56 protein-coding genes, 1 pseudogene and 1 other annotated feature (1 of these 58 running past the window's edge) are annotated in these 56,735 nt (G+C 55.5%); of the genes and pseudogenes, 41 read left to right on the top strand and 16 right to left on the bottom strand.

Annotated features, from left to right (window positions below; all coding sequences use genetic code 11):
• Positions 1-97, top strand: the 3' end of a protein-coding gene (gene viaA, locus LDK53_RS13690; RefSeq protein WP_025756954.1) for an ATPase RavA stimulator ViaA. The gene continues 1,355 nt to the left of window position 1, outside the view; 97 of the gene's 1,452 nt are visible here — the last part of the coding sequence; its start codon lies off the left edge, out of view; it ends in the stop codon at positions 95-97.
• Here viaA and asnA read toward each other — a convergent pair whose 3' ends face one another.
• Positions 98-1,090, bottom strand: coding sequence for an aspartate--ammonia ligase (asnA, locus tag LDK53_RS13685; RefSeq protein ID WP_095441477.1), 993 nt, complete (start codon positions 1,088-1,090; stop codon positions 98-100).
• Between the two features lie 151 nt (positions 1,091-1,241).
• On the opposite strand from asnA, the gene asnC reads away from it, so the two are divergent.
• From asnC to phoU, 20 genes are all read left to right on the top strand, one after another.
• Positions 1,242-1,700, top strand: a complete 459-nt coding sequence (gene asnC / locus LDK53_RS13680) for a transcriptional regulator AsnC (protein WP_008500198.1) — start codon at positions 1,242-1,244, stop codon at positions 1,698-1,700.
• A gap of 90 nt (positions 1,701-1,790) precedes the next feature.
• Positions 1,791-2,240: an FMN-binding protein MioC gene (gene mioC, locus LDK53_RS13675; RefSeq protein WP_225287391.1), complete on the top strand. Its 450-nt coding sequence runs from the start codon at positions 1,791-1,793 to the stop codon at positions 2,238-2,240.
• A 374-nt stretch (positions 2,241-2,614) separates the two neighbouring features.
• Entirely contained in the window at positions 2,615-4,504 is a 1,890-nt protein-coding gene (gene mnmG / locus LDK53_RS13670) for a tRNA uridine-5-carboxymethylaminomethyl(34) synthesis enzyme MnmG (protein WP_225287390.1), read from the top strand.
• A gap of 105 nt (positions 4,505-4,609) precedes the next feature.
• The gene (gene rsmG, locus LDK53_RS13665) at positions 4,610-5,233 is read left to right on the top strand and encodes a 16S rRNA (guanine(527)-N(7))-methyltransferase RsmG (RefSeq protein WP_025756957.1); all 624 of its coding nucleotides are present in this window, start codon (positions 4,610-4,612) and stop codon (positions 5,231-5,233) included.
• Positions 5,234-5,849: 616 nt separating this feature from the next.
• Complete coding sequence (gene atpI / locus LDK53_RS13660) at positions 5,850-6,230, top strand: F0F1 ATP synthase subunit I (protein ID WP_008500194.1); 381 nt, start codon at positions 5,850-5,852, stop codon at positions 6,228-6,230.
• 8 nt (positions 6,231-6,238) lie between these two features.
• Complete coding sequence (gene atpB, locus LDK53_RS13655; RefSeq protein ID WP_008500193.1) at positions 6,239-7,054, top strand: F0F1 ATP synthase subunit A; 816 nt, start codon at positions 6,239-6,241, stop codon at positions 7,052-7,054.
• Positions 7,055-7,103: 49 nt separating this feature from the next.
• Entirely contained in the window at positions 7,104-7,343 is a 240-nt protein-coding gene (gene atpE / locus LDK53_RS13650; RefSeq protein ID WP_000429386.1) for a F0F1 ATP synthase subunit C, read from the top strand.
• 48 nt (positions 7,344-7,391) lie between these two features.
• Positions 7,392-7,862: a F0F1 ATP synthase subunit B gene (gene atpF / locus LDK53_RS13645; RefSeq protein ID WP_003862370.1), complete on the top strand. Its 471-nt coding sequence runs from the start codon at positions 7,392-7,394 to the stop codon at positions 7,860-7,862.
• Positions 7,863-7,876: 14 nt separating this feature from the next.
• Positions 7,877-8,410 (top strand): F0F1 ATP synthase subunit delta, encoded by a 534-nt coding sequence (gene atpH / locus LDK53_RS13640; protein ID WP_013099407.1) that lies wholly within the window; start codon positions 7,877-7,879, stop codon positions 8,408-8,410.
• 12 nt (positions 8,411-8,422) lie between these two features.
• Entirely contained in the window at positions 8,423-9,964 is a 1,542-nt protein-coding gene (atpA, locus tag LDK53_RS13635; RefSeq protein WP_025756958.1) for a F0F1 ATP synthase subunit alpha, read from the top strand.
• Between the two features lie 51 nt (positions 9,965-10,015).
• Positions 10,016-10,879, top strand: coding sequence for a F0F1 ATP synthase subunit gamma (gene atpG / locus LDK53_RS13630; RefSeq protein ID WP_025756959.1), 864 nt, complete (start codon positions 10,016-10,018; stop codon positions 10,877-10,879).
• A gap of 31 nt (positions 10,880-10,910) precedes the next feature.
• Complete coding sequence (atpD, locus tag LDK53_RS13625) at positions 10,911-12,293, top strand: F0F1 ATP synthase subunit beta (protein WP_003862362.1); 1,383 nt, start codon at positions 10,911-10,913, stop codon at positions 12,291-12,293.
• A 20-nt stretch (positions 12,294-12,313) separates the two neighbouring features.
• Positions 12,314-12,733 (top strand): F0F1 ATP synthase subunit epsilon, encoded by a 420-nt coding sequence (locus LDK53_RS13620; RefSeq protein WP_006177560.1) that lies wholly within the window; start codon positions 12,314-12,316, stop codon positions 12,731-12,733.
• 138 nt (positions 12,734-12,871) lie between these two features.
• Positions 12,872-14,242 carry a bifunctional UDP-N-acetylglucosamine diphosphorylase/glucosamine-1-phosphate N-acetyltransferase GlmU gene (gene glmU / locus LDK53_RS13615; RefSeq protein WP_025756960.1) on the top strand — a complete coding sequence of 457 codons (1,371 nt, stop codon included), beginning with the start codon at positions 12,872-12,874 and terminating at the stop codon, positions 14,240-14,242.
• 225 nt (positions 14,243-14,467) lie between these two features.
• Complete coding sequence (gene glmS / locus LDK53_RS13610) at positions 14,468-16,297, top strand: glutamine--fructose-6-phosphate transaminase (isomerizing) (RefSeq protein WP_225287389.1); 1,830 nt, start codon at positions 14,468-14,470, stop codon at positions 16,295-16,297.
• Positions 16,298-16,617: 320 nt separating this feature from the next.
• A complete protein-coding gene (gene pstS / locus LDK53_RS13605) occupies positions 16,618-17,658 on the top strand; it encodes a phosphate ABC transporter substrate-binding protein PstS (protein ID WP_008500186.1) in 1,041 nt (346 codons plus the stop codon).
• A 128-nt stretch (positions 17,659-17,786) separates the two neighbouring features.
• Entirely contained in the window at positions 17,787-18,746 is a 960-nt protein-coding gene (gene pstC / locus LDK53_RS13600; RefSeq protein ID WP_008500185.1) for a phosphate ABC transporter permease PstC, read from the top strand.
• The gene (gene pstA / locus LDK53_RS13595) at positions 18,746-19,636 is read left to right on the top strand and encodes a phosphate ABC transporter permease PstA (protein WP_008500184.1); all 891 of its coding nucleotides are present in this window, start codon (positions 18,746-18,748) and stop codon (positions 19,634-19,636) included. Before pstC ends, pstA begins: the two co-directional genes overlap by 1 nt.
• A 47-nt stretch (positions 19,637-19,683) precedes the next feature.
• A complete protein-coding gene (pstB, locus tag LDK53_RS13590) occupies positions 19,684-20,457 on the top strand; it encodes a phosphate ABC transporter ATP-binding protein PstB (RefSeq protein ID WP_008500183.1) in 774 nt (257 codons plus the stop codon).
• 26 nt (positions 20,458-20,483) lie between these two features.
• Complete coding sequence (gene phoU, locus LDK53_RS13585; RefSeq protein ID WP_008500182.1) at positions 20,484-21,209, top strand: phosphate signaling complex protein PhoU; 726 nt, start codon at positions 20,484-20,486, stop codon at positions 21,207-21,209.
• A gap of 90 nt (positions 21,210-21,299) precedes the next feature.
• On the opposite strand, the gene yieH is transcribed toward phoU, so the two are convergent.
• Positions 21,300-21,965 carry a 6-phosphogluconate phosphatase gene (yieH, locus tag LDK53_RS13580; protein ID WP_225287388.1) on the bottom strand — a complete coding sequence of 222 codons (666 nt, stop codon included), beginning with the start codon at positions 21,963-21,965 and terminating at the stop codon, positions 21,300-21,302.
• 165 nt (positions 21,966-22,130) lie between these two features.
• Here yieH and adeP point away from each other — a divergent pair, with 165 nt between their 5' ends.
• Complete coding sequence (gene adeP / locus LDK53_RS13575; protein WP_141237591.1) at positions 22,131-23,468, top strand: adenine permease AdeP; 1,338 nt, start codon at positions 22,131-22,133, stop codon at positions 23,466-23,468.
• A 91-nt stretch (positions 23,469-23,559) separates the two neighbouring features.
• On the opposite strand, the gene LDK53_RS13570 is transcribed toward adeP, so the two are convergent.
• The 9 genes from LDK53_RS13570 to rpmH form a co-directional block, all read right to left on the bottom strand.
• Positions 23,560-24,126 carry an NADPH-dependent FMN reductase gene (locus LDK53_RS13570; protein WP_014833835.1) on the bottom strand — a complete coding sequence of 189 codons (567 nt, stop codon included), beginning with the start codon at positions 24,124-24,126 and terminating at the stop codon, positions 23,560-23,562.
• 36 nt (positions 24,127-24,162) lie between these two features.
• Entirely contained in the window at positions 24,163-24,909 is a 747-nt protein-coding gene (locus LDK53_RS13565) for a 4'-phosphopantetheinyl transferase family protein (protein WP_025756965.1), read from the bottom strand.
• A 122-nt stretch (positions 24,910-25,031) separates the two neighbouring features.
• On the bottom strand, positions 25,032-26,003 hold the full coding sequence (gene yidZ, locus LDK53_RS13560) for an HTH-type transcriptional regulator YidZ (protein WP_047959745.1): 972 nt from the start codon (positions 26,001-26,003) through the stop codon (positions 25,032-25,034).
• A complete protein-coding gene (locus LDK53_RS13555) occupies positions 25,972-27,147 on the bottom strand; it encodes an MFS transporter (RefSeq protein WP_225287387.1) in 1,176 nt (391 codons plus the stop codon). The genes yidZ and LDK53_RS13555 overlap by 32 nt, the downstream gene beginning before the upstream one ends.
• Before the next feature lie 111 nt (positions 27,148-27,258).
• Complete coding sequence (mnmE, locus tag LDK53_RS13550) at positions 27,259-28,623, bottom strand: tRNA uridine-5-carboxymethylaminomethyl(34) synthesis GTPase MnmE (protein WP_021242672.1); 1,365 nt, start codon at positions 28,621-28,623, stop codon at positions 27,259-27,261.
• A 72-nt stretch (positions 28,624-28,695) separates the two neighbouring features.
• Positions 28,696-30,339, bottom strand: a complete 1,644-nt coding sequence (yidC, locus tag LDK53_RS13545) for a membrane protein insertase YidC (protein WP_025756968.1) — start codon at positions 30,337-30,339, stop codon at positions 28,696-28,698.
• Positions 30,340-30,341: 2 nt separating this feature from the next.
• Positions 30,342-30,599 (bottom strand): membrane protein insertion efficiency factor YidD, encoded by a 258-nt coding sequence (gene yidD / locus LDK53_RS13540; protein WP_001307474.1) that lies wholly within the window; start codon positions 30,597-30,599, stop codon positions 30,342-30,344.
• Positions 30,563-30,922: a ribonuclease P protein component gene (gene rnpA / locus LDK53_RS13535; RefSeq protein ID WP_024907873.1), complete on the bottom strand. Its 360-nt coding sequence runs from the start codon at positions 30,920-30,922 to the stop codon at positions 30,563-30,565. The genes yidD and rnpA overlap by 37 nt, the downstream gene beginning before the upstream one ends.
• Positions 30,923-30,938: 16 nt before the next feature.
• Positions 30,939-31,079, bottom strand: a complete 141-nt coding sequence (rpmH, locus tag LDK53_RS13530) for a 50S ribosomal protein L34 (RefSeq protein WP_000831330.1) — start codon at positions 31,077-31,079, stop codon at positions 30,939-30,941.
• Positions 31,080-31,679: 600 nt separating this feature from the next.
• Here rpmH and dnaA point away from each other — a divergent pair.
• Genes dnaA through gyrB form a run of 4 tightly spaced genes read left to right on the top strand, consistent with a single transcriptional unit; the run spans position 31,680 to position 37,692 of the window.
• Positions 31,680-33,074 (top strand): chromosomal replication initiator protein DnaA, encoded by a 1,395-nt coding sequence (gene dnaA / locus LDK53_RS13525; RefSeq protein ID WP_225287386.1) that lies wholly within the window; start codon positions 31,680-31,682, stop codon positions 33,072-33,074.
• 4 nt (positions 33,075-33,078) lie between these two features.
• Entirely contained in the window at positions 33,079-34,179 is a 1,101-nt protein-coding gene (dnaN, locus tag LDK53_RS13520; protein WP_014830028.1) for a DNA polymerase III subunit beta, read from the top strand.
• Complete coding sequence (gene recF / locus LDK53_RS13515) at positions 34,179-35,252, top strand: DNA replication/repair protein RecF (RefSeq protein WP_013094779.1); 1,074 nt, start codon at positions 34,179-34,181, stop codon at positions 35,250-35,252. Before dnaN ends, recF begins: the two co-directional genes overlap by 1 nt.
• Positions 35,253-35,280: 28 nt before the next feature.
• Complete coding sequence (gyrB, locus tag LDK53_RS13510) at positions 35,281-37,692, top strand: DNA topoisomerase (ATP-hydrolyzing) subunit B (RefSeq protein ID WP_047957396.1); 2,412 nt, start codon at positions 35,281-35,283, stop codon at positions 37,690-37,692.
• Positions 37,693-37,725: 33 nt separating this feature from the next.
• Here gyrB and LDK53_RS13505 read toward each other — a convergent pair whose 3' ends face one another.
• The gene (locus LDK53_RS13505) at positions 37,726-38,661 is read right to left on the bottom strand and encodes a LysR family transcriptional regulator (protein WP_225287385.1); all 936 of its coding nucleotides are present in this window, start codon (positions 38,659-38,661) and stop codon (positions 37,726-37,728) included.
• A 108-nt stretch (positions 38,662-38,769) separates the two neighbouring features.
• Here LDK53_RS13505 and LDK53_RS13500 point away from each other — a divergent pair, with 108 nt between their 5' ends.
• The 8 genes from LDK53_RS13500 (at position 38,770) to LDK53_RS13465 (ending at position 47,062) form a co-directional block, all read left to right on the top strand.
• Positions 38,770-39,795, top strand: a complete 1,026-nt coding sequence (locus tag LDK53_RS13500; RefSeq protein WP_208283519.1) for a zinc-dependent alcohol dehydrogenase family protein — start codon at positions 38,770-38,772, stop codon at positions 39,793-39,795.
• A gap of 114 nt (positions 39,796-39,909) precedes the next feature.
• Positions 39,910-40,725 carry a sugar-phosphatase gene (gene yidA, locus LDK53_RS13495; RefSeq protein WP_045285338.1) on the top strand — a complete coding sequence of 272 codons (816 nt, stop codon included), beginning with the start codon at positions 39,910-39,912 and terminating at the stop codon, positions 40,723-40,725.
• Positions 40,726-40,952: 227 nt separating this feature from the next.
• On the top strand, positions 40,953-41,642 hold the full coding sequence (gene dgoR, locus LDK53_RS13490) for a D-galactonate utilization transcriptional regulator DgoR (RefSeq protein WP_003861109.1): 690 nt from the start codon (positions 40,953-40,955) through the stop codon (positions 41,640-41,642).
• Entirely contained in the window at positions 41,639-42,517 is an 879-nt protein-coding gene (locus LDK53_RS13485) for a 2-dehydro-3-deoxygalactonokinase (RefSeq protein WP_225287384.1), read from the top strand. Before dgoR ends, LDK53_RS13485 begins: the two co-directional genes overlap by 4 nt.
• Entirely contained in the window at positions 42,501-43,118 is a 618-nt protein-coding gene (locus tag LDK53_RS13480) for a 2-dehydro-3-deoxy-6-phosphogalactonate aldolase (protein WP_225287383.1), read from the top strand. Before LDK53_RS13485 ends, LDK53_RS13480 begins: the two co-directional genes overlap by 17 nt.
• Positions 43,115-44,263: a galactonate dehydratase gene (gene dgoD / locus LDK53_RS13475; protein ID WP_024907394.1), complete on the top strand. Its 1,149-nt coding sequence runs from the start codon at positions 43,115-43,117 to the stop codon at positions 44,261-44,263. Before LDK53_RS13480 ends, dgoD begins: the two co-directional genes overlap by 4 nt.
• 180 nt (positions 44,264-44,443) lie before the next feature.
• Positions 44,444-45,781 (top strand): MFS transporter, encoded by a 1,338-nt coding sequence (locus tag LDK53_RS13470; protein ID WP_225287392.1) that lies wholly within the window; start codon positions 44,444-44,446, stop codon positions 45,779-45,781.
• A gap of 51 nt (positions 45,782-45,832) precedes the next feature.
• Entirely contained in the window at positions 45,833-47,062 is a 1,230-nt protein-coding gene (locus LDK53_RS13465) for a DUF3748 domain-containing protein (RefSeq protein ID WP_225287382.1), read from the top strand.
• Here LDK53_RS13465 and LDK53_RS13460 read toward each other — a convergent pair.
• Complete coding sequence (locus tag LDK53_RS13460) at positions 47,059-47,391, bottom strand: YceK/YidQ family lipoprotein (RefSeq protein WP_025756979.1); 333 nt, start codon at positions 47,389-47,391, stop codon at positions 47,059-47,061. The two genes, LDK53_RS13465 and LDK53_RS13460, sit on opposite strands and share 4 nt — an antisense overlap.
• A 248-nt stretch (positions 47,392-47,639) precedes the next feature.
• Positions 47,640-47,711, top strand: a sequence feature (ROSE (Repression Of Heat Shock gene Expression) occurs in the 5'-region of heat shock genes and acts as an RNA thermometer to modulate expression.).
• Between LDK53_RS13460 and ibpA the strand changes: the two genes are divergently transcribed.
• The 3 genes from ibpA (at position 47,705) to LDK53_RS13445 (ending at position 50,500) form a co-directional block, all read left to right on the top strand.
• Positions 47,705-48,115, top strand: a complete 411-nt coding sequence (gene ibpA, locus LDK53_RS13455) for a small heat shock chaperone IbpA (RefSeq protein ID WP_008500162.1) — start codon at positions 47,705-47,707, stop codon at positions 48,113-48,115. It overlaps the preceding feature by 7 nt.
• A gap of 136 nt (positions 48,116-48,251) precedes the next feature.
• A complete protein-coding gene (gene ibpB, locus LDK53_RS13450) occupies positions 48,252-48,680 on the top strand; it encodes a small heat shock chaperone IbpB (RefSeq protein ID WP_008500161.1) in 429 nt (142 codons plus the stop codon).
• A 158-nt stretch (positions 48,681-48,838) separates the two neighbouring features.
• Positions 48,839-50,500: a putative transporter gene (locus LDK53_RS13445; protein WP_047957403.1), complete on the top strand. Its 1,662-nt coding sequence runs from the start codon at positions 48,839-48,841 to the stop codon at positions 50,498-50,500.
• On the opposite strand, the gene LDK53_RS13440 is transcribed toward LDK53_RS13445, so the two are convergent.
• Positions 50,468-51,214 (bottom strand): GntR family transcriptional regulator, encoded by a 747-nt coding sequence (locus LDK53_RS13440; RefSeq protein ID WP_225287381.1) that lies wholly within the window; start codon positions 51,212-51,214, stop codon positions 50,468-50,470. The genes LDK53_RS13445 and LDK53_RS13440 overlap by 33 nt on opposite strands.
• 222 nt (positions 51,215-51,436) lie before the next feature.
• On the opposite strand from LDK53_RS13440, the gene LDK53_RS13435 reads away from it, so the two are divergent.
• The 4 genes from LDK53_RS13435 (at position 51,437) to LDK53_RS13420 (ending at position 55,155) form a co-directional block, all read left to right on the top strand.
• A complete protein-coding gene (locus LDK53_RS13435; RefSeq protein WP_225287380.1) occupies positions 51,437-53,059 on the top strand; it encodes an alpha-glucoside-specific PTS transporter subunit IIBC in 1,623 nt (540 codons plus the stop codon).
• Positions 53,056-54,378, top strand: coding sequence for a 6-phospho-alpha-glucosidase (locus LDK53_RS13430; protein ID WP_225287379.1), 1,323 nt, complete (start codon positions 53,056-53,058; stop codon positions 54,376-54,378). Before LDK53_RS13435 ends, LDK53_RS13430 begins: the two co-directional genes overlap by 4 nt.
• Before the next feature lie 92 nt (positions 54,379-54,470).
• Positions 54,471-54,818 (top strand): YidH family protein, encoded by a 348-nt coding sequence (locus tag LDK53_RS13425; RefSeq protein WP_024907384.1) that lies wholly within the window; start codon positions 54,471-54,473, stop codon positions 54,816-54,818.
• The gene (locus LDK53_RS13420) at positions 54,808-55,155 is read left to right on the top strand and encodes a DUF202 domain-containing protein (protein WP_025756986.1); all 348 of its coding nucleotides are present in this window, start codon (positions 54,808-54,810) and stop codon (positions 55,153-55,155) included. The genes LDK53_RS13425 and LDK53_RS13420 overlap by 11 nt, the downstream gene beginning before the upstream one ends.
• Before the next feature lie 29 nt (positions 55,156-55,184).
• On the opposite strand, the gene dsdA is transcribed toward LDK53_RS13420, so the two are convergent.
• Positions 55,185-56,474, bottom strand: coding sequence for a D-serine ammonia-lyase (gene dsdA / locus LDK53_RS13415; RefSeq protein ID WP_225287378.1), 1,290 nt, complete (start codon positions 56,472-56,474; stop codon positions 55,185-55,187).
• Positions 56,475-56,491: 17 nt separating this feature from the next.
• A pseudogene (locus LDK53_RS13410) lies at positions 56,492-56,735 on the bottom strand (D-serine transporter DsdX); the annotation flags it as partial.

Below are 56,735 nucleotides of genomic sequence, written 5' to 3'. Positions count from 1 at the left end.
CGCCCATGGAAAACCCGGCATCATGCGCATCTTCGATCATATCTGGCGCTTTGATACCGGGTTACGTAGCCGCCTGCTCAGACGCTGGCAGCGTTAATTACAGAAGAGAGCCGACGCTTTCGCGTACCTGCTGCGGCCAGACCCCGCACTGAACCTGACCGATATGCGGCAACTGAAGCAGCAGCATAGTCAGGCGGGACTGGCCAATACCGCCGCCGATGGTCTGCGGCATTTCGCCACGCAGCAGCGCCTGATGCCACTCTAATGTGAGACGATCTTCATCACCGGTCACCGCCAGCTGGCGCTTGAGCGCGTCAGCATCCACGCGGATCCCCATAGAAGAGAGCTCGAACGCGTCTTCCAGCACCGGGTTCCAGACCAGAATATCGCCGTTCAGACCGGCATAGTCGCGCTCGCCCGGGGTGCTCCAGTCATCATAATCCGGCGCACGCACGTCGTGGCGTTTACCATCAGACAGTTTGCCGCCGATACCGATAAGGAACACCGCGCCCAGCTCTTTGGCGATCGCCCGTTCACGGCCTTTGGCATCCAGATCCGGGAAACGACTCAGCAGTTCCTGGCTGTGAACAAAGTGGATCGACTCCGGCAGAAACGGTGCCAGACCAAACTCTTTGCTTACGGCCGCTTCGGTGGCTTTGATCCCGGCATAGATCGCTTCAACGGTAGATTTCAGCGTCCCCACGTGACGCTCGCCATCCCCCATGACGCGTTCCCAGTCCCACTGGTCAACGTATACGGAATGAATGGGAGTCAGGCGGTCTTCATCGGGACGAAGGGCTTTCATGTGCGTGTAGAGCCCTTCGCCCGCGCTGAAGTCGTGTTGTCCCAAGGTTTGACGCTTCCATTTCGCAAGGGAATGAACCACTTCGAACTGGGCATCTGGCAGTGTTTTCACTTTTACCTGTACCGCTTTTTCGCATCCAGAGAGGTTATCCTGGGTCCCGTCACCCACGCGGCTAAGGATTGGAGCCTGGACTTCTATCAGCCCAAGCTTCTCTTCCAGCTGGCGGGAAAAATGGGATTTAACGAAACTGATCTGGCGTTGTTTTGCGATATAAGCGGTTTTCATTATTTATACTCCTGCGTCCTGTTGGTATTGATTAAGCAACAGAAATGCCACCTTATTCAATAACCCATCAACAAAAAGCCCACTTCACTTTTGATTCGTCAAAATAAGACGCTAGAATAGAGGGAATCATTAATCTTCATAAGAAAAAGCTATGGAAAATTATCAGATCGACAATCTCGACCGCGGCATTCTGGAGGCGCTAATGGCCAATGCCCGTACCGCCTACGCTGAACTGGCGAAACAGTTTGGCGTCAGCCCCGGCACCATTCATGTTCGCGTAGAAAAGATGAAACAGGCGGGGATCATTACCGGCGCGCGTATTGACGTCAGCCCTAAGCAGCTGGGTTATGACGTGTGCTGCTTCATTGGCATTATTCTTAAAAGCGCCAAAGACTATCCTTCTGCACTGGCGAAGCTGAACGCGCTGGATGAAGTCACCGAGGCCTACTACACCACCGGGCACTACAGCATCTTTATTAAAGTCATGTGCCGATCCATCGACGCCCTCCAGCAGGTACTTATCAACAAGATCCAAACAATCGATGAAATTCAGTCCACCGAGACACTGATCTCCCTGCAAAACCCGATCATGCGTACCATCCGCCCGTGATCGGGCAAATTCATTCCCACATTTTCCACAGGTAGATCCCAGCTCGTTCACAGCGTACAATGGCCGTCTCTTTATCTGAGCGAGCGATCAATGGCGGACATTACCCTTATCAGCGGCAGCACCCTTGGCGGTGCGGAATACGTAGCGGAACATCTGGCTGAAAAGCTGGAAGATGCGGGCTTTTCCACACAAACCCTGCACGGCCCGTTGCTTGAAGATCTCCCGACTGACGGGGTCTGGCTGCTGATTACCTCCACGCACGGCGCGGGCGATCTGCCGGATAACCTGCAACCTTTATATGACGAACTGCTGGAACAACAGCCTGACCTGTCAAACGTCCGTTTTGGCGCAGTGGGGATCGGCAGCCGTGAATATGACACTTTCTGCGGGGCTATCGAGAAAGTTGAAGCCGCTGTTACCGCATGTGGGGCAAAACAGTTGGGTGACACCCTCAAGATCAACATCCTCGATCATGACATTCCGGAAGATCCGGCTGAGATCTGGCTCGCGGAATGGAAAAATTTACTCAAAAACGATTAAAGATAGCGCGAACGGATGTGGATAACTCTGGTTAAAAGCTCGTATTAACCCGTAGTTATCCAAAGAACAACCGTAGCGCGGATTTTGACCTGTGTATAAAGTCGCGATCTGATCCCAGCTTATACTGGCCAGGATCACCGATCATTCACAGCAAACGATCCTTTCTAACTGCATGATCTTCTTTATGAGATCGGACTTATCCACACAGGTTCGCGATCCTAATAAGAGATCACAATAGAACAGATCTCTAAATAAAAAGATCTTCTTTTTAATAGCCCAGGATCCCAATGCTTTCTCGAAAGACTAAAGTTGAGTAGAATCCACGGCCCGGGCTTCAATCCATTTTCATACCGCTTTACGCGAGGCAGACCACCATGTTTTATCAGGATCCTTTTGACGTCATCATCATTGGCGGGGGTCACGCAGGCACTGAGGCCGCAATGGCCGCAGCGCGTATGGGTCAGCAGACCCTGCTTTTGACACACAATATCGACACGCTGGGACAAATGTCCTGTAATCCGGCGATTGGCGGCATTGGGAAAGGACACCTGGTAAAAGAAGTGGATGCACTTGGCGGCCTGATGGCGAAAGCGATCGATCATGCAGGCATCCAGTTTAGGATACTAAACGCGAGCAAAGGTCCCGCTGTGCGCGCGACCCGTGCGCAGGCAGACCGCGTGCTCTACCGTCAGGCGGTACGAACTGCCCTGGAGAACCAGCCGAATCTGATGATCTTCCAGCAGGCGGTTGAAGATCTTATCGTCGAGAACGATCGCGTCGTTGGCGCGGTGACCCAGATGGGCCTCAAATTCCGCGCGAAGGCCGTGGTGTTGACCGTGGGGACATTCCTTGATGGTAAAATACATATCGGTCTGGATAACTACAGCGGTGGCCGTGCCGGCGATCCGCCCTCTATCGCGCTGTCTCGCCGTCTGCGTGAACTGCCGCTGCGCGTCAGTCGCCTGAAAACCGGTACGCCTCCGCGTATTGATGCGCGCACCATTGATTTTAGCGTGCTGGCGCAACAGCACGGTGATAACCCAATGCCGGTCTTCTCGTTTATGGGCAATGCGGCGCAGCATCCGCAACAGGTCCCGTGCTACATCACGCATACCAACGAGAAAACCCACGATGTGATCCGCAATAACCTCGATCGCAGCCCAATGTATGCCGGCGTGATCGAAGGGATCGGCCCGCGCTACTGCCCGTCGATCGAAGACAAAGTGATGCGCTTCGCCGATCGTAACCAGCATCAGATCTTCCTTGAGCCTGAAGGGCTCACCTCGAACGAAATTTACCCGAACGGTATCTCCACCAGCCTGCCATTCGATGTTCAGATGCAAATTGTTCGTTCAATGCAGGGGATGGAGAACGCAAAAATCGTTCGCCCTGGCTACGCTATTGAGTACGATTTCTTCGATCCACGTGACCTGAAGCCAACCCTGGAGAGCAAATTCATCCACGGTCTGTTCTTCGCGGGCCAGATTAACGGTACCACCGGTTACGAAGAAGCGGCGGCACAGGGCCTACTTGCCGGTCTGAACGCTGCACGTTTCTCAGCCGAGAAAGAGGGCTGGGCGCCAGGCCGTTCTCAGGCCTATCTGGGCGTGCTGGTTGACGACCTCTGCACCCTGGGTACCAAAGAGCCGTACCGTATGTTTACTTCTCGCGCGGAATATCGCCTGATGCTGCGTGAAGATAACGCCGACCTGCGTCTGACCGAAATCGGCCGTGAGCTGGGTCTGGTGGATGACGAACGCTGGGCACGCTTCAACGAGAAACTGGAGCGTATCGAGCAGGAACGTCAGCGCCTGAAAACGACATGGGTTAATCCGCAGGCGGAAACAGCAGCTGAAGTGAACGCTCACTTAACTGCGCCGCTCTCTCGCGAAGCCAGCGGCGAAGATCTGCTGCGTCGCCCGGAAGTGACCTATGAAAATCTGGTGAAACTCACCGCGTTCGCGCCAGGCCTGGAAGACGCTGAAGCGGCAGAGCAGGTTGAAATTCAGGTGAAATACGAAGGTTACATCGCGCGTCAGCAGGATGAGATTGAAAAACAGCAGCGTAACGAAAATACGCTTCTGCCGGAAATGCTGGACTACCGTCAGGTGACAGGCCTTTCCAACGAAGTGATCGCCAAGCTGAACGATCATAAGCCGGTGTCGATCGGCCAGGCATCCCGTATCTCCGGTGTCACCCCCGCCGCGATTTCGATCCTGCTGGTGTGGCTGAAAAAGCAGGGCATGCTGCGCCGCAGCGCGTAACGTTTGAACATCGCCCGGTGGCGCTGCGCTTACCGGGCCTACTGAACCCGTAGGGCGGGTTAGCGAAGCGCCACCCGCCAGTTAGCATCTCAACAGGTATTCACCGTGCTCAATAAACTCTCTCGTCTGCTGGATCAGGCAGGTATTTCGCTCACCGATCACCAGAAAACTCAGCTGGTGGCCTATGTCGATATGCTGAACAAATGGAACAAAGCGTACAATCTGACGTCTGTTCGGGACCCTAACGAGATGCTGGTTCGCCATATTCTCGACAGCATCGTGGTGGCGCCGTATCTGAACGGTGAGCGTTTTATCGATGTGGGCACGGGCCCGGGTCTGCCGGGGATTCCGCTGTCGATTGTTCGTCCTGATAGCCATTTCACGCTACTGGACAGCCTTGGCAAGCGCGTGCGCTTTTTACGTCAGGTACAGCATGAGCTGAAGCTTGAGAACATCACCCCCGTGCAGAGCAGGGTAGAGGAGTTCCCTGCGGAGCCGCCGTTTGACGGGGTTATCAGCCGTGCCTTTGCTTCTCTTAATGACATGGTGAGCTGGTGTAAGCACTTACCGGCAGAGCATGGTCGTTTTTATGCGCTGAAAGGGCAGTTACCTGGCGAGGAAATTGAACAGCTTCCGGACGGTTTTGCGGTCGAGTCTATTGAGAAATTACACATTCCGCAGCTCGAAGGGGAGCGTCATCTGGTGATAATTAAGCCAAACAATTTTTAAAAAATTAATAAAAAATGTGGAATTTGTGCTGTTCTGACCATGTTAAAAAACAGCACAAGTCATGGGGATTTATCGGTGAGCCATTAACCTCTTTTTCACTAAGGGTTTTCTTACGGTTAACGTGGCGGCGGTTATTTTCCGTGAAGATAGTCATCTGTGAAAATATAAGTCTGCTAAAAGTGGAAGGCAGTAACCAGAACGCAATGTTAATTATTTATTAAGAATGTCAATAAAAGGTTTTTATTGTGTACCGGGCTGTTTTGAAAATAGTTAAGGTGTTTTGCGTTTAATTTCATAAAGATAAATTTTCACGATTTGCGCCTTTGATAAATACAACCTTATCGCAAATGTGTGTTTTGTGATCCCGTGCACGCTTTATCGCCAACGTTTTCGCGCTGTTTGCAGTTTTGGTCGAAGGTTGGTGCTTTGCGCGAAAGTTAAAAAATAGCGGTGGGGAAAAATATTTAAACATTTATTCACCTTTTCGCTACTTAATGTTTGAAATCACGGGTGCGCACCGTATAATTTGACCGCTTTTTGATGCTTGACTCTGAGCCTTAAAGGACGTTTTATACGACACGCGGCATACCTCGAAGGGAGCAGGAGTAAAAACGTGATGTCTGTGTCGCTCTTGAGTAGAAACGTTGCTCGTAAGCTTCTGTTCATTCAGTTTCTGGCTGTGATAGCAAGTGGACTGCTGTTTAGCCTCAAAGACCCCTTCTGGGGCATCTCCGCCGTGTGCGGGGGTTTGGCGGTTGTGCTGCCAAATGTGTTGTTTATGATTTTTGCCTGGCGTCATCAGGCGCATACACCCGCCAAAGGCCGCGTGGCCTGGTCCTTCGCCCTCGGCGAAGTGTGTAAGGTGTTGCTGACCTTTGCTCTACTGGTGATGGCGCTGGCGGTTTTGAAAGTGGTCTTCATGCCGCTGATAGCAACGTGGGTTTTGGTGCTGGTGGTACAAGTTCTGGCTCCAGCTGTAATCAATAACAAAGGGTAAAAGGCATCATGGCTTCAGAAAATATGACGCCGCAGGATTACATAGGTCACCATCTGAATAACCTTCAGCTGGACCTGCGTACATTCTCGCTGGTGGATCCACATAACCCCCCGGCCACCTTCTGGACGATCAACATCGACTCCATGTTCTTTTCGGTGGTTTTGGGTCTTCTGTTCCTGGCCATGTTCCGCGGTGTTGCTAAAAGAGCGACCAGCGGTGTACCAGGGAAATTCCAGACATTCATCGAAATGATCATCGGCTTCGTCCATGGCAGCGTCAAAGACATGTACCATGGTAAGAGCAAGCTGATTGCTCCGCTGGCCCTGACTGTGTTCGTTTGGGTCTTCCTGATGAACCTGATGGACCTGCTGCCTATCGATCTGCTGCCGTTTATCGGCGAGCACATCTTCGGCCTGCCTGCGCTGCGCGTGGTTCCGTCTGCTGACGTGAACATCACCCTGTCGATGGCGCTGGGCGTGTTTATCCTGATTCTTTTCTACAGCATCAAAATGAAAGGCGTAAGCGGCTTTGTGAAAGAGCTTACCTTGCAGCCGTTCAACCACTGGGCGTTTATTCCGGTCAACCTGATCCTGGAAGGCGTTAGCCTGCTGTCCAAACCTGTTTCACTGGGTCTGCGACTGTTCGGCAACATGTATGCGGGTGAGCTGATTTTCATTCTGATCGCGGGTCTTCTGCCGTGGTGGTCACAGTGGGTTCTGAATGTGCCGTGGGCCATTTTCCACATCCTGATCATTACGCTGCAAGCCTTTATCTTCATGGTTCTGACGATCGTCTATCTGTCGATGGCGTCTGAAGAGCACTGATTTTTTACCAACACTACTACGTTTTAATTGAAACAAACTGGAGACTGTCATGGAAAACCTGAATATGGATCTGCTGTACATGGCTGCCGCTGTGATGATGGGTCTGGCGGCTATCGGTGCTGCGATCGGTATCGGCATCCTCGGGGGCAAATTCCTGGAAGGCGCTGCGCGTCAACCTGATCTGATTCCTCTGCTGCGTACTCAGTTCTTTATCGTTATGGGTCTGGTGGATGCTATCCCAATGATCGCTGTAGGTCTGGGTCTGTACGTGATGTTTGCTGTCGCGTAGTAGTAGTTTTAAAACCCTAAGCCACAGAAATTAAAGAGGTATTGTGCTGTGAACATGAACGCAACAATCCTCGGCCAGGCCATCGCGTTTATTCTCTTTGTCTGGTTCTGCATGAAGTATGTATGGCCGCCTTTAATGGCTGCCATCGAAAAACGTCAGAAAGAAATTGCTGACGGTCTGGCTTCTGCAGAACGCGCTAAGAAAGATTTGGACCTTGCACAGGCCAACGCGACAGACCAGCTGAAAAAAGCGAAAGCGGAAGCTCAGGTTATCATCGAACAGGCTAACAAACGCCGTTCGCAGATCCTGGACGAAGCCAAAGCTGAAGCAGAACAGGAACGTACTAAGATCGTGACACAGGCTCAGGCTGAAATTGAAGCTGAGCGTAAACGTGCTCGTGAAGAACTGCGTAAGCAGGTTGCGATTCTGGCTGTTGCTGGCGCCGAGAAGATCATCGAACGTTCCGTGGATGAAGCTGCTAACAGCGACATCGTGGACAAACTTGTCGCTGAACTGTAAGGAGGGAGGGGCTGATGTCTGAATTTGTTACGGTAGCTCGCCCCTACGCCAAAGCAGCTTTTGACTTTGCTGTCGAACACCAAAATGTCGATCGCTGGCAGAATATGCTGGCGTTTGCCGCTGAGGTGACGAAAAACGAACAAATGGCCGAGTTGCTTTCCGGTGCGTTAGCACCTGAAACTCTCGCCGCGTCGTTTATCGCCGTGTGCGGAGAGCAACTGGATGCCAACGGCCAGAACCTGATCAAGGTGATGGCAGAAAATGGTCGTCTCCGTGTGCTCCCGGATGTTCTCGAGCAGTTTGAGCACTTACGTGCCCTTAGTGAAGCTACCGCTGAAGTTGAAGTCACTTCTGCGACTGAACTGAGTCATGAACAGCTTGCGAAAATTACCGCCGCGATGGAAAAACGTCTGTCACGCAAAGTTAAGCTGAATTGCAAAATCGATAAGTCTGTAATGGCAGGCGTAATCATCCGCTCGGGTGATATGGTCATTGATGGCAGCGTACGCGGCCGTCTTGAGCGCCTTGCAGACGTCTTGCAGTCTTAAGGGGACTGGAGCATGCAACTGAATTCCACCGAAATCAGCGAACTGATCAAGCAGCGCATTGCTCAGTTCAATGTTGTGAGCGAAGCTCACAACGAAGGTACTATTGTTTCTGTAAGTGACGGTGTTATCCGCATCCACGGCCTGGCCGATTGTATGCAGGGTGAGATGATTTCCCTGCCGGGTAACCGTTACGCTATCGCACTGAACCTGGAGCGCGACTCCGTAGGTGCCGTTGTGATGGGTCCATACGCTGACCTCGCCGAAGGCATGAAGGTTAAGTGTACTGGCCGTATTCTGGAAGTGCCGGTTGGCCGTGGCCTGCTGGGTCGCGTTGTTAACACCCTGGGTGCGCCAATCGACGGTAAAGGTCCGGTTGAGCACGATGGCTTCTCCCCAATCGAAGTTATCGCACCAGGCGTTATCGACCGTCAGTCCGTAGATCAGCCTGTTCAGACAGGTTATAAGTCCGTTGATGCCATGATCCCAATCGGTCGTGGTCAGCGTGAACTGATCATCGGTGACCGTCAGACCGGTAAAACCGCGATGGCAATCGACGCCATCATCAACCAGCGTGATTCCGGCATCAAATGTGTGTACGTGGCCATCGGCCAGAAAGCGTCCACCATTTCTAACGTGGTTCGTAAACTGGAAGAGCACGGCGCACTGGCTAACACCATTGTTGTTGTGGCGACTGCTTCTGAATCTGCTGCACTGCAATACCTGGCACCATACGCCGGTTGCGCAATGGGCGAATACTTCCGTGACCGCGGTGAAGATGCGCTGATCGTATACGATGACCTGTCTAAACAGGCTGTTGCTTATCGTCAGGTTTCCCTGCTGCTCCGTCGTCCACCTGGACGTGAAGCGTTCCCTGGCGACGTATTCTACCTCCACTCTCGTCTGCTGGAGCGTGCTTCCCGCGTTAACGCGGAATACGTCGAGAACTTCACCAAAGGTGAAGTGAAGGGTAAAACGGGCTCTCTGACCGCGCTGCCGATCATTGAAACCCAGGCGGGTGACGTTTCTGCGTTCGTTCCGACCAACGTAATCTCCATTACCGATGGTCAGATCTTCCTGGAAACCAACCTGTTTAACTCCGGTATTCGTCCGGCAGTTAACCCGGGTATCTCCGTATCCCGTGTTGGTGGTGCTGCTCAGACCAAGATCATCAAGAAACTGTCCGGTGGTATCCGTACCGCGCTGGCACAGTATCGTGAACTGGCTGCGTTCTCTCAGTTCGCATCCGATCTGGACGAAGCAACCCGTAAACAGCTGAGCCACGGTCAGAAAGTGACCGAGCTGCTGAAGCAGAAACAGTACGCACCAATGTCTGTTGCTCAGCAGGGCCTGGTACTGTTCGCGGCTGAACGCGGTTACCTCGAAGATGTGGAACTGGCGAAAATCGGTAGCTTCGAAGCCGCTCTGCTGGCTTACGCTGACCGTGATCACGCTCCGCTGATGCAAGAGATCAACCAGACCGGTGGCTATAACGACGAAATCGAAGGCAAGCTGAAAGCTATCCTCGATTCCTTCAAAGCAACCCAATCCTGGTAATCGTCCGGCGGCTTGTCTCAGGACAAGCCGCCTGGCATTGAGGAGAAGCTCATGGCCGGCGCAAAAGAGATACGTAGTAAGATCGCAAGCGTCCAGAACACGCAAAAGATCACTAAAGCGATGGAGATGGTCGCCGCTTCCAAAATGCGTAAATCGCAGGATCGCATGGCGGCCAGCCGTCCTTATGCAGAAACCATGCGCAAAGTGATTGGTCACCTTGCAAACGGTAATCTGGAATATAAGCACCCTTACCTGGAAGAACGCGACGTTAAGCGCGTGGGCTACCTGGTGGTGTCGACCGACCGTGGTCTGTGTGGCGGCTTGAACATTAACCTGTTCAAAAAACTGCTGGCGGATATGAAAGCATGGTCTGAAAAAGGCGTTCAGTGCGATCTCGCATTGATCGGCTCTAAAGGCGTCTCTTTCTTTAACTCCGTTGGTGGCAACATTGTCGCTCAGGTGACCGGTATGGGTGATAACCCGTCCCTGTCCGAACTGATCGGCCCGGTTAAAGTGATGTTGCAGGCTTATGATGAAGGCCGTCTGGACAGACTGTACGTTGTCAGCAACAAATTCATTAACACCATGTCTCAGGTTCCAACGCTCACTCAGATGCTGCCGTTACCGGCATCAGAAGATGACGAGCTGAAGCAAAAAGCCTGGGATTACCTGTATGAACCCGATCCGAAACCGCTGCTGGATACCCTGCTGCGTCGTTACGTTGAATCACAGGTTTATCAGGGCGTTGTAGAAAACCTGGCCAGCGAGCAGGCCGCACGAATGGTGGCGATGAAAGCCGCGACCGATAATGGCGGCAGCCTGATTAAAGAGCTGCAGTTGGTTTACAACAAAGCTCGTCAGGCCAGCATTACTCAGGAACTCACCGAGATCGTCTCGGGGGCCGCCGCGGTTTAACCAGGTTTACGAATTACGTAGAGGATTCAAGATGGCTACTGGAAAGATTGTCCAGGTAATCGGCGCCGTGGTGGACGTCGAGTTCCCTCAGGACGCCGTACCACGCGTGTACGACGCGCTTGAGGTACAGAATGGTAACGAGAGCCTGGTGCTGGAAGTTCAGCAGCAGCTCGGCGGCGGTATCGTGCGTACCATCGCGATGGGTTCTTCCGACGGTCTGCGTCGTGGTCTGGAAGTAAAAGACCTTGAGCATCCGATCGAAGTCCCGGTAGGTAAAGCTACACTGGGTCGTATCATGAACGTATTGGGTCAACCAATCGACATGAAAGGCGACATCGGTGAAGAAGAGCGTTGGGCTATCCACCGCGCGGCACCTTCCTACGAAGAGCTGTCCAGCTCTCAGGAACTGCTGGAAACCGGCATCAAAGTTATCGACCTGATGTGTCCGTTTGCGAAGGGCGGTAAAGTGGGTCTGTTCGGTGGTGCGGGTGTAGGTAAAACCGTAAACATGATGGAGCTGATCCGTAACATCGCGATCGAGCACTCCGGTTACTCCGTATTTGCGGGCGTAGGTGAACGTACTCGTGAGGGTAACGACTTCTACCACGAAATGACCGACTCCAACGTTCTGGACAAAGTATCCCTGGTTTACGGTCAGATGAACGAGCCACCAGGAAACCGTCTGCGCGTTGCGCTGACTGGCCTGACGATGGCTGAGAAGTTCCGTGACGAAGGCCGTGACGTTCTGCTGTTCGTCGATAACATCTATCGTTACACCCTGGCCGGTACGGAAGTATCTGCACTGCTGGGTCGTATGCCTTCAGCGGTAGGTTATCAGCCGACTCTGGCGGAAGAGATGGGTGTTCTTCAGGAACGTATCACCTCTACCAAAACCGGTTCTATCACCTCCGTTCAGGCGGTATACGTACCTGCGGATGACTTGACTGACCCATCTCCAGCCACCACCTTTGCGCACTTAGATGCAACCGTGGTACTGAGCCGTCAGATCGCGTCTCTGGGTATCTACCCGGCCGTTGACCCGCTGGACTCCACCAGCCGTCAGCTGGATCCACTGGTTGTTGGTCAGGAACACTACGACACCGCGCGTGGCGTACAGTCCCTGCTGCAGCGTTACCAGGAACTGAAAGACATCATCGCCATCCTGGGTATGGATGAACTGTCTGAAGAAGACAAACTGGTGGTAGCACGTGCGCGTAAGATCCAGCGCTTCCTGTCCCAGCCGTTCTTCGTTGCGGAAGTATTCACCGGTTCTCCAGGTAAATACGTTTCCCTGAAAGACACCATCCGTGGCTTTAAAGGCATCATGGAAGGCGAATACGATCACCTGCCAGAGCAGGCGTTCTACATGGTTGGTTCCATCGAAGAAGCTGTGGAAAAAGCCAAAAAACTTTAACGCCTTAATCGGAGGGTGATATGGCAATGACTTACCACCTGGACGTCGTCAGCGCAGAGCAACAAATGTTCTCTGGTCTGGTCGAGAAAATCCAGGTAACGGGTAGTGAAGGTGAGCTGGGTATTTTCCCGGGTCACGCACCGCTGCTCACCGCCATTAAGCCTGGTATGATCCGCATCGTTAAACAGTTCGGTCACGAAGAGTTTATCTATCTGTCCGGCGGCATTCTTGAAGTGCAGCCTGGCAGTGTGACCGTTCTGGCCGATACCGCTATTCGTGGCCAGGATCTCGACGAAGCGCGAGCCCTGGAATCGAAGCGTAAGGCTGAAGAGCACATTAGCAGCTCTCATGGTGACGTGGATTACGCTCAGGCGTCTGCGGAGCTGGCCAAAGCGATCGCGAAACTGCGCGTTATCGAGTTGACCAAAAAAGCGATGTAACACCGGCTTGAAAAGCACAAAAGCCAGTCTGGATCCCAGGCTGGCTTTTTTTTTGGCGCTTAATTCATGATGAAAAAGATGTAGAATTTTAAGCATCAAACGTTTTTACTTCTCACTCAAACTACCGTCAGGATGCGTATGTCAAACAGTGCGATGAGCGTGGTGATCCTTGCCGCAGGCAAAGGTACCCGCATGTATTCCGATCTGCCTAAAGTGCTTCATACACTGGCAGGAAAGCCAATGGTGCAGCATGTTATTGATGCCGCTAATGAATTGGGCGCCCGTCAGGTTCACCTGGTCTACGGCCACGGTGGCGATCTGCTTAAAAAGACGCTAAGCGACGACAAGCTCAACTGGGTACTTCAGGCTGAACAGCTGGGTACTGGTCATGCAATGCAGCAGGCCGCACCGTTCTTTGCGGATGACGAAGACATTCTGATGCTGTACGGCGACGTCCCGCTGATCGCTACCGATACGCTGACGCGTCTGCGCGATGCCAAACCGCAAGGCGGTATTGGTTTGTTAACCGTCGTGCTGGACGATCCAACCGGCTACGGTCGAATTACCCGTGAAAACGGCAACGTAACGGGGATCGTTGAACACAAAGATGCCAGCGACGAACAGCGCGAGATTCAGGAGATCAACACCGGTATCCTGATTGCTAATGGTGCTGATTTAAAACGCTGGTTGTCGAAACTCAACAACAACAACGCGCAGGGTGAATACTACATCACCGACATTATTGCGATGGCGTACCAGGAAGGGCGCGAGATTGTGGCGGTACAACCGGCACGTATCAGCGAAACCGAAGGGGTGAACAACCGTCTTCAACTTTCCCGCCTTGAGCGCGTTTATCAGTCCGAACAGGCCGAGAAACTCCTTCTGGCTGGCGTGATGCTGCGCGATCCGGCACGTTTCGACCTGCGTGGCACGTTATCTCACGGGCGCGACGTTGAAATTGATACTAACGTTATCCTGGAAGGTCATGTCACGCTGGGCAACCGCGTCAAAATTGGTGCTGGCTGCGTGATTAAAAACAGCGTCATCGGTGACGATTGCGAAATTAGCCCCTACAGCGTGGTGGAAGATGCCCGTCTGGATGCGGCTTGTACCATTGGCCCGTTTGCACGTCTGCGTCCTGGCGCTGAGCTGCTGGAAGGCGCTCACGTGGGTAACTTCGTTGAGATGAAAAAAGCGCGTCTGGGTAAAGGCTCAAAAGCCGGTCATTTAACCTATCTGGGCGACGCGGAAATTGGTGACAACGTCAATATTGGCGCAGGCACAATCACCTGTAACTATGACGGCGCGAATAAGTTTAAAACCATCATCGGTAATGATGTGTTCGTTGGCTCCGACACCCAGCTGGTGGCACCGGTGACCGTGGGTAACGGCGTAACGATTGCTGCCGGAACGACGGTGACACGTGACGTCGCGGATAACGAGCTGGTATTAAGCCGCGTACCGCAGGTACACAAGCAGGGCTGGAAACGCCCGGTGAAGAAAAAGTAACAACAAGGCGGGTGGCGCTACGCTTACCCGCCCTACGATTGAGTAGGCCTGATAAGGCGTAGCCGTCATCAGGCAAACCCGGGTGAGGAGGTAAATATATATCTCCCCCCACAGGCAGTACCCATAAAAATAACCCCACTCTCTACAAGGCTCGGGGCGCCCGGAAAGGGCAAATACAGGTCAGCGACAACGCAGGCATCATGCCTAAATTCGGAATCTAAAATTATGTGTGGAATTGTTGGCGCAGTTGCGCAGCGTGATATTGCTGAAATCCTTCTCGAAGGTTTACGTCGTCTGGAATACCGTGGTTACGACTCTGCCGGTCTGGCTGTTGTCGATGCAGAAGGTCATATGACCCGTCTGCGCCGTCTCGGTAAAGTGCAGATGCTGGCCCAGGCCGCGGAAGAACATCCACTGCACGGTGGTACCGGTATTGCGCACACCCGCTGGGCGACGCACGGCGAACCGTCAGAAGGCAACGCGCACCCGCATGTGTCTGAACACATCGTGGTGGTGCATAACGGCATTATCGAAAACCACGAACCGCTGCGCGAAGAACTGAAAGCGCGTGGCTATACCTTCGTCTCTGAAACCGACACCGAAGTGATTGCTCACCTGGTGCACTGGGAGCTGGAGCAGGGCGGTACACTGCGTGACGCGGTGCTGCGTGCTATCCCTCAGCTGCGCGGTGCGTACGGTACGGTGATCATGGACTCCCACGACCCGTCCACGCTGCTGGCCGCGCGTTCCGGTAGTCCAATGGTTATCGGTCTGGGCATGGGTGAAAACTTTATCGCCTCTGACCAGCTGGCACTGCTGCCGGTGACCCGTCGCTTTATCTTCCTGGAAGAGGGCGATATCGCGGAAGTGACCCGCCGCAGCGTGACCGTATTCGATACCAAAGGCGAGCAGGTGAAACGCCAGGAGATCGAATCTAACCTGCAGTACGACGCGGGCGACAAAGGCGCTTATCGTCACTACATGCAGAAAGAGATTTACGAGCAGCCAAACGCCATCAAAAATACCCTAACCGGGCGCATTAGCCACGGTGAAGTGGATCTGAGCGAGCTGGGTGCTAACGCGAACGAACTGCTCAGCAAGGTTGAGCACATTCAGATCGTAGCCTGCGGTACCTCCTACAACTCCGGTATGGTCTCTCGTTACTGGTTTGAATCCCTGGCGGGCGTGCCGTGCGACGTCGAAATCGCCTCGGAATTCCGCTACCGCAAATCCGCGGTGCGTCGCAACAGCCTGATGATCACCCTTTCTCAGTCTGGTGAAACGGCAGATACTCTGGCCGCGCTGCGTCTCTCAAAAGAGCTGGGTTACCTGGGCTCTCTGGCCATCTGTAACGTTCCGGGTTCTTCGCTGGTGCGTGAATCCGATCTGGCGCTGATGACTAAAGCCGGCACTGAAATCGGCGTGGCCTCTACCAAAGCGTTTACTACTCAGCTGACGGTTCTGCTGATGCTGGTGGCGAAACTGGCGCGTCTGAAAGGTGAAGATACCTCTGTTGAGCATGACATCGTTCATGGTCTGCAGGCGCTGCCGAGCCGTATTGAGCAGATGCTCTCCCAGGACAAACGCATTGAGCGGCTTTCGGAAGATTTCTCTGACAAACATCACGCCCTGTTCCTGGGCCGTGGCGATCAGTATCCGATTGCGCTGGAAGGCGCGCTGAAACTGAAAGAGATCTCTTACATCCACGCTGAAGCCTATGCGGCAGGCGAGCTGAAACACGGTCCGCTGGCGCTGATTGATGCTGATATGCCGGTCATCGTTGTAGCCCCTAACAACGAACTGCTGGAAAAACTGAAATCTAACATCGAAGAAGTGCGCGCCCGCGGTGGTGTCCTGTACGTCTTCGCCGACAAAGATGCCGGTTTTGTCAGCAACGACAACATGCACATCATCGAGATGCCGCATGTAGAAGAGGTCATCGCCCCGATCTTCTACACCGTTCCGCTGCAGCTGCTGGCCTATCACGTTGCGCTGATCAAAGGCACTGACGTTGACCAGCCGCGTAACCTGGCGAAATCTGTCACCGTAGAATAATCCCTCCAGGCTCCACCTTCGGGTGGAGCTTTTTTACCCCGCCTGGTTTGTTTTTAATCAATCCTTTCACGTTTTTATTGATGACAATTTGTCATCTTCAGCTACTTTTTCAGTGTCACATAAAGAAAATATTTCTGAAAATGTCTTGTCATAAATGCGGCTAACACGATGAAAATTAAGCTTTCTTTTGCTGGTTTTTAAGTGAAATTTCCATTGTCATAAAACTGTCATAATTCGTACATTTATCTGTCACCTGTTTGTCCTATTTTGCTCATCGTAGCCACTAAACAACGATTTACGAAAATCTTGCAGGAGACATTATGAAAGTTATGCGTACCACTGTCGCAACTGTTGTCGCCGCGACCTTATCTCTGAGCGCGTTCTCTGTATTTGCAGAAGCAAGCCTGACTGGCGCTGGTGCAACCTTCCCTGCGCCGGTGTATGCCAAATGGGCGGATACCTACCAGAAAGAAACCGGTAACAAGGTTAACTATCAGGGTATCGGCTCCTCCGGTGGCGTGAAACAAATTACCGCTAACACGGTTGATTTCGGCGCATCAGATGCTCCGCTGTCTGATGACAAACTGGCTCAGGAAGGCCTGTTCCAGTTCCCTACCGTGATCGGTGGTGTGGTTCTGGCTATCAACCTGCCGGGCGTGAAGTCAGGTGAGCTGGTGCTGGACGGCAAAACGCTGGGTGACATCTACCTGGGCAAAATCAAAAAATGGGATGACGAAGCGATCGCTAAACTCAACCCTGGCCTGAAGCTGCCTTCTCAGAACATCGCTGTGGTTCGCCGCGCGGACGGTTCCGGTACCTCTTTCGTCTTTACCAGCTACCTGGCAAAAGTGAACGAAGAGTGGAAATCTAAAGTTGGTTCCGGCTCTACTGTTAACTGGCCAACCGGTCTGGGCGGTAAAGGGAACGACGGCATCGCTGCGTTCGTACAGCGTCTGCCAGGTTCAATTGGCTACGTAGAGTATGCGTACGCGAAGCAGAACAACCTGTCCTACACCAAACTGGTTTCTGCCGACGGCAAACCGGTTAGCCCGACCGAAGAGAACTTTGCCAACGCCGCGAAAGGCGCTGACTGGAGCAAATCTTTCGCTCAGGACCTGACTAACCAGAAAGGCGAAGGTGCGTGGCCAATCACCTCTACCACCTTCATTCTGGTCCACAAAGAGCAGAAGAAACCTGAGCAGGGCGCTGAAGTGCTGAAGTTCTTCGACTGGGCGTACAAAAACGGTGGCAAACAGGCTAACGCTCTGGACTACGCTACCCTGCCGGACAACGTGGTTGAGCAGATCCGTGCTGCATGGAAGACCAACGTCAAAGACAGCAGCGGTAAAGCGCTGTACTAACAGGATATATTTAACGAAGATGGCGGGTGGCGCTGCGCTTACCCGCCCTACGGTTTACTCTGTAGGCCCGGTAAGCGTCAGCGCCACCGGGCATATTCGTAAAAACGTCTCAAACAGAAGAGTAATTTATGGCTGCAACCAAGCCTGCATTTAACCCTCCGGGTAAAAAAGGTGACATGATTTTCAGCGCGCTGGTCAAACTGGCTGCGCTGATTGTGCTATTGCTGCTGGGCGGCATTATCGTGTCCCTGATTTTCTCCTCCTGGCCGAGCATTCAGAAATTCGGTTTCTCCTTCCTGTGGAGTAAAGAGTGGGATGCGCCGAACGATATCTACGGTGCACTGGTGCCGATTTACGGTACGCTGGTGACCTCGTTCATCGCCCTGCTGATTGCGGTTCCGGTAAGCTTCGGTATTGCCCTGTTCCTGACGGAGCTGGCGCCGGGCTGGCTGCGTCGTCCACTGGGGATCGCCATCGAACTGCTGGCGGCCATTCCAAGTATCGTATACGGCATGTGGGGCCTGTTTATCTTTGCGCCGCTGTTCGCCACGTACTTCCAGGAGCCGGTGGGTAATGTCCTCTCTGCCATTCCGTTTGTGGGGGCCCTGTTTTCTGGCCCGGCTTTCGGTATCGGTATTCTGGCGGCAGGTGTGATCCTCGCCATCATGATTATTCCGTACATTGCGGCGGTCATGCGCGATGTCTTCGAACAAACGCCGGTGATGATGAAAGAGTCGGCCTATGGCATCGGCTGCACTACCTGGGAAGTGATCTGGCGCATTGTCCTTCCGTTCACCAAAAATGGGGTGATCGGGGGCGTGATGCTGGGCTTAGGTCGTGCGCTGGGTGAAACCATGGCGGTCACCTTTATTATCGGTAACACCTATCAGCTCGACAGCGCTTCGCTCTATATGCCGGGTAACAGCATTACCTCTGCGCTGGCGAATGAATTTGCCGAAGCGGAATCAGGTCTGCACGTCGCAGCGCTGATGGAACTGGGGCTGATTCTGTTCGTTATCACCTTCATCGTTCTGGCGATTTCCAAGCTGATGATTATGCGCCTCGCTAAAAATGAGGGGGCACGCTAATGGCAACTCTCGAAATGCAAGCTACCGCTGAGCTGGCGGAATCCCGCCGTAAAATGCAGGCCAGACGCCGCATGAAAAACCGCATTGCGCTGACGCTCTCAATGGCGACGATGGCGTTCGGTCTGTTCTGGCTGGTCTGGATCCTGTTCTCCACCGTCGTGCGCGGAATTGACGGGATGTCACTGTCGCTGTTCACCGAAATGACGCCGCCGCCGAACACGGCGGGTGGTGGTCTGGCGAATGCCCTGGCGGGCAGCGGTTTGCTGATCCTGTGGGCGACGGTTTTTGGTACGCCGCTCGGCATCATGGCGGGTATCTACCTGGCGGAATACGGTCGTAAATCCTTGCTGGCGGAAGTCATTCGTTTCATTAACGACATCCTGCTCTCGGCCCCGTCTATCGTGGTGGGCCTGTTTGTGTACACCGTCGTGGTGGCGCAGATGGAACACTTCTCCGGCTGGGCGGGTGTGATTGCCCTTGCGCTGCTGCAGGTACCGATTGTTATCCGTACCACCGAGAACATGCTGAAACTGGTGCCGGACAGCCTGCGTGAAGCGGCTTACGCGCTGGGTACGCCGAAATGGAAGATGATCTCGGCGATTACATTAAAAGCGTCCGTCTCCGGGATCATGACCGGTATCCTGCTGGCGGTGGCTCGTATTGCGGGTGAAACGGCGCCGCTGCTGTTTACGTCTCTCTCCAACCAGTTCTGGAGCACGGACATGATGCAGCCGATCGCCAACCTGCCGGTGACGATCTTTAAATTTGCGATGAGCCCATTCGCGGAATGGCAGCAGCTGGCCTGGGCCGGGGTGCTGATCATTACCCTTTGCGTACTGTTGCTGAACATTCTGGCGCGCGTCATTTTCGCGAAGAAGAAACACGGTTAATTTTTTACGGCGCGGCAGATCGCGGCGCCGAATGAGGAAATGAGTCAATGAGTATGGTTGATACTGCCCCGGGTAAGATTCAGGTTCGTGATTTGAACTTCTACTACGGCAAATTCCATGCCCTGAAGAACATCAACCTGGATATCGCGAAGAACCAGGTCACGGCATTTATCGGTCCGTCTGGATGTGGAAAATCCACGCTGCTGCGTACCTTTAACAAAATGTATTCACTCTATCCGGAGCAGCGCGCTGAAGGTGAAATCATCCTGGATGGGGAAAATATTCTGACCCAGGCTCAGGATATCGCCCTGCTGCGCGCCAAAGTGGGGATGGTGTTCCAGAAACCCACGCCGTTCCCGATGTCCATTTATGACAACATCGCCTTTGGCGTGCGCCTGTTTGAAAAACTCTCCCGCGCCGATATGGATGAGCGCGTGCAGTGGGCTTTGACCAAGGCCGCATTATGGAACGAAACCAAAGATAAGTTGCACCAGAGCGGTTACTCTCTCTCCGGTGGTCAGCAGCAGCGTCTGTGCATTGCGCGTGGTATCGCGATTCGCCCGGAAGTGCTGTTGCTGGATGAGCCATGTTCAGCGTTGGACCCGATCTCAACCGGTCGTATTGAAGAACTCATTACTGAGCTGAAGCAGGATTACACCGTGGTTATCGTGACCCATAACATGCAGCAGGCTGCGCGTTGTTCCGATCACACGGCATTTATGTATCTGGGCGAGCTGATTGAGTTCAGTAACACGGACGATCTGTTCACCAAGCCCGCGAAGAAACAAACCGAAGATTATATTACTGGCCGCTACGGTTGATTTGCCTCAGTGCATGTGGAGAAACCATGGACAACCTCAATCTTAATAAACACATTTCAGGCCAGTTCAACGCAGAGCTGGAAAGTATTCGCACGCAGGTGATGACCATGGGTGGCATGGTTGAGCAGCAGCTTTCGGATGCGATTACGGCAATGCATAACCAGGACAGCGAGCTGGCGAAGCGCGTCATAGAAGGCGACAAAAACGTCAATATGATGGAAGTGGCTATCGATGAAGCCTGCGTGCGCATTATCGCGAAACGTCAGCCGACCGCGAGCGATCTGCGTCTGGTGATGGCCATCATCAAAACCATCGCCGAGCTGGAACGTATTGGTGACGTGGCGGATAAAATCTGCCGCACGGCGCTGGAGAAGTTCTCTCAGCAGCACCAGCCGCTGCTGGTGAGCCTGGAGTCGCTGGGTCGCCACACCGTGCAGATGCTGCACGACGTGCTGGATGCCTTTGCGCGTATGGATCTTGACGAAGCGGTGCGTATCTACCGTGAAGACAAGAAAGTCGACCAGGAGTATGAAGGCATTGTGCGCCAGCTGATGACCTACATGATGGAAGATTCACGCACGATTCCAAGCGTACTGACGGCCCTGTTCTGCGCGCGCTCTATTGAGCGTATCGGTGACCGCTGCCAGAACATTTGTGAATACATTTTCTACTTCGTGAAAGGTCAGGACTTCCGTCACGTGGGCGGCGACGAGCTGGACAAGCTGCTGGCGGGTAAAGATCCGAAAGAGTAATACAGGTGAATATGCCCGGTGGCACTGCGCTTACCGGGCCTGCGAACCCTGTAGGCCGGATAAGCGTTAGCGCCATCCGGCTTTGTTTTTTCAGCGAGTAATATTCCAACCGCGTGCTTTCCACAACGCCGGCAACTGCGCCAGATCGGTAAAAGTCGTCACTTTTGGATGATCGATCGGCTTGTTGTGCGGGTCGGCGCAGAAGTAAAACACCTCCATCCCCGCATCAATCCCCGACTGCGCGCCCGCAGAGGAGTCGTCCACCAGAATGCAGTTTTCTACATTCACGTTCATCGCTTTTGCCGCATGGAACATCAGCGCCGGATCGGGCTTCCAGCGCTGGATATCGTAGCCGCTGAACAGCTTTTCCGGGAAATGGTGCAACATCTCAAGCTTGCCGAGCGAGTGCTGCATTTTGCTGACCGGTCCGTTAGACACCACGCAGATTGGCACCGTCACGGCATCCAGCAGTGCGTTTGCCCCCGGAATGACTTCCAGCTCTGAATCGAACAGGCGAGCGACCTCGGCGCGGTACACCGGTTCCAGATCCGCTTTCGCCAGGTCGACATCGTGTTCTTCGTTAATGATGTCGATGATCTCGTAGAGCTTCACGCCCTTAAAGCGTTTAAACACCTCTTCGAGCGCCAGCGTAATGCCAAATTCCTGGAACATGGTGACATACGCGCGGGAACAAATGACCTCACTGTCGACCAGCGTACCGTCGCAGTCGAAAAATACCGCTTCAATTCCGGACATGCCTTTCCCTTTTAACAAGTTTAACGTTTACGTACCGCCGTTTACCGGAACGCAATCGTTGCCGTATAAGCAAAATCAATGAAAAAAGTATCACGTAACCGCCACTATTGTCGCATTTTGGTATAGGATAGCGACGAATTTTCCCTCCTTGTTCGGAAATTGATGATGAGTCAACAACACACTACCCAGACATCTGGTCAGGGTCTGCTTGAGCGCGTGTTTAAACTGCGCGAGCACGGCACGACGGCACGCACCGAAGTGATCGCCGGTTTCACCACCTTCCTGACGATGGTTTATATCGTTTTTGTTAACCCACAAATTCTGGGCGTTGCTGGCATGGATACCAGCGCCGTCTTTGTGACCACCTGTTTGATCGCTGCACTGGGCAGCATTCTGATGGGCGTGTTCGCTAACCTGCCGGTCGCACTGGCACCGGCGATGGGTCTGAACGCCTTCTTCGCCTTCGTTGTTGTTCAGGCGATGGGGCTGCCGTGGCAGGTGGGTATGGGCGCCATCTTCTGGGGCGCGGTTGGCCTGCTGCTGCTGACCATTTTCCGCGTGCGTTACTGGATGATTGCGAACATTCCTGTGAGCCTGCGCGTGGGCATCACCAGCGGTATCGGTCTGTTTATCGGGATGATGGGGTTGAAAAACGCCGGTGTCATCGTGGCGAACCCGGAAACGCTGGTGAGCATTGGTCACCTGACCTCTCATAACGTCCTGCTGGGCGTGCTGGGCTTCTTTATCATCGCTATCCTTGCGTCCCGCAATATTCATGCGGCGGTGCTGGTCTCCATCGTGGTGACCACGCTGCTGGGCTGGATGCTGGGTGACGTTCACTATAACGGCATCGTCTCCGCGCCACCGAGCGTCTCAACCGTTGTTGGCCATGTCGATCTGGCGGGTTCCCTGAACCTGGGCCTGGCGGGCGTGATTTTCTCCTTCATGCTGGTGAACCTGTTCGACTCCTCCGGTACGCTGATCGGCGTGACCGACAAGGCGGGTCTGGCAGATGAAAAAGGCAAATTCCCGCGCATGAAGCAGGCGCTGTTTGTGGACAGTATCTCCTCTGTGACCGGCTCATTTATCGGGACCTCGTCTGTTACCGCTTACATCGAATCCTCTTCCGGGGTGTCTGTGGGTGGCCGTACCGGTCTGACGGCGGTTGTGGTGGGTATTCTGTTCCTGCTGGTGATCTTCCTCTCGCCGCTGGCGGGTATGGTTCCTCCGTACGCGGCGGCGGGTGCGCTGATCTACGTGGGGGTGCTGATGACCTCCAGCCTGTCGCGCGTGAAGTGGGATGATTTAACCGAAGCGGTGCCAGCGTTTATTACCGCCGTGATGATGCCATTCAGCTTCTCGATTACCGAAGGTATCGCGCTGGGCTTTATCTCTTACTGCGTAATGAAGATCGGTACCGGCCGTTTCCGCGATCTCAGCCCGTGCGTCATCGTTGTCGCGCTGCTGTTTGTACTGAAGATTGTGTTTATTGACGCGCACTAAGGTGCGGTTTGTGGTGTCAGGTGGCGCTTCGCTTACCTGACCTACTGACGAGTGTAGGCCCGGTAAGCGCTAGCGCCACCGGGCTTTTTTATCAGGCTTTAACCCGCTTAATATAATCCCCAAACGCCGTCAGCTGGCCAGAGAGATGGTCACGCGTGCTCTGATCCACCACTTCACCCGTCTGTGGGTCGACCTTGTTCTGAATCACTCCGCCCATAAATTCCGGCTTGTTCATCACCATTGCATCCAGGAAAACCAGGATCTGGCGCAGATGATACTGGCAACGTGCGCCGCCAATCGCCCCCATAGAGCTGGTCTGGATCAGTACCGGCTTACCTGAAAGCGGCTGTTCCGGCAGACGGGATAACCAGTCAATGGCGTTTTTCAGACCACCCGGAACCGAGTAGTTATATTCCGGGGTGACGATGACCACACCGTCGGCCTGGCGGATCTGCTCTGCCAGCGCTTCCACGCTCTGCGGGAAACCCTCCTCCTGCTGTACGTCTGCATCATAAAGCGGGATATCGCCGATAGACGGCAGGGCGCTTATCTCCATACCTGCGGGTGCCAGCTGCGGCAGCGTGCGGGCAACCATCCCATTAAACGAACCTTTGCGCAGGCTTCCCAGTAACGTAACGACTTTCAACGTATCAGACATGATTACTCCTGTTTCATCATGATGACCCTGAATGGATCAGCTAAGAGTGTATGCTTTTTCTGCCGGTAAACTGGTTAATCGCATCAGGCGTGCGGCGGGCTCGTTGGCGCGCTCGGGCACATCAGGAAGGCTACGCCATCCCTGCTGACTGTCAAATTCCCAGATTTTCATGCGCTCGATGGCGGGGGTAACCGCAATGGACCAAATAAGCACATCCTCTGCATCACAGAGCGCTTCTACCAGCGCGGCTTTAGTGGCGCGCAGGCGTCCGGAGCCGGGCAGCAACTGCAGCAGGCTGGCGTCGTCTGAGGCGCATCCACAGAGCTTGCGAATGCTCTGGCGCAGGGTGATGAGTTGGGTTCTGGCCTCGCTGGGATCGTTCTGGTTGCGCACCCAAAGCTGCTCATTACTTGAGAGCGGATAGTCATCGTGCGGGTTGGCACCGTGGAAGCCACGCGTCGCGCGCTGCAGTTCCATATCCAGCCCGCAGTCCCCTTCGGTGGTCAGTGCGACGCCAATGATATTGCCCGTGTAGGCAATGGAAAAACGAGGGAGTTCCGGGTCGGCAAAAACCGGGCGGCCTTCTGGTTGGGTGATGATCTCCGGCAGTTCGCTGGTGCCGTACAGCATAAACAGCAGTTCGGCGAGAAGCGCCCGGGAGGCTAAAAAGCGCGACCTGCGGTGTTCCGGAAGTTTGCCTGCTTCACTGAGGCAAGAAGAAGAGAGCCTGGCCGATACGAGACGTCCTTCAGTAAGTATCCCTCTTGCAAAGTGCGTTGCCATTTTTCGCTCCTTGATAATGGTCGTATTCGGTTAAACGGTTACATGATTATCGCTTAACTTGACTCCTGTTTTAATCAGTAAATGTGCGTATGAGAAGCCTCAGGACCGAACTTTACATTTTCTTAGGCAAAAATTGGATCGCTCGCACCGTACAGCGCCTTAATGGTCTCCCGTAACCAGAGGATTTTCGGATTGTGGCTGTTCCGTTTATGCCAGATCAGCGTGAAGGGAACGGTAAGCTTTTCGGCCTGCGCTTCGTCAATGGGAATGGGAAGGGCGATCAGCTTCCGCTGGTGGAGTTGATTGTAGTGGTGGCAGTAGTGGGGAGCCGTAGCGATATAGTTATGGCCGGGCTGCGCCGCCATAAACATTGACTGCTCAAAGCCCGGTACGCTCATGGCAATGTTTCTCTCCCGTCCCATCTCTTTTAGCACTTCGTCCAGCGCCCAGGTGTCGCTGCGTTCCCAGAAGATGCTGATATGTGGATAGCGCAGGAAGGTTTCGAGGTTCCACTCATCCTGCAACGCGGGGTGATCCTCACGCAGATACACGCACGGACGGTCGCTGAACAGGATCTCATAGTCGATAAACCACGGCATCAGCTTCAGCAATTCGCGTGAGCGCGGATGCGTTTCACGGCCGGTGAAGCCCAGATCCACTTCTCCACGCGTAATGGCGTCCAGCGAGTCGTAATCCCAGTGGCGCATCTTCACCGTAGCCTGCGGGTAGCGCAGGTTCACCTGCTCCAGCAGGGCGTTAAAGCGGATCAGCATCAACGGCGTTTCGGCGGCCAGCACGAACGTCAGCCCGCCCGGGGCGTCATGGTGGAATTTATCGAGGATCTGGTTGCCGATTTGCATCCAGTCGGCCAGATCCTGCTCCAGGCTCACCGTCAGCGGCGTTGGCAGCAGCCCTAACGGCGTTTTGACAAACAGCGGGTCGTCAAACCAGTCACGCAGTTTGGCCAGTGATTTACTCACCGCCGACGGCGTCACGTTCATCCGCTTCGCCGCTTTGGTGACGCTGCGCTCCTGCAGCAAAAGCTGCAGGCAAAGCAACAGGTTAAGATCGAGACTGCTGATGGGCTTCTTCATAATGCGCCGCGGGCTGGATGACCATAAGTAAGATGATGCAGAGCATGCTACAGCCAATCAGAATCCCGATCAGCATATTGAGCGCGTTAAGTCCGATGACCGCCGCCAGCCATATCCACAGGGACGAGCCGCAGACCTGGGCGATACCCAGCACCGAGCTTGCCACGCCTGCCCGCAGCGAGAACGGACCGAGCGCCTGACTCATCGCCACGCCAAAACCCACCGAGAACCCGGCGCAAATGAGGGTAATGCCCACCAGCATTACCGCATGTGTGCTGGCGGTCGCCAGGATGATGCCTGCGGTGAGGAATAAAACCTGTGAAGTCAGCATCAGCGTGCGCTGACGAAAGACGTTCAGCGCAAACGGCGTCGAAAATGAAACGGCCATACTCACCATCGCGGTTAACGCCATCACCGTTGAATACTCACCGCGATCGAAGCCCATGGTCTCCATCAGCAAAACGGGGGAAACGTTTACATAGGTCAGGATCACCGCCACGCTTAACGTGGTCACGGCCAGACGGCTGAGGAAGAAGCGGTTAAACAGTTTCTCGGCAGGGTGAATCGTCGCGGTATGACCGCTATTCTGCGAGCCCGGATGGGTCTCTTTTAGCACAGTGATCGACAGGATAAACACCAGCGCACCCATCGCCGCCATCGTCCAGAAGAGGCTCTGCCACGGGAATTTCAGCATGATCATATAGCCCACGACCGGGGCCAGCACCGGGATAATGCAGGTAATGCCGTTCAGCATCGACAGCACCTTAGCGCGACGCTGGGCGCTTAAAGTATCACGTAAAATCGCAAAGGCGACGACGTAGCAACCGCCGGCACCAATGCCCTGGATAAAGCGTCCTGACAGGAACAGCGTGCTGTTCTGTGCCTGCGAACAGAGTATGGAGGCCAGTGCAAAGATGATGGCACCGGTTATCGCGACAGGCTGACGTCCGGCTTTGTCCGCTATTTTCCCGGCAAAGACCATCGACGACGCCATCCCCGCGAGATAGGCCGAAAACGCAATATGCAGCTGCGCTTCGCTGGCACCCAGATCGCGGGCGATGTGCGGTAATCCCACCAGATACATATCAATGCCCGATGGATAAAGCAGAACCAGTGCAAAACTACAAAACAGAAAACGCGCCATAAACCCCCCAAAGGTGAAGGCAAGCAGGATAAGGGGTGAATGGGGTTGATGCGAGTTGCCATTTGGACAATGGTGATTTCCCTGGAGGAAATCACCATCGATCAGGGTAGGTCACTTACCAATACAGAAGCTCGAGAAGATCCTTCCCAGCAGATCGTCCGACGTGAACTCCCCGGTGATCTCGCTCAGATTCTGCTGCGCCAGGCGCAGCTCTTCCGCCAGCAGTTCACCCGCCCAGGCGCCTATCAGCTGCGCTTTACCCTGAACAAGGTGGTTCGCCGCCTCTTCCAGCGCCTGCAGGTGACGACGTCGCGCCAGGAAGCCGCCTTCCATGCTGGTGTCAAAGCCCATGCTCTGCTTGAGATGGTTGCGCAGGTCGTCCACGCCCTCGCCGGTACGGGCCGACAGGCGAATAAGTGAGTGACCATTTACATCGCTGATGCCCAGCGTTTCGCCGGTGACGTCTGCTTTGTTACGCACCACGGTGATCGGCAGCTTCGCCGGCAGACGAGCGATAAAGTCCGGCCAGATCTCTGCCGGGTCAACGGCGTCGGTTGTGGTGCCGTCCACCATAAACAGCACGCGGTCGGCCTGCTCGATCTCCTGCCAGGCACGTTCGATACCGATGCGCTCAACTTCGTCGCTGGCATCGCGCAAACCGGCGGTGTCGATGATGTGCAGCGGCATGCCGTCGATGTGGATGTGTTCGCGCAGCACGTCGCGGGTGGTTCCGGCAATGTCGGTCACGATCGCCGCTTCACGGCCCGCCAGGGCGTTCAGCAGGCTCGATTTGCCGGCATTGGGACGCCCGGCGATGACCACCTTCATCCCTTCGCGCAGCAGGCTCCCCTGGCGCGCTTCGGCACGCACGGCGTCGAGATCGGCCATCACCTGGTTGAGCTGGGCTTCGATTTTGCCGTCAGAGAGGAAGTCGATCTCCTCATCCGGGAAGTCGATAGCCGCTTCGACGTAGATTCGAAGGTGAGTAAGTGCTTCCACAAGGTGATTCACGCGCGCGGAGAATGCCCCCTGCAGCGAGTTCAGGGCGGAGCGGGCCGCCTGTTCAGAACTGGCGTCGATCAGGTCCGCAATCGCCTCGGCCTGCGCCAGGTCGAGCTTGTCGTTGAGGAAGGCACGCTCGGAGAACTCACCCGGCTTCGCAATGCGCAGACCCGGCAGGGTCAGAATACGTTTTAACAACAGGTCGAGGATGACCGGGCCGCCGTGGCCCTGCAGCTCCAGCACGTCTTCGCCGGTGAAGGAGTTTGGGCCGGGGAACCACAGCGCAATGCCCTGGTCCAGGGGCGTGCCGTCGGTGTCTTTAAACGGCAGATAATCAGCGTAGCGCGGCTTTGGCAGCTTACCCAGTACCGCTTCGGCGACCTCGCGCGCCTTCAGGCCGGAGATACGCAGAATGCCTACACCACCGCGTCCCGGTGGGGTTGCCTGGGCGACGATAGTGTCGTTATGGCTCATGGTTGCTCTCGTTCAATACAAATAAAAAAGGCGGTCAATCGACCGCCCTTATTTTAGCGTTAACTTAACGGATCAGGACTTTTTCTTTTCGCGGCTATGCAGGCCACGTTTTTCCAGACCACGGTAAATCAGCTGCTGCTGGATGATGGTCACCAGGTTGCTGACGATATAGTACAGCACCAGACCTGACGGGAACCACAGGAAGAACACGGTGAAGATGACCGGCATAAAGGTCATGATCTTCTGCTGCATCGGGTCGGTCACGGTGGTCGGCGACATCTTCTGAATGAAGAACATCGTCACGCCCATCAGGATCGGCAGGATGTAGTACGGGTCCTGTGCGGACAGGTCATGGATCCACAGCGCGAACGGCGCATGGCGCAGCTCAACGGAGCCCATCAGCATGTAGTACAGCGCAAGGAAGATTGGCATCTGAATCAGCAGCGGGAAGCAGCCACCCAGCGGGTTTACTTTCTCTGCTTTATACAGGGCCATCATTTCCTGGCTCTGACGCTGTTTGTCATCGCCCAGACGCTCACGCATTGCCTGAATCTTCGGCTGCAGCATACGCATCTTCGCCATGGAGGTGTACTGCGCTTTAGTCAGCGGGTACATGATGCCACGAACGATAAAGGTGATAACGATGATGGAGAAGCCCCAGTTACCCAGGAAGCTGTGGATGAACTTCAGCAGCTTAAACAGCGGCTGAGAGATGAACCACAACCAACCGTAGTCAACGGTCAGATCCAGGTGCGGCGCAACAGCGGCCATTTTGTCCTGAATTTCCGGGCCGACCCACAGGGTGCTGGCCATCTTACCGGTTTGGCCCGGCTGAACCAGAACCGGCTGAGATTTGTAGCCGATGGCTGCAAGACCGTTACCCAGGTTCGCGGTGTAGAAGTTGTTGGTACCGTCGTTATTTGGCACCCACGCCGTCGCGAAATACTGCTGCAGCATCGCCACCCAACCGCCTTTAGCGCTGACGTTCAGGTTTTCGTTATCGGCAATAGTGTCGAATTTGTATTTCTCATACTTCGCGTCAGGCGTGGAGTATGCCGCGCCACGGAAAGTATGCAGCGCAAAGTTGCTGCTTCCGGTGTCACGGTGAGACGGCAGATTGATGGACTGCTTCAGCTGGCCGAAGGTCGACAGTTCCAGCGGTTTCGCACTGGCGTTCTGTACGGTATAGCCCACGTTCACCGCATACTCACCGCGTTTCAGGGTGAAGGTTTTGGTGAAGGTGTTGCCCGCGGCGTCAGTGTAGGTCATCGGAATAGCAAGTTCGTTCTGACCATCAGCCAGCACAAAAGCGTCTTTCTCGACGTTATACAGTGGACGCGCACCGTTAGCCGGGTTATCCGGGCCATCACGACCGGTCAGGCCGCTCTGCGCCTGGTAGATAAACTCTGGCGTGGTTTCCAGTAACTGGAACGGTTCGTTAGACTTCAGCTCTTTCGGGTAGGTCAACAGCAGCGCCTGCTCAACATCACCACCACGGGTGTTGATTGTCAGCTCAAGCACATCGGTCTTAACCGTAATCTGTTTCCCCTGGCCACTGGCCGGTACGCCCTGGTCGGCGGCGCTACCCGCTGCGGTGGTCGTTGTCTGCGTGACCTGCTGTTGTGGTTGAGGATTTTTATCCTGCTCCCACGCCTGCCAGATCATGAAAGACACGAACAACAAAGCGATGATAAGAAGATTGCGTTGCGAATCCATCGTTAGTGTTCTCTGGTATCAAAAGGTCCTGGAGGGACGGGATCGTCTCCACCTGGGTGTAAAGGGTGGCATTTTAATACGCGTTTCACCGTCAACCAACTGCCTTTTATCACTCCAAACCTGCGCAATGCCTCAATTCCGTAGCTTGAGCATGTTGGTGTGAAACGGCAGTGCGGCCCGAGTAGCGGACTAATCAGGCGTTGATAGACCCGAATGAGGGCTATCAGGACCCGTGAGCCAGGCGACAGTGGCGGCGCCATAATTTTTCCAACGCTTCCGAGAGAGCACGGTTATCGAGGTCGGCAACCCCTTTTTTAGCCACCACCACGAAATCCATAGAAGGCAGTTCGTGCTGACGTAAACGGAAGCTTTCACGCGTCAGACGTTTAATCCGATTGCGTTCATGCGCACGCTTAACATTTTTTTTGGCGACTGTGAGACCGATGCGGGGATGCCCCAGCGAATTTTGGCGGCCGAGGATGGTGATTTGCGGCGTGCCAGCCCGTTGTGGCTGCTGGAAGACGAAAGTGAAATGAGCGGGAGTTAACAAACGTAACTCCCTGGGAAATGCTAGCTTAACCACTCAGGGGTTAGCTTTATTACTTGGAAACGGTCAGACGAGCGCGGCCTTTAGCACGACGACGTGCCAGAACCTGACGACCATTTTTAGTAGCCATACGAGCACGGAAGCCGTGAGAACGGTTGCGCTTCAGTACAGACGGTTGAAAAGTGCGTTTCATGGCGATTTCTACCTAAACTTGAATAAATTCATGGCTTTTTTCGGATGCCCGAACGAGATTCGAATGACGGACGCCGAAGCCGTGGGTGATTAAAGAGGCCGGATTGTAATAATTGTACACTCCGGAGTCAATTCTCTTTCCTTAAATCCCTGCGTATTTCCGCACGATTTCGCGTGGAAAATGAGCAACGGACGACGCAGGAGATGAGCATCACGCGCCGGGTCGAGGATTATACGGGCTCACCGATAAAGCGCAAGGATCGTCCCGGATCTTCGTTAGATCATTTAAGCAATAAATTGTCTGTGCTCATTAAATTTTCCAATATGCGGTCTAAATCGCGGGGCACTCGCGCCAGGATCGTTTACACTTACCCGGTTCCGGATCTTCCTGTGGATAAATCGGGAAGAATCTGTGAGAAACAGAAGATCTCTGGCTCAGTTTAGGCTATGATCCGCGGTCCCGATCGGGATCCCAGGATCCTGGTCAGGATAAATTGCAGATAGCAATTCGCACGTCCCCCTTTACACAGGGTCATGCCGATGTGCGCCAACAATCATGAATATTCAATAGTTTTCTTTTATTGTTCGAGTGGAGTCCGCCGTGTCACTTTCGCTTTGGCAGCAGTGTCTTGCCCGATTGCAGGATGAGTTACCAGCCACAGAATTCAGTATGTGGATCCGCCCGTTGCAGGCGGAACTGAGCGATAGCACGCTGGCTTTGTATGCGCCAAACCGTTTTGTGCTCGATTGGGTAAGGGACAAGTACCTTAACAACATCAATGGACTGCTGAACGATTTCTGCGGGTCAGATGCCCCACAGCTGCGCTTTGAAGTAGGCACAAAGCCGGTTACCCAAACCGTTCGTGAAACCGTCAATGTGGCAGCGCCTGCCCAGGCCGCTCCCGCGCCTGCGCCTCGTGTCGCGCCTGCTCGCCAGGGTTGGGATAACGTCCCGGCACCGGCTGAGCCAACCTACCGCTCTAACGTTAACGTGAAACACACGTTCGATAACTTCGTTGAAGGTAAGTCGAACCAGCTGGCGCGCGCGGCGGCTCGCCAGGTTGCTGATAACCCGGGTGGTGCCTATAACCCGCTGTTCCTTTATGGCGGCACGGGTCTGGGTAAAACCCACCTGCTGCATGCGGTGGGTAATGGCATTATGGCGCGCAAGCCCAACGCCAAAGTGGTGTATATGCACTCCGAGCGCTTCGTTCAGGACATGGTTAAAGCCCTGCAAAACAATGCGATCGAAGAGTTTAAACGCTACTATCGTTCCGTTGACGCGCTGCTGATCGATGACATTCAGTTCTTTGCCAATAAAGAACGATCGCAGGAAGAGTTTTTCCACACCTTCAACGCCCTGCTGGAAGGCAATCAGCAGATCATTTTGACCTCGGATCGTTATCCAAAAGAGATCAACGGTGTTGAAGATCGTCTGAAATCCCGCTTCGGCTGGGGCCTGACCGTGGCGATCGAGCCACCGGAGCTGGAAACCCGCGTCGCGATCCTGATGAAGAAAGCCGATGAAAATGACATTCGCCTGCCGGGTGAAGTGGCGTTCTTCATTGCCAAGCGTCTGCGCTCCAACGTGCGCGAGCTGGAAGGGGCACTGAACCGCGTTATCGCCAATGCCAACTTCACCGGTCGTGCTATCACCATCGATTTTGTGCGTGAAGCGCTGCGCGATTTGCTGGCATTGCAGGAAAAACTGGTCACCATCGACAATATTCAAAAGACGGTGGCTGAGTACTACAAGATCAAAGTGGCTGATTTACTGTCTAAACGTCGTTCCCGCTCGGTGGCGCGTCCGCGTCAGATGGCGATGGCGCTGGCAAAGGAGTTAACCAACCACAGTCTGCCGGAAATCGGGGATGCGTTTGGTGGCCGTGACCATACGACCGTGCTGCATGCGTGTCGCAAGATTGAGCAGTTACGCGAAGAAAGCCACGACATAAAAGAAGATTTTTCCAATCTAATCAGAACATTATCATCGTGACGCTATGAAATTTACCGTTGAACGTGAACATTTATTAAAACCGCTGCAACAGGTGAGTGGCCCATTAGGTGGCCGCCCAACGCTGCCTATTCTCGGAAACCTGCTGCTTCAGGTCGCGGACGGTACGCTGTCGCTGACCGGTACAGATCTGGAAATGGAAATGATCGCACGCGTTACGTTGACGCAGCCGCACGACGCAGGCGCGACCACGGTTCCGGCACGTAAATTCTTTGATATCTGCCGTGGGCTGCCGGAAGGCGCTGAAATCGCTGTGCAGCTTGAAGGCGACCGTATGCTGGTGCGCTCTGGCCGCAGTCGTTTCTCGCTCTCCACGCTGCCCGCTGCGGACTTCCCGAACCTGGACGACTGGCAAAGTGAAGTCGAATTCACCCTGCCGCAGGCGACGATGAAGCGTCTGATTGAAGCCACGCAGTTCTCTATGGCGCATCAGGACGTTCGTTACTACTTAAACGGCATGCTGTTCGAAACCGAAGGTGAAGAGCTGCGTACCGTGGCCACCGACGGCCACCGTCTGGCGGTCTGTTCTATGCCGATTGGTGACGCGCTGCCCAACCATTCGGTGATCGTGCCGCGTAAAGGGGTAATTGAGCTGATGCGTATGCTCGACGGCGGCGATACGCCGCTGCGCGTGCAGATCGGCAGCAACAACATCCGCGCGCACGTGGGTGATTTTGTCTTCACATCGAAGCTGGTTGACGGTCGTTTCCCGGATTATCGCCGCGTATTGCCGAAGAACCCGGACAAAACGCTGGAAGCAGGTTGCGACAGCCTCAAGCAGGCCTTTGCCCGTGCTGCTATTCTCTCCAACGAGAAATTCCGCGGCGTGCGCCTGTACGTCAGTGAAAATCAGATCAAAATCACCGCTAACAACCCGGAGCAGGAAGAGGCAGAAGAGATTCTGGACGTCACCTACGCCGGCGCAGAAATGGAAATCGGCTTTAACGTCAGCTACGTGCTGGACGTGCTGAATGCGCTGAAATGCGAGAACGTGCGCATCCTGCTGACCGATTCCGTATCGAGCGTACAGATTGAAGATGCCGCATCACAGTCGGCTGCCTATGTTGTCATGCCAATGAGACTGTAATGTCGCTCACCCGTCTGTTGATCCGCGACTTTCGCAATATCGAAAGCGCGGATCTCGCTTTATCCCCTGGCTTTAACTTCCTGGTTGGCGCCAACGGCAGCGGCAAAACCAGCGTGCTTGAGGCCATCTATACGCTCGGCCACGGCCGGGCGTTTCGCAGTTTGCAGATTGGTCGCGTCATTCGCCACGAACAAGAGTCTTTTGTTCTGCACGGGCGTTTGCAGGGCGAGGAGCGGGAGACCGCCATCGGCCTGACCAAAGACAAGCAGGGCGACAGCAAGGTGCGCATCGACGGTACCGACGGCCACAAGGTGGCAGAGCTGGCGCTGCTGATGCCGATGCAGCTGATTACGCCGGAGGGGTTTACTTTACTCAACGGCGGCCCCAAATACAGAAGAGCGTTCCTCGACTGGGGATGCTTTCACAACGAAGCCGGTTTCTTTAATGCCTGGAGCAACCTGAAGCGCCTGCTTAAGCAGCGTAACGCCGCATTGCGCCAGGTGACGCGCTACGCCCAGCTGCGCCCGTGGGACATGGAACTCATTCCTCTTGCGGAACAAATCAGCCGCTGGCGTGCCGAATACAGCGCAGGTATTGCCGAAGACATGGCCGACACCTGCAAACAGTTTTTACCCGAATTCTCTCTCACCTTCTCCTTCCAGCGCGGCTGGGAGAAAGAGACGGATTATGCCGAGGTGTTAGAGAGAAACTTCGAGCGCGACCGCATGTTGACCTACACCGCGCACGGCCCGCACAAGGCGGATTTCCGCATTCGTGCTGACGGTGCGCCGGTGGAAGACACGCTGTCGCGCGGGCAGCTCAAGCTCCTGATGTGCGCGCTGCGCCTGGCGCAGGGGGAGTTTCTCACCCGTGAGAGCGGGCGACGCTGCCTGTACCTGATAGATGATTTTGCCTCGGAACTTGACGACGCGCGCCGCGGGCTGCTTGCCAGCCGCTTAAAAGCCACGCAGTCGCAGGTTTTCGTCAGCGCCATTAGCGCTGAACACGTTATGGACATGTCGGACGAAAATTCGAAGATGTTTACCGTGGAAAAGGGTAAAATAACGGATTAACCCAAGTTGAAATGAGCGAGAAACGTTGATGTCGAATTCTTATGACTCCTCCAGTATCAAAGTCCTGAAAGGGCTGGATGCGGTGCGTAAGCGCCCGGGTATGTATATCGGCGACACGGATGACGGCACCGGTCTGCACCACATGGTATTCGAGGTGGTAGATAACGCTATCGACGAAGCGCTCGCGGGTCACTGTAAAGACATTATCGTCACTATCCACGCCGATAACTCCGTTTCCGTACAGGATGACGGCCGTGGCATCCCGACCGGTATTCACCCGGAAGAGGGCGTGTCCGCTGCAGAAGTGATCATGACCGTTCTGCACGCCGGCGGTAAGTTCGACGATAACTCCTATAAAGTCTCCGGCGGCCTGCACGGCGTAGGTGTTTCCGTGGTAAACGCCCTGTCGCAGAAACTGGAACTGGTTATCCAGCGCGAAGGCAAAATTCACCGTCAGATCTATCAGCACGGCGTGCCTGAAGCCCCGCTGGCCGTGACCGGCGAGACCGAAAAAACCGGTACGATGGTGCGTTTCTGGCCAAGCCTTGAAACCTTCACCAACGTGACCGAATTCGAGTACGACATTCTGGCGAAACGCCTGCGTGAACTGTCGTTCCTGAACTCTGGCGTCTCAATTCGCCTGCGCGACAAACGCGACAACAAAGAAGACCACTTCCACTACGAAGGCGGTATTAAGGCGTTCGTTGAGTATCTGAACAAGAACAAAACGCCGATTCACCCGAATATCTTCTACTTCTCCACCGAAAAAGACGGTATTGGCGTGGAAGTGGCGCTGCAGTGGAACGACGGTTTCCAGGAAAACATCTACTGCTTCACCAACAACATTCCACAGCGTGACGGCGGTACCCACCTTGCAGGCTTCCGTGCGGCGATGACCCGTACCCTGAACGCCTACATGGACAAAGAAGGTTACAGCAAAAAAGCGAAAGTCAGCGCCACCGGTGACGATGCCCGTGAAGGCCTGATTGCTGTTGTCTCCGTGAAAGTGCCGGATCCGAAGTTCTCCTCTCAGACCAAAGACAAGCTGGTCTCCTCAGAGGTGAAATCGGCGGTTGAACAGCAGATGAACGAACTGCTGAGCGACTACCTGCAGGAGAACCCGAACGACGCGAAAATCGTTGTCGGTAAAATCATTGATGCAGCACGTGCTCGTGAAGCGGCGCGTAAAGCCCGTGAAATGACGCGTCGTAAAGGCGCGCTGGATCTCGCGGGTCTGCCGGGCAAACTGGCTGACTGTCAGGAACGTGACCCGGCGCTGTCCGAACTGTACCTTGTGGAAGGGGACTCCGCGGGCGGTTCTGCGAAGCAGGGCCGTAACCGTAAGAACCAGGCGATTCTGCCGCTGAAGGGTAAAATCCTTAACGTTGAGAAGGCGCGCTTCGACAAGATGCTCTCTTCTCAGGAAGTGGCGACGCTGATCACCGCGCTGGGCTGCGGCATTGGCCGTGACGAATACAACCCGGACAAGCTGCGCTATCACAGCATCATCATCATGACCGATGCGGACGTCGACGGCTCTCACATCCGTACGCTGCTGTTGACCTTCTTCTACCGCCAGATGCCGGAAATCGTTGAGCGTGGCCACGTCTACATTGCTCAGCCGCCGCTGTACAAGGTGAAAAAAGGCAAGCAGGAACAGTACATCAAAGATGACGATGCGATGGATCAGTACCAAATCGCTATCGCGCTTGATGGTGCGACCCTGCACGCGAACTCCAGCGCACCGGCACTGGCGGGTGAACCGCTGGAGCGTCTGGTGTCTGAGTTCAACGCCACGCAGAAAATGATTGGCCGTATGGAGCGTCGTTATCCGAAAGCGCTGCTGAAGGAGCTGGTCTACCAGCCAACCCTGACCGAAGCCGATCTGAGCAGTGAACAGGCCGTTACCCGCTGGGTGAACACCCTGGTGAGCGAGCTGAACGAGAAAGAGCAGCACGGTAGCCAGTGGAAATTTGATGTTCAGCAGAACGCCGCTCAGCAGTTCGAGCCGATTGTTCGCGTGCGTACCCACGGCGTCGACACAGACTATCCGCTGGAGCACGAGTTCGTGACCGGCCCGGAATACCGTCGCATCTGCACGCTCGGCGAGAAGTTGCGCGGTCTGATCGAAGACGATGCGTTCATTGAGCGTGGCGAGCGCCGTCAGCCGGTAGCCAGCTTTGAGCAGGCGCTGGACTGGCTGGTGAAAGAGTCCCGTCGTGGTCTCTCCATTCAGCGTTATAAAGGTCTGGGCGAAATGAACCCGGATCAGCTGTGGGAAACCACCATGGATCCGGAGAGCCGTCGCATGCTGCGCGTCACCGTCAAAGACGCGATTGCGGCTGACCAGCTGTTCACAACGCTGATGGGCGATGCGGTGGAACCACGTCGTGCCTTCATCGAAGAGAACGCGCTGAAAGCGGCAAATATCGATATTTAATCGTTGTCAGACTGCTTTACTCAGGCCGCGCGTTTAGCGCGGCTTTTTTATGGGCGCAGGCATTTCCTGCGACAGCACTGACGGTAAACGGCTGGCGAGCGTATCGACGGCAATTCTGACTCTCAGCGGCAGATGCGGCGTCTGTTGCCAGACCGCATGCACGTCGAAGCGCACATCCGGTGCCTGCTTTAACAGCGGGACGAGTTTTCCCTGATGAATTTCCCGGCTGGCCATCCAGCAGGGCAACCATGCAATGCCGTGTCCGGCCAGCGCCGCGTCGCAGATCGCCTGCAAATCATCCATATTGAGTGATGAGCGGGGAGTAAAGGTGTGTGAGGTCCCTGCGTTATCCATCAGTTGCCAGGGTAGCACTCTGCCTGCCCGCAGATAGTTAATGGCCGCATGGTGGGGCAAATCAGCCACCGTTTCTGGCTGACCTCTTTTCTGCAGATACTCCGGCGCGGCGCACAGCACCATGCGGTGTTCTCCCAGTCTTCTGGCGACCAGAACGCTGCTGTCCTGCAGCGTGCCGTTGCGTACCGCCATGTCAAACCCTTCCTCGACAAGATCCACCACGCGGTCGCTGAATGACATTTCGAGCTCAAGTCCGGGGTGTTCCTGCGCCAGGTTTATCAGCAGCGGGGCGACGCACTGGCGACCAAACAGCACCGGCATAGCGACACGCAGGCGGCCGCTGACCTGCTGTTTTCCTGTTTCCAGCAGCGATTCTGCGCCGCGGATTTCTTCCAGCGCGCGCAGGCAGCGCTCGTAAAAAAGGGCGCCGTTATCAGTCAGGCTCTGGCTGCGGGTCGTGCGCTGAAACAGGCGTACCCCCAGCCGCTCTTCCAGGCGAGCGATGCTTTTTCCGACCGCTGAGCGTGACAAATGCAGACGGATAGCGGCCTGCGCAAAACTCCCCGCCTCAACGGCGGCCACAAAAACAGGAATATCCTTCAGCGTATCGGTCATAGATTGTATCTATTCAGTCATCAATTAAGAGAAAAATTATCGCCACTGGCGACCTTTCGTCAACGGTAGACTGTGGTCCTGACACTTATTTGATGGCAGGAGAGAAAAATGACAGAGACAATGCAACGCTGGTCGATGAACGCCCTTGGGCGCGAAAGCCTCAAACTTATTCAGGAGCCTGTTCCCGAGCCTGGCCCGGGTGAAGTGCGCGTAAGAGTGAATGCTGTTGCGCTCAACTATCGCGATAAAATGGTGATTGAAGGCACTATGCCGATCCCGCTTTCCTTCCCGTTTACGCCGGCCTCGGACATGGCGGGGGTGGTGGACAGCACGGGGGAAGGCGTCACCCGTTTCCAGCCCGGCGCTCGCGTTATATCCACCTTTTTCCCTGAGTGGTTCGACGGTAAGCCGCAGGCGGACGCACGCAATCTGCCCTATAAAACGTCCGGCGGCTACTTCCAGGGCATGCTGGCTGAGTATGTGATTGTGAAGGAAGATGCGCTGGTGGCCGCGCCGGAAACCCTGGATGACGCAGAGGCCAGCACCTTACCCTGCGCCGGGCTTACGGCGTGGTTCGCGCTGATCGAGCGTGGAAACTTGCGCGCCGGGCAAACGGTACTGGTACAGGGCACGGGCGGGGTGGCGATTTTCGCACTGCAAATTGCAAAAGCGCACGGCGCAGAGGTGTTTGTCACATCGGGAAGTGATGAAAAACTGGCTCGGGCTAAAAATCTGGGGGCCAGCCAGGGCATCAACCGCCTGAAAGGCGACTGGGCTGAAACGACGCTGGCACTGACGCAGGATCGCGGTATCGACCATATTATTGAAACCGTGGGCGGGGAGAACCTGAAGCATTCCCTGCGCGCCGTTGCCGTTCATGGACGGATATCGGTCATTGGTGTGCTGGCGGGGGCGGAGATTTCACTGTCTGCTGGCGAGCTGTTGCTGAAATCTCCGGTCATTCAGGGGATTGGCGTGGGGCATCGCCGGGCGCTGGAGGATTTTGTCCGGGCTGTTGATGTCACGGGCCTGAAGCCGGTCATTGAGCACCGCTACCGCTTTGATGAACTTGAACAGGCGCTCGACCATCTCGATCGCGGCGCGTTCGGTAAAATCGTTCTCACCCGCGAGTAAGTCATCATTCCCCCGGGATGCGTAAAAGGGGTATTCCTGTTGCGCAATGTAGCTCTATTTTTGTGTGCTTAATCGCGTTAGCATGAGGCAGCACTCATTTATCCCGGGGAACTCATGGCTATTAAACTCATTGCAATCGATATGGACGGCACGCTGCTGCTGCCAGACCACACTATCTCTCCAGCCGTTAAAAACGCGATCGCCGCGGCACGCGCGAAGGGCGTGAATGTGGTCCTGACCACGGGGCGTCCGTACGCGGGCGTACACAGCTACCTGAAAGAGTTGCATATGAATCAGCCTGGCGACTACTGCATTACCTATAACGGCGCGCTGGTACAAAAAGCCGCGGATGGCAGTACGGTTGCGCAAACTGCGCTGAGCTATGACGACTACCTGTTCCTGGAAAAACTGTCCCGTGAAGTGGGTTCCCACTTCCACGCGCTCGATCGCAATACGCTCTATACCGCTAACCGTGATATCAGCTACTACACAGTACATGAATCCTATGTTGCGACCATTCCGCTGGTGTTCTGCGAAGCCGAGAAGATGGATCCGGCGACCCAGTTCCTGAAAGTGATGATGATCGACGAACCCGAGATCCTGGATAAAGCGATTGCGCGCATTCCGGCCGAGGTGAAAGAGAAGTACACCGTGCTGAAAAGCGCGCCGTACTTCCTCGAAATCCTCGATAAACGCGTCAATAAAGGCACGGGGGTAAAATCGCTGGCCGACGCGCTGGGCATCAAACCTGACGAGATCATGGCTCTGGGCGACCAGGAAAACGACATCGCGATGATTGAATTCGCAGGCATGGGCGTGGCGATGGATAACGCCATTCCGTCGGTGAAAGAGGTTGCTAACTTTGTTACCAAATCCAACCTCGAAGACGGTGTGGCCTACGCGATTGAGAAATTTGTACTGTCCCGGTAACACATTGCCCTCAATCATCAGCCTCGGTTATCAACCGGGGCTTTTTTTGGCCCTGAGTTTATTGAATTGTTCTTTTTGTGATCTGGATTGTAGTACAACATTAATTGATTGTACTACATTACCACCACAGCAAAGGCGAAAGGCTTCACGTTTGTACTGCAAAAGTGAGGCGAAATTCAGCGGTCGCGGTAAAGTAGTGATGGACTTACAGAGCACAAGGACTCTCCATGACGCTGAACAAAACCGATCGCATTGTCATCACGCTGGGCACTCAGATTGTGGGTGGCAAATACGTTCCCGGTTCGCCGCTGCCAGCAGAGGCTGAACTGTGCGAGGAGTTTGAAACTTCACGCAACATTATCCGGGAAGTGTTCCGCTCGCTGATGGCGAAGCGGTTGATTGAAATGAAACGCTATCGCGGCGCGTTTGTTGCCCCGCGTAACCAGTGGAACTACCTCGATACCGATGTCCTGCAGTGGGTGCTGGAAAATGACTACGACCCGCGGCTTATCGGTGCGATGAGTGAAGTACGAAACCTGGTCGAACCCGCCATTGCCCGTTGGGCAGCAGAGCGCGCAACGTCAGGCGATCTGGCGCAGATTGAGTCGGCGCTCAACGACATGATCGCCAATAACCAGAACCGGGAAGCGTTTAACGAGGCGGATATTCGCTATCACGAGGCGGTATTGCAGTCGGTGCATAACCCGGTGTTACAGCAGCTTAGTGTGGCGATCAGCTCGCTACAGCGAGCAGTATTTGAACGTACCTGGATGGGCGATGAGGCCAACATGCCGAAAACGCTTCAGGAACATAAAGCGCTGTTTGATGCGATACGGCATCAGGACGGCGATGCGGCAGAGCAGGCAGCTCTCACCATGATTGCCAGCTCGACACGAAGGCTGAAGGAAATCACATGACATCACGCTACATCGCAATTGACTGGGGATCGACCAATCTGCGCGCCTGGCTATACCAGGGCGAGCAGTGCCTGGAGAGCAGGCAATCAGAAGCAGGCGTTACGCGTCTGAACGGGAAATCCCCCGAAGCGGTGTTAGCTGAGGTAACACAAAACTGGCGTGATGGCGCGACGCCGGTGGTGATGGCGGGAATGGTCGGCAGTAACGTGGGCTGGAAGGTTGCGCCTTATCTGCCTGTTCCTGCCCATTTCTCCGCTATTGGCGATAAGTTAACGTCCGTTGGCGACAATATCTGGATTATTCCCGGTTTGAGCGTCTCGCGTGACGATAACCACAACGTGATGCGCGGCGAAGAGACGCAGCTGCTCGGCGCGCGCACGCTTTCTCCTTCTTCTGTCTACGTAATGCCGGGTACGCACTGCAAATGGGTACAGGCTGACACGGAGCAAATCCACGATTTTCGCACTGTAATGACCGGCGAGTTGCACCATTTGCTGCTCAATCATTCTCTGGTGGGTGCTGGCTTACCCGAGCAGAAAACGTCCCCGGAGGCCTTTACCGCCGGTCTTGAGCGCGGCCTCGCCTCGCCTGATGTTCTGCCGTCTCTTTTTGAGATCCGCGCCTCGCATGTGCTGGGAACCCTCCCGTGCGAGCAGGTCAGCGAGTTTCTTTCCGGCCTGCTGATTGGCGCAGAAGTCGCCAGCATGCGCGATTTTGTTGCGCAGGGGCAGGCCATCACGATTGTTGCAGGGTCATCGTTGGCTTCACGCTACGAGCAGGCTTTACGCCGCGCAGGGCACGACCTCTCAACGGTATCCGGTGACACGGCATTTCAGGCAGGAATAAGGAGCATCGCTCATGCAGTGGCAAACTGATCTTCCCCTTATCGCGATTTTGCGCGGTATCACGCCCGATGAGGCATTAGCCCATGTCGGGGCGGTTATCGATGCCGGGTTCGACGCGGTAGAAATCCCGCTCAACTCGCCGGATTGGGAAAAAAGCATCCCGGCAGTGGTGGAAGCGTTTGGTGATAAGGCGCTGATTGGCGCGGGGACCGTGCTAAAACCGGAGCAGGTGGATCGGCTGGCAAAGATGGGCTGCAAGCTTATCGTCACCCCCAACATTCAGCCCGAGGTGATTCGTCGCGCAGTGGGTTACGGCATGACCGTCTGCCCGGGATGCGCCACGGCCACAGAAGCCTTTGCCGCTCTCGATGCGGGCGCACAGTCGCTCAAAATTTTCCCGTCATCGGCCTTTGGCCCGGATTACATCAAAGCGCTGAAAGCGGTCTTACCCGCCAGCGTGCCGGTCTTTGCCGTGGGCGGCGTCACGCCAGAAAACCTGGTGCAGTGGATAAAAGCAGGCTGTGTGGGCGCGGGGCTGGGCAGCGATCTCTATCGCGCCGGGCAGTCCGTAGAACGTACCGCGCTGCAGGCGGCAGCATTTGTGAAAGCGTATCGAGAGGCAGTGCAATGAAAATAACTAAACTTACCACTTACCGTTTACCCCCGCGCTGGATGTTCCTGAAAATCGAAACCGATGAAGGCGTGGTCGGCTGGGGTGAGCCGGTGATCGAAGGCCGTGCGCGCACGGTTGAAGCCGCCGTGCACGAGCTGGGAGAATACCTGATTGGCCAGGATCCTGCGCGTATCAACGACCTGTGGCAGGTAATGTATCGTGCCGGTTTCTACCGTGGTGGCCCGATCCTGATGAGCGCCATCGCCGGTATCGACCAGGCGCTGTGGGATATCAAAGGCAAAGTGCTGAATGCCCCGGTCTGGCAGCTGATGGGCGGCCTGGTGCGCGACAAAATCAAAGCCTACAGCTGGGTGGGCGGCGATCGCCCCGCGGAAGTGATCGACGGCATCACGCAGTTGCGCAACATTGGTTTTGACACCTTCAAGCTCAACGGCTGTGAAGAGATGGGTGTGATTGACAACTCGCGAGCGGTCGACCGCGCGGTGAATACCGTGGCGCAAATCCGTGAAGCCTTCGGCAACGAGATTGAATTTGGGCTGGATTTCCACGGACGCGTCAGCGCGCCGATGGCGAAAGTGCTGATTAAAGAGCTGGAGCCGTATCGCCCGCTGTTCATTGAAGAGCCCGTGCTGGCCGAGCAGGCAGAGTACTATCCGAAACTGGCAGAACAGACGCACATTCCCATCGCCGCGGGTGAACGCATGTTCTCGCGCTTCGAGTTTAAACGTGTGCTGGAAGCGGGCGGCATTGCGATCCTGCAGCCGGATCTCTCCCACGCGGGCGGCATCACCGAATGCTACAAAATTGCCGGAATGGCAGAAGCCTACGATGTGGCGCTGGCACCGCACTGTCCGCTCGGGCCGATTGCGCTGGCGGCCTGTCTGCACGTGGATTTTGTCTCCCGCAATGCTGTGTTCCAGGAGCAAAGCATGGGCATTCACTATAACAAGGGCGCAGAGCTGCTCGACTTTGTGAAAAACAAAGAAGACTTCAGCATGGAAGGCGGTTTCTTTAAACCGTTAACGAAGCCGGGCCTGGGCGTAGAAATTGACGAAGCCAAAGTCATTGAGCTAAGTAAACATGCGCCGGACTGGCGTAATCCGCTGTGGCGTCATGAGGACGGTTCCGTAGCCGAATGGTAAATGCGCGTCATACTTCGCGCTGGTGATGCGTTGGCTGCGTTTTCTTACCCCGGTCACATACTTTTGTATGCTCCCGGGGATGCGAAAACTTGCCGCCTTTCCCCAGCACGAATTATTTTGCGCATTCCGTTTACGTTTTTAATTAAAAAAATCAAATACACCCTCTGTAAATTACAGGGCATGGTGAGCGGCTTCGCTATGCCCAAAATCTGGAGACAGATTGCGATGGATATTCCAGTTACTGCTGCAAAAATCGGGCGTCGCCGCTACCTGACGCTCATCATGATCTTTATTACCGTGGTCATTTGCTATGTCGACCGCGCCAACCTTGCCGTAGCATCGGCTCATATTCAGGAAGAGTTTGGTATCACCAAAGCGGAAATGGGCTACGTCTTCTCGGCGTTTGCCTGGCTGTATACGCTCTGCCAGATCCCCGGCGGCTGGTTCCTTGACCGTGTGGGGTCACGGCTGACGTACTTCATCGCCATTTTAGGCTGGTCTGCGGCGACCCTGTTCCAGGGGTTCGCAACCGGGCTGATGTCGCTGATTGGCCTGCGCGCCATCACCGGTATTTTTGAAGCACCAGCATTCCCGACCAACAACCGCATGGTGACCAGCTGGTTCCCGGAGCATGAGCGTGCTTCTGCGGTGGGCTTCTACACCTCCGGGCAGTTTGTTGGCCTGGCGTTCCTGACGCCGCTGCTCATCTGGATCCAGGAGCTTCTGAGCTGGCACTGGGTGTTTATTGTCACCGGCGGGATTGGCATTATCTGGTCGCTAATTTGGTTTAAGGTCTATCAACCTCCGCGGCTGACCAAAAGCATCACTAAAGCCGAGCTGGACTACATCCGCGATGGCGGCGGTCTGGTGGATGGCGATGCGCCGGTGAAAAAAGAGGCGCGCCAGCCGCTCACCAGAGCGGACTGGAAGCTGGTCTTCCACCGTAAGCTGGTGGGGGTGTATCTGGGTCAGTTTGCGGTTACGTCGACGCTGTGGTTCTTTCTCACCTGGTTCCCGAACTACCTGACGCAGGAGAAGGGGATCACCGCGCTGAAGGCGGGCTTTATGACCACCGTACCGTTCCTTGCGGCCTTCTTCGGGGTACTGCTTTCGGGCTGGCTGGCGGACAAACTGGTGAAAAAAGGCTTCTCGCTGGGGGCTGCGCGTAAAACACCGATTATCTGCGGGCTGCTGATCTCAACGTGCATCATGGGCGCCAACTATACCAACGATCCGGTATGGATTATGACCCTGATGGCCGTGGCGTTCTTCGGAAACGGTTTTGCCTCCATTACCTGGTCGCTGGTGTCGTCGCTGGCACCGATGCGTCTGATCGGCCTGACCGGTGGCGTGTTCAACTTCGTTGGGGGGCTGGGCGGGATCACCGTGCCGCTGGTCATCGGTTACCTGGCGCAGGATTACGGTTTTGGCCCGGCGCTGGTCTACATCTCCGTCGTGGCATTGATCGGTGCGCTCTCCTACATCCTGCTGGTGGGCGATGTTAAACGAGTAGGCTAATTCTTCCGGATGTTTTACCCTGATGCGAAAACCGCGCATCAGGGTATCTTCATGAAACAAATCACCTTCGCTTCCCGTAACCACCAGCTCACCAATATCAATACCTGGACGCCGGACAGCCAGTGGCTGGTCTACGACGTGCGCCCGTCAGGCGCGTCGTTCACCGGTGAAACCATTGAGCGGGTTAACGTCCATTCGGGCGAGGTGGAGGTGATTTATCGCGCCACAGACGGCGCACACGTTGGCGTGGTGACCGTTCATCCCGCACAAGAGAAATATGTCTTTATCCACGGCCCGAAAAACCCGGACGCAGACTGGCACTATGATTTTCACCATCGCCAGGGGGTGATTGCGCATCACGGCCAGGTGAGCAATCTGGATGCGATGGATATCACCGCGCCTTACACCGCAGGCGCGCTGCGTGGCGGCACCCATGTCCATGTCTTTAGCCCGAACGGGCAGTTCGTCAGCTTTACCTATAACGACCATGTGTTGCATGAGCGCGATCCAAAGCTCGATTTACGCAACGTCGGCGTGGCCGCGCCTTACGGCCCGGTGAAGCCACAGGGTAACCATCCTCGGGAATATTCGGGCGCCTTCTGGAGCGTGCTGGTCAGCCGCACGACGCCCAACCCGCAGTCGGGCAGCGATGAGATCAACCGCGCCTACGAAGAGGGCTGGGTAGGCAACGGCAGGCTGGCGTTTATCGGTGACACCCTCTCCGCACAGGGCGAAAAAGTGCCTGAACTGTTTATTGTCGATTTGCCAGAAGACGAACAGGGCTGGAAACGTGCGGGCGATGCGCCGCTACAGGGCACGCTGGCAACCCTGCCCGCTCCGCCTGCAGGCGTGAAGCAGCGTCGTCTGACCTTTACCCATCAGAACCGCTATCCGGGACTGGTGAACGTGCCGCGTCACTGGGTGCGCAGCAATCCGCAAGGAACGCAGATTGCGTTCCTGATGCGCGATGATAACGGTATCGTGCAACTGTGGCTGATCTCCCCCGAGGGCGGCGAGCCGCGCCAGTTAACGCATACAGAAAACGGTATCCAGTCGGCATTCAACTGGCATCCTTCGGGCAACCGCCTGGGATTTGTCATGGAAGATCGTATCGCCTGCTGCGACGCACGGACCGGAGAGGTGACGTTTTTGACGTCCGATCACGGCAATCCACCGTCTGCTGATGCGGTGGTGTTTTCGCCGGACGGGCGCTTTATTGCGTGGATGGAAGAGACAGGCGGTTTCCGTCAGCTTTGGTTAACGGAAACCGCGCAGAACTAGCGTGGAGGCATTTCCGCGGGCGGGATAACGGCGTTTGTCGCCAGATTTTCCTGCTCGCTTTTTTCTACCCGTGAGCGCACAGAGTCGTCCTTACGAAATATATCCCACGGCAGCAGAAGCGTATCTGCCACCGCCGTAAACGGCATATCGAGGATAACCAGGGATTTGGTGCCCCAGTTGGTATCGTCATCGGAGATCATCGCCGCGCTGGCGCGCGTCCCCGGATATGTTCCTTCTTTACCGCCGGTGTGAGACATCACGCTCGAACACCCGCAAAGTAAAACTACCCCGCTGAACGTCGTCAGCTTTATCAGAACATTTTTCATCATCACTCAGTCATCGTTAATGGCACTGCATAGACCTGCAACTCAGGGTTATAGCGAGCCTTATCCAAAATGGATAGCCCGATACCCCCGCACTGTGGCAGCCATCGCAATTTAACCCTTTGTGCTGTTGTCCCAGTCTAAGCGAGATGCACAAAAGTGCAAAAAAAAGTGCAGTTGTCGTGCTTGAAAAGCCCGGTTGCAGACCCATTTTATGAATGTGGCCCGATAACGAACACGCCTGATGGGTGTTCGGGGGCGCAAAGGCCTGTCCATGGTGGAAGGCACTATTTTCTCGCTGATTTCAGGAGTTTTATTTATGCGTAACTTCGATCTTTCTCCGCTATACCGTTCTGCAATTGGTTTTGACCGCCTGTTTAACCATTTAGAAAATAACCAAAGCCAGAGCAACGGCTACCCTCCTTACAATGTTGAGCTGGTTGACGAAAACCACTACCGCATCGCCATTGCCGTCGCCGGTTTTGCAGAAAACGAACTGGAGATCACCGCGCAGGACAACCTGCTGGTGGTGAAAGGTTCCCATACGGCTGAGCAGAAAGAACGTACCTACCTCTACCAGGGCATCGCCGAGCGCAACTTTGAACGCAAGTTCCAGTTAGCCGAGAACATTCACGTGAAAGGCGCGAACCTGGTTAACGGCCTGCTGTTTATCGAACTGGAACGTGTGATTCCGGAAGAGAAAAAACCGCGTCGTATCGAAATTAACTAATTTTGCGGGTCGCACGAGCGGCCCACCCAGACTTGCTTGCCGTAACGGGAGCATATGCGAATCCATCAGGATTTGCAGGAACAACTGCGCACAAAATTAAACTGTGCCGAACTCGCTTCTCAGAAGGAGATTTAGTATGCGTAACTATGATTTATCCCCCTTACTGCGTCAGTGGATTGGTTTTGACAAACTGGCGAATGCCCTGCAAAACACCGCTGAGCAACAGACGTTTCCGCCGTACAACATCGAAAAAAGCGACGATAACCACTATCGCATCACCCTGGCGCTGGCCGGCTTCCGTCAGGAGGATCTGGATATCCAGCTTGAAGGCACGCGCCTGACCGTTAAGGGTACGCCGGAAAAACAAGAGACCGAGACCAAATGGCTGCATCAGGGGCTGGTTAATCAGCCGTTTAGCCTGAGCTTTACTCTGGCAGACCATATGGATGTATCCGGCGCAACGTTTACTAACGGGCTGCTGCATATTGATCTGACCCGTAACGTGCCGGAAGCCATCGCGCCGCAACGTATCGCCATTAGCGACCGACCGGCGTTGAACAGTTAGCACTGTGCGGGCTGATGCCCGATCCTCTCCCAAAGGGAGAGGGGGTAAAGATAAAGCCCTGCCCCGGCAGGGCTTTTTTGTGCGCCATCGCCCATACAACCGCCCCCGGCTCTGAGAGAATCCTTAACATAACTAAGGTTATGCTAAGGAAGGGGATCATGAGTGATATCGCGTTAACTGTCAGCGTGTTGGCCCTGGTCGCCGTCGTTGGGCTATGGATTGGCAACGTCAAAATCCGCGGCGTCGGGTTTGGTATTGGCGGGGTGCTGTTTGGCGGTATTTTTGTCGGGCACTTCGCCGACAAGCTCGGGCTGGTCCTCAGCGCCGAAATGCTCCACTTTATTCAGGAATTTGGCCTGATCCTGTTCGTCTATACCATTGGCATTCAGGTGGGGCCGGGCTTTTTTGCCTCTCTTCGGGTCTCCGGGTTGCGCCTCAACCTCTTTGCCCTCGCTATTGTGGTGATGGGTGGGCTGGTGACCGCGCTTCTGCATAAACTTTTCGCAATCCCACTTCCCGTGGTGCTGGGTATTTTCTCCGGGGCGGTGACCAACACGCCTGCGCTCGGCGCGGGGCAGCAAATCCTGCGTGATTTGGGTATCGAACCTGGCATTGTTGACCAGATGGGGATGAGCTATGCCATGGCCTATCCGTTTGGCATTTGCGGCATTCTGCTCTCCATGTGGCTGGTTCGCGTCCTGTTTCGCATTAACGTCGATAAAGAGGCGAAAGACCACGAAACCACGCTCACCAACGGCCATATGCCGATCAAAACCATCAATATTCGGGTCGATAACCCCAATCTGAACAATATGGCGATCCAGGACGTGCCGATCCTGAACAGCGCCAACATTATCTGCTCGCGCCTTAAGCGCGACGATATGCTGATGGTGCCCGCGCCGGGCACCATTATTCAGCAGGGGGATCTGCTGCACCTGGTCGGCCAGCCCGGCGATCTCAACAACGCGCGGCTGGTGATCGGTCAGGAAGTGGACACCTCGCTCTCCACCCGCGGCACAGATATGCGCGTGGAGCGCGTGGTGGTAACAAACGAGCATGTTCTCGGCAAGAAAATCCGCGATCTGCAGGTGAAAGAGCGTTATGACGTCGTGATCTCCCGCCTTAACCGCGCGGGTGTGGAACTGGTCGCCAGCCCGGAGGCCAGCCTGCAGTTTGGGGATATCCTTAACCTGGTCGGGCGGCCGTCGTCCATTGACGCCGTCGCGGATATGGTCGGTAACGCCCAGCAAAAACTGCAGCAGGTGCAGATGCTGCCGGTGTTTATTGGTATCGGGTTGGGTGTACTGCTCGGCTCCATTCCGCTGTATGTGCCGGGCTTCCCGGTGGCGCTCAAGCTCGGCCTGGCGGGCGGACCGCTGATTATGGCGTTGATCCTCGGGCGTATTGGCTGCATCGGTAAGCTCTACTGGTTTATGCCGCCGAGCGCCAACCTGGCGCTGCGCGAGCTGGGTATTGTGCTGTTTCTGGCGGTGGTCGGGCTGAAGTCCGGCGGAGATTTTGTCGATACCCTGGTCAGAGGGGAAGGAATGAGCTGGGTCGGCTACGGCATATTCATCACAGCAATCCCGCTGCTGACGGTAGGCATACTGGCGCGTATGTTCGCTAAAATGAACTACCTGACGCTCTGCGGCATGCTTGCGGGCTCGATGACGGACCCACCCGCACTGGCCTTTGCCAATAACCTGCACGCCACCAGCGGCGCGGCAGCGCTCTCCTACGCCACGGTTTATCCGCTGGTAATGTTCCTGCGCATTATCACCCCGCAGCTACTGGCGGTGCTGTTCTGGGGGATGAGCTAACAGGTCGTCCGGGTGGATGCGCCGCAGATGGTAGTCCACCTGGTAATCGCTGGTGTTTCGGAACATGACGGAATAGTTGAGAAACTCGCCGCTGTCGCTGTAGGAAAGGGACGTGATTCGCAGCAGCGGCGTCTGTTCCGGAAGATTCAGATAACCCGCCAGCTGTTTATCCGCCAGCACCGGCGTCAGGCTCTCGTAATTGCCGCTAATGGTGATCTCGCACTCCTTCTCGATGTAATCAAACTTTGACCCTTCAAGATGCGCCAGAGAGAGGTTACGGAACAGCTTCACCGGCATAAAACTGTCCTCCAGCATGAGCGGTTTTCCGTCCACGTAGCGCACCCGCCGGGAAAAGTAGATCCGCTCATCCACCTGAATCCGCAGCTGGCTGGCGATGGCGGGCGGCGCGGGCATCACTTCGAACTGCAACACCTTGCTCTGCACCTCTTTCCCCTGCTGGCGCAACACCTCCACCAGCCCGGTGAGGTTTGTGGTTTCATGGTGAACGTCTTTACGCGCGACAAACGTTCCGCTGCCGTGCCGCCGCTCCACCAGACCCCAGCTCACCAGCAGATCCAGCGCTTTGCGGATGGTCATTCGCGCCACGCCGAACTCTTGCGCCAGCGCTTTTTCGCCCGGCAACGGGCTGCCGATGTTGTAGTCCGACGAATTCAGCCGCAGCCGCAACCTGTCGGCGATAGATTTGTAGATCACCAGTAGACCTCTCTGCCCTTATCAGGGCGTGGCTGGCGTGCTGACATGTCCATATTTACCACAAAAAGTAGACCTGATTGGTCAAAATAAAACCATGAATGCGATCACGAATCGCAGCGGCACGCCATGTTCGCGCATCAGTAAGTTCTTATGCTCACCTCAGGCCAGCAAAAAACCATAAAGGCCTCTCTCCCCTACAGGTTGTTACGTGAGGATTTAAAAATGCTCAGTCAAATACAACGTTTTGGCGGTGCCATGTTTACCCCGGTGTTGCTGTTTCCGTTCGCCGGGATCGTGGTGGGAATCGCCATTATGCTTCGCAATCCGCTGTTTGTCGGCGAAGCCTTAACGGCCCCTGATAACCTTTTCGCGCAGATCGTTCACATCATTGAAGAGGGCGGCTGGGCGGTTTTTCGCAATATGCCGCTGATTTTTGCCGTTGGCCTGCCGATTGGCCTGGCGAAGCAGGCGCAGGGCCGTGCCTGTCTGGCGGTGCTGATTAGCTTCCTCACCTGGAACTACTTCATCAACGCAATGGGCATGACCTGGGGCCACTTTTTTGGCGTCGATTTCACCGCCGAACCGACGGCAGGCAGCGGGCTGGCGATGATTGCCGGGATTAAAACGCTCGATACCAGCATTATCGGTGCCATCGTCATTTCGGGCATCGTTACCGCCATCCACAACCGCTATTTTGACAAGCCGCTGCCGGTGTTTCTGGGGATTTTTCAGGGCAGTTCGTTTGTCGTTATCCTCGCGTTTTTCGTCATGATCCCCTGCGCCTGGCTGACGCTGCTGGGCTGGCCGAAAGTGCAGATGGGCATCGAGTCCCTGCAGGCTTTCCTGCGTTCTGCCGGTGCGCTGGGCGTGTGGGTCTATACCTTCCTGGAACGCATTCTCATCCCAACCGGGCTGCACCACTTCGTCTACGGTCCGTTCATCTTCGGCCCGGCGGCGGTAGAGGGTGGGATTCAGGTCTACTGGGCGCAGCACCTGCAGGCGTTTAGTCAGAGCACGCTGCCGCTGAAAACCCTGTTCCCGGAAGGCGGATTCGCGCTGCACGGCAACTCGAAAGTGTTTGGCTCGGTCGGGATTGCGCTGGCGATCTGGTACACCGCCTCACCGGAAAACCGCGTCAAGGTCGCAGGGCTGCTGATCCCGGCCACGCTCACCGCCGTGCTGGTGGGCATTACTGAACCGCTGGAATTCACCTTCCTGTTTATCTCGCCGCTGCTGTTTGCCGTCCACGCCGTGCTGGCGGCCACCATGGCGACGGTGATGTACGTCTTCGGCGTCGTCGGCAACATGGGCGGCGGCCTGCTGGACCAGTTCCTGCCGCAAAACTGGATCCCGATGTTCCACAACCACGCGTCAACGGTGTTCACCCAGATTGGCATTGGCGTCTGCTTCACCGGGATCTACTTCGTGGTCTTCAAAACGCTGATTGCGCGTCTGAACCTGAAAACGCCGGGCCGGGAAGCGAGCGAAATAAAACTCTACAGCAAGGCGGACTATAAGGCGGCGCGCGGGCACACCACCGCCCCGGCAGCGGCCAGCCAGCAGGTCGGACAGGCAGCCGGGTTCCTGCAGGCGCTCGGTGGTGCGGCCAACATCGAAAGCATCAACAACTGTGCTACCCGCCTGCGTATCGCCCTGGTCGATATGGCGAAAACCCAAAGCGATGACGTCTTCAAAGCCCTCGGCGCCCACGGCGTGGTGCGACGCGGCAACGGCATTCAGGTAATTGTCGGTCTGCACGTTCCTCAGGTGCGCGACCAACTGGAATCGCTGATGAAAACCCCTTTAACGAATGAACAAACCACCCTGACAGAGGCTATATCATGAAAAAATTCTCAGTTGTCATTGCAGGCGGCGGCAGCACCTTTACGCCTGGTATCGTCCTGATGCTGTTAGCCAACCGTGACCGTTTCCCGCTGCGCGCCCTGAAGTTCTATGACAACGACGGCGCACGTCAGGAGACCATCGCCGAAGCGTGCAAAATCATCCTTAAGGAACAGGCGCCGGAGATTGAATTCAGCTATACCACCAATCCGAAAGCGGCGTTTAGTGATGTGGATTTCGTGATGGCGCATATCCGCGTGGGCAAATACCCGATGCGTGAAAAAGATGAAAAAATCCCGCTGCGCCACGGTGTGCTGGGCCAGGAAACCTGCGGACCGGGTGGCATTGCCTACGGCATGCGCTCAATCGGCGGCGTGCTGGAGCTGGTGGATTATATGGAGCAGTACTCCCCGAATGCGTGGATGCTGAACTACTCCAATCCGGCAGCGATTGTCGCGGAAGCGACCCGTCGCCTGCGTCCGAACGCCAAAATCCTCAATATCTGCGATATGCCGATCGGCATCGAAGGGCGCATGGCGCAGATTGTCGGCCTGAAAGACCGCAAAGAGATGCGCGTGCGTTACTACGGCCTGAACCACTTCGGCTGGTGGACGTCGATTGAAGATCTCAACGGTAACGATCTGATGCCGAAACTGCGCGAATACGTCGCTAAAAACGGCTATGTACCGCCGTCTGACGACGCCCATACCGAAGCGAGCTGGAACGATACCTTCGCCAAAGCCAAAGACGTGCAGGCGCTGGATCCGGACACCATGCCGAATACTTACCTGAAGTATTACCTGTTCCCGGACTACGTGGTGGCGCACTCCAGTCCCGAGCGTACCCGCGCCAATGAGGTGATGGATCACCGTGAGAAGCACGTGTTCAGTTCCTGCCGGGCGATTATCGCAGCCGGGAAATCCTCCGCCGGTGAGCTGGAGATTGACGAACATGCGTCCTATATCGTCGATCTGGCGACCGCGATTGCCTTCAATACCCAGGAGCGGATGCTGCTGATTGTGCCGAACAACGGGGCGATCCATAACTTTGATGCCGACGCGATGGTGGAGATACCATGCCTGGTGGGCCATAACGGGCCGGAGCCGCTCACGGTGGGCGATATTCCGCACTTCCAGAAAGGGCTGATGAGCCAGCAGGTGGCGGTGGAAAAACTGGTGGTGGATGCCTGGGAGCAGCGCTCGTACCAGAAACTCTGGCAGGCGATCACCCTCTCCAAAACCGTACCGAGTGCCTCTGTGGCGAAAGCGATTCTTGATGACCTGATCGAGGCCAATAAGGGGTTCTGGCCGGAGCTGCATTAATCTTCCCGACCGGCATCGCCCGATGCCGGTCTCCTTGTCCTGGTCGATTTACGCTATGCTGAAGCCTGCCCGTAGCACGACAAGGAACCTTCATGAAAATTTCCCGCCTCGGCGAAGCGCCGGACTACCGCTTCTCTCTGGCCAATGAACGCACGTTTTTAGCGTGGATCCGCACCGCACTGGGTTTTCTGGCGGCAGGTGTCGGCCTCGACCAGCTCGCGCCTGATTTCGCCACGCCGTTGATTCGTGAAGTGCTGGCTCTGCTGTTGTGTCTGTTCGCGGGCGTGCTGGCGATTTACGGCTACCTGCGCTGGCTGCGCAATGAGAAGGCGATGCGTCTGAAGCAGGATCTGCCCTATACGCGCGGGCTACTCATCATCAGCGCAATCCTGCTGGCGGTGGCGGGCGTGGTGATGGTGCTGGTGTTTTATGGCGGATAGCCGCAAAGCGCGACGCGAAGCGGACCCCGGCCTGCAGCCGGAGCGGACGTCGCTGGCGTGGCTGCGTACGCTGCTGGGGTATGGCGCGCTGATTGCCCTGGCGATTAAGCACAACTGGCATCGCACCGGGGTGCCGTTCTGGATCTCCGTCGTCGTACTCGCGCTGGTGGCTGTCATTTTATGGCGCTATACCCGCAGCCGTAACCTGATGGACGTGGCGCAGGACGATTTTGTGCAGCCGAAGGCGGTGCGGGATAAGTTCCTGATCGCCCTGGCTGTACTGTCGCTGTCACTGCTGTTTGCGGTCACCCATATTCAGCAAATTTTGCACCTGTAGGCCGGGTAAGGCGCAGCCGCCACCCGGCGTCATGGCTTCCCTTGAGCCAGATATTTCACCATCTCCTCTTCCGGTACCATGCCGCCGCCGGTCGCCCACACCAGGTGAGTGACGTTCGCATCGGAATGCACGCGCAGCGGCCCGGCCATGCCCGCCAGCGCGGACGGCTCCAGGCGAATCCCTTCCTCCTGCGCCAGCCAGCCGAGCATGTCGTACATGCTCTGATCGGAGAGCGTGTAGAACCCGTCGAGCAGGCGATCCATCGCGCGGCCGACGAAGCCAGAGGCGCGCCCTACCGCCAGCCCGTCGGCGGCCGTCAGGTTATCGATGCCCAGGTCCTGCACGGCAATCTCATCGTGCAGGCCGGTGTAGACGCCCAGCAGCATGCATGGAGAGTGCGTGGGCTCCGCGAAGAAGCAGTGGACGTTGTCACCAAAGGCCAGCTTCAGGCCAAACGCCACGCCGCCAGGGCCGCCGCCTACGCCGCACGGCAGATAGACATACAGCGGGTGTTCGGCATCCACCACGCGGCCCTGTTCGGCAAACTGTGCCTTCAGACGCTCGCCTGCAACGGCGTAGCCCAGGAACAGGGTGCGGGAGTTTTCATCATCGATAAAGAAGCAGTTCGGATCGCTTTCCGCCGCTTTGCGTCCCTGCTCCACCGCCACGCCGTAATCCTGCTCATATTCCACGACGATGACGCCGTGGCTGCGCAGTTTGGCTTTTTTCCACTCGCGGGCGTCGGCAGACATATGCACCGTCACCTTAAAGCCAATGCGTGCGCTCATGATGCCGATGGACATCCCCAGGTTGCCGGTGGAGCCCACCGCGATGCTGTACTGGCTAAAGAAGTCCTTAAAGCGCGGCTCCAGCAGAATGCTGTAGTCGTCTTCAACGCTCAGCAACCCGGCTTCCAGCGCCAGTTTTTCCGCGTGGGTCAGCACCTCATAGATGCCGCCGCGCGCTTTAATCGAGCCGGAGATCGGCAGATGGCTGTCTTTTTTCAGCAGCAGCGTGCCGGGAATGGCTTTGCCAGATTCTTTCTCCAGCCGCGCCTGCATTGCCGGAATGGCGACCAGTTCGGATTCAATTATCCCCTTCGTGGTGGCTGTCTCCGGGAAGGCTTTCGCCAGATACGGTGCGAAGCGGTTGAGACGCGCATGCGCGTCGTCCACGTCGGCTTTGGTCAGCCCGACATAGGGCAGCCCCTCAGCCAGCGAGGTGGTACGCGGGTTAAGCCAGGTGGTTTCTTTCAGGGCAATCAGATCCTCAACCAGAGGAAACTGTGCGGTTAAAGTGGTGATAGTTGCGTTTTCCATAATACGTCTCTTCGCGCTCAGATAATGAAAGAAAGCAGGAATGTGCCGCCAAGTGCAAGCACCGAGGCGATAAACGTCGCCGTCGTATAGTATTTGAAGGTCTCATGCAGGGTCGCGCCGCAGTATTGCTTCACCAGCCAGAAGAGAGAATCGGTAACGATCGTGCAGCCAATGGCGCCAGAACCGATGGCTATGGTAATGATCTCCGGGCTGACGTTCGGGTAGAGCGGCAGCATCGGCGCGACGATAGCCGTCGCGCCC

Source organism: Enterobacter sp. K16B (assembly GCF_020216105.1).
Lineage (GTDB): Bacteria > Pseudomonadota > Gammaproteobacteria > Enterobacterales > Enterobacteriaceae > Enterobacter > Enterobacter sichuanensis.
This window is presented reverse-complemented; position numbering and strand designations above follow the sequence as displayed.

What these genes read in the sequence shown, in the direction of transcription:
- yieH (WP_225287388.1), bottom strand. Translation starts at nt 21,965, where the DNA reads ATGTCCGGAATTGAAGCGGTATTTTTCGACTGCGACGGTACGCTGGTC.
- pstS (WP_008500186.1), top strand. Translation starts at nt 16,618, where the DNA reads ATGAAAGTTATGCGTACCACTGTCGCAACTGTTGTCGCCGCGACCTTA.
- LDK53_RS13460 (WP_025756979.1), bottom strand. Translation starts at nt 47,391, where the DNA reads ATGATGAAAAATGTTCTGATAAAGCTGACGACGTTCAGCGGGGTAGTT.
- atpD (WP_003862362.1), top strand. Translation starts at nt 10,911, where the DNA reads ATGGCTACTGGAAAGATTGTCCAGGTAATCGGCGCCGTGGTGGACGTC.
- dgoD (WP_024907394.1), top strand. Translation starts at nt 43,115, where the DNA reads ATGAAAATAACTAAACTTACCACTTACCGTTTACCCCCGCGCTGGATG.
- dsdA (WP_225287378.1), bottom strand. Translation starts at nt 56,474, where the DNA reads ATGGAAAACGCAACTATCACCACTTTAACCGCACAGTTTCCTCTGGTT.
- mnmE (WP_021242672.1), bottom strand. Translation starts at nt 28,623, where the DNA reads ATGAGCCATAACGACACTATCGTCGCCCAGGCAACCCCACCGGGACGC.
- asnA (WP_095441477.1), bottom strand. Translation starts at nt 1,090, where the DNA reads ATGAAAACCGCTTATATCGCAAAACAACGCCAGATCAGTTTCGTTAAA.
- LDK53_RS13565 (WP_025756965.1), bottom strand. Translation starts at nt 24,909, where the DNA reads ATGGCAACGCACTTTGCAAGAGGGATACTTACTGAAGGACGTCTCGTA.
- yidC (WP_025756968.1), bottom strand. Translation starts at nt 30,339, where the DNA reads ATGGATTCGCAACGCAATCTTCTTATCATCGCTTTGTTGTTCGTGTCT.
- phoU (WP_008500182.1), top strand. Translation starts at nt 20,484, where the DNA reads ATGGACAACCTCAATCTTAATAAACACATTTCAGGCCAGTTCAACGCA.
- adeP (WP_141237591.1), top strand. Translation starts at nt 22,131, where the DNA reads ATGAGTCAACAACACACTACCCAGACATCTGGTCAGGGTCTGCTTGAG.
- dgoR (WP_003861109.1), top strand. Translation starts at nt 40,953, where the DNA reads ATGACGCTGAACAAAACCGATCGCATTGTCATCACGCTGGGCACTCAG.
- ibpB (WP_008500161.1), top strand. Translation starts at nt 48,252, where the DNA reads ATGCGTAACTATGATTTATCCCCCTTACTGCGTCAGTGGATTGGTTTT.
- LDK53_RS13465 (WP_225287382.1), top strand. Translation starts at nt 45,833, where the DNA reads ATGAAACAAATCACCTTCGCTTCCCGTAACCACCAGCTCACCAATATC.
- atpE (WP_000429386.1), top strand. Translation starts at nt 7,104, where the DNA reads ATGGAAAACCTGAATATGGATCTGCTGTACATGGCTGCCGCTGTGATG.
- gyrB (WP_047957396.1), top strand. Translation starts at nt 35,281, where the DNA reads ATGTCGAATTCTTATGACTCCTCCAGTATCAAAGTCCTGAAAGGGCTG.
- yidD (WP_001307474.1), bottom strand. Translation starts at nt 30,599, where the DNA reads ATGGCGCCGCCACTGTCGCCTGGCTCACGGGTCCTGATAGCCCTCATT.
- LDK53_RS13435 (WP_225287380.1), top strand. Translation starts at nt 51,437, where the DNA reads ATGCTCAGTCAAATACAACGTTTTGGCGGTGCCATGTTTACCCCGGTG.
- mnmG (WP_225287390.1), top strand. Translation starts at nt 2,615, where the DNA reads ATGTTTTATCAGGATCCTTTTGACGTCATCATCATTGGCGGGGGTCAC.
- LDK53_RS13430 (WP_225287379.1), top strand. Translation starts at nt 53,056, where the DNA reads ATGAAAAAATTCTCAGTTGTCATTGCAGGCGGCGGCAGCACCTTTACG.
- pstC (WP_008500185.1), top strand. Translation starts at nt 17,787, where the DNA reads ATGGCTGCAACCAAGCCTGCATTTAACCCTCCGGGTAAAAAAGGTGAC.
- LDK53_RS13620 (WP_006177560.1), top strand. Translation starts at nt 12,314, where the DNA reads ATGGCAATGACTTACCACCTGGACGTCGTCAGCGCAGAGCAACAAATG.
- atpI (WP_008500194.1), top strand. Translation starts at nt 5,850, where the DNA reads ATGTCTGTGTCGCTCTTGAGTAGAAACGTTGCTCGTAAGCTTCTGTTC.
- rpmH (WP_000831330.1), bottom strand. Translation starts at nt 31,079, where the DNA reads ATGAAACGCACTTTTCAACCGTCTGTACTGAAGCGCAACCGTTCTCAC.
- mioC (WP_225287391.1), top strand. Translation starts at nt 1,791, where the DNA reads ATGGCGGACATTACCCTTATCAGCGGCAGCACCCTTGGCGGTGCGGAA.
- LDK53_RS13445 (WP_047957403.1), top strand. Translation starts at nt 48,839, where the DNA reads ATGAGTGATATCGCGTTAACTGTCAGCGTGTTGGCCCTGGTCGCCGTC.
- glmS (WP_225287389.1), top strand. Translation starts at nt 14,468, where the DNA reads ATGTGTGGAATTGTTGGCGCAGTTGCGCAGCGTGATATTGCTGAAATC.
- LDK53_RS13425 (WP_024907384.1), top strand. Translation starts at nt 54,471, where the DNA reads ATGAAAATTTCCCGCCTCGGCGAAGCGCCGGACTACCGCTTCTCTCTG.
- asnC (WP_008500198.1), top strand. Translation starts at nt 1,242, where the DNA reads ATGGAAAATTATCAGATCGACAATCTCGACCGCGGCATTCTGGAGGCG.
- pstA (WP_008500184.1), top strand. Translation starts at nt 18,746, where the DNA reads ATGGCAACTCTCGAAATGCAAGCTACCGCTGAGCTGGCGGAATCCCGC.
- LDK53_RS13505 (WP_225287385.1), bottom strand. Translation starts at nt 38,661, where the DNA reads ATGACCGATACGCTGAAGGATATTCCTGTTTTTGTGGCCGCCGTTGAG.
- atpG (WP_025756959.1), top strand. Translation starts at nt 10,016, where the DNA reads ATGGCCGGCGCAAAAGAGATACGTAGTAAGATCGCAAGCGTCCAGAAC.
- yidZ (WP_047959745.1), bottom strand. Translation starts at nt 26,003, where the DNA reads ATGAAGAAGCCCATCAGCAGTCTCGATCTTAACCTGTTGCTTTGCCTG.
- LDK53_RS13555 (WP_225287387.1), bottom strand. Translation starts at nt 27,147, where the DNA reads ATGGCGCGTTTTCTGTTTTGTAGTTTTGCACTGGTTCTGCTTTATCCA.
- LDK53_RS13470 (WP_225287392.1), top strand. Translation starts at nt 44,444, where the DNA reads ATGGTGAGCGGCTTCGCTATGCCCAAAATCTGGAGACAGATTGCGATG.
- recF (WP_013094779.1), top strand. Translation starts at nt 34,179, where the DNA reads ATGTCGCTCACCCGTCTGTTGATCCGCGACTTTCGCAATATCGAAAGC.
- LDK53_RS13420 (WP_025756986.1), top strand. Translation starts at nt 54,808, where the DNA reads ATGGCGGATAGCCGCAAAGCGCGACGCGAAGCGGACCCCGGCCTGCAG.
- LDK53_RS13480 (WP_225287383.1), top strand. Translation starts at nt 42,501, where the DNA reads ATGCAGTGGCAAACTGATCTTCCCCTTATCGCGATTTTGCGCGGTATC.
- ibpA (WP_008500162.1), top strand. Translation starts at nt 47,705, where the DNA reads ATGCGTAACTTCGATCTTTCTCCGCTATACCGTTCTGCAATTGGTTTT.
- dnaN (WP_014830028.1), top strand. Translation starts at nt 33,079, where the DNA reads ATGAAATTTACCGTTGAACGTGAACATTTATTAAAACCGCTGCAACAG.
- yidA (WP_045285338.1), top strand. Translation starts at nt 39,910, where the DNA reads ATGGCTATTAAACTCATTGCAATCGATATGGACGGCACGCTGCTGCTG.
- LDK53_RS13500 (WP_208283519.1), top strand. Translation starts at nt 38,770, where the DNA reads ATGACAGAGACAATGCAACGCTGGTCGATGAACGCCCTTGGGCGCGAA.
- atpH (WP_013099407.1), top strand. Translation starts at nt 7,877, where the DNA reads ATGTCTGAATTTGTTACGGTAGCTCGCCCCTACGCCAAAGCAGCTTTT.
- LDK53_RS13485 (WP_225287384.1), top strand. Translation starts at nt 41,639, where the DNA reads ATGACATCACGCTACATCGCAATTGACTGGGGATCGACCAATCTGCGC.
- atpB (WP_008500193.1), top strand. Translation starts at nt 6,239, where the DNA reads ATGGCTTCAGAAAATATGACGCCGCAGGATTACATAGGTCACCATCTG.
- atpA (WP_025756958.1), top strand. Translation starts at nt 8,423, where the DNA reads ATGCAACTGAATTCCACCGAAATCAGCGAACTGATCAAGCAGCGCATT.
- LDK53_RS13570 (WP_014833835.1), bottom strand. Translation starts at nt 24,126, where the DNA reads ATGTCTGATACGTTGAAAGTCGTTACGTTACTGGGAAGCCTGCGCAAA.
- glmU (WP_025756960.1), top strand. Translation starts at nt 12,872, where the DNA reads ATGTCAAACAGTGCGATGAGCGTGGTGATCCTTGCCGCAGGCAAAGGT.
- pstB (WP_008500183.1), top strand. Translation starts at nt 19,684, where the DNA reads ATGAGTATGGTTGATACTGCCCCGGGTAAGATTCAGGTTCGTGATTTG.